Annotated in this window: 51 protein-coding genes and 1 pseudogene (1 of these 52 cut by a window edge); 20 read left to right on the forward strand and 32 right to left on the reverse strand. The window is 73.0% G+C overall.

Annotated features, from left to right (window positions below):
- The 6 genes from ACFYOV_RS01735 to asnB form a co-directional block, all read right to left on the reverse strand.
- On the reverse strand, positions 1 to 711 hold the 5' portion of the coding sequence (locus ACFYOV_RS01735) for a cytochrome d ubiquinol oxidase subunit II (protein ID WP_389081483.1). The gene continues 300 nt to the left of window position 1, outside the view; the window shows 711 of its 1,011 coding nt (coding positions 1-711); it begins with the start codon at positions 709 to 711; its stop codon lies beyond the left edge, outside the window.
- A gap of 38 nt (positions 712 to 749) precedes the next feature.
- Positions 750 to 2,063, reverse strand: a complete 1,314-nt coding sequence (locus ACFYOV_RS01740; RefSeq protein WP_389081485.1) for a cytochrome ubiquinol oxidase subunit I — start codon at positions 2,061 to 2,063, stop codon at positions 750 to 752.
- A 192-nt stretch (positions 2,064 to 2,255) separates the two neighbouring features.
- The gene (gene sbnA, locus ACFYOV_RS01745; RefSeq protein WP_389081487.1) at positions 2,256 to 3,224 is read right to left on the reverse strand and encodes a 2,3-diaminopropionate biosynthesis protein SbnA; all 969 of its coding nucleotides are present in this window, start codon (positions 3,222 to 3,224) and stop codon (positions 2,256 to 2,258) included.
- A complete protein-coding gene (locus ACFYOV_RS01750; protein WP_389081490.1) occupies positions 3,221 to 3,997 on the reverse strand; it encodes a GNAT family N-acetyltransferase in 777 nt (258 codons plus the stop codon). The genes sbnA and ACFYOV_RS01750 overlap by 4 nt, the downstream gene beginning before the upstream one ends.
- Before the next feature lie 23 nt (positions 3,998 to 4,020).
- A complete protein-coding gene (locus ACFYOV_RS01755) occupies positions 4,021 to 4,965 on the reverse strand; it encodes a DUF6410 domain-containing protein (protein WP_389081493.1) in 945 nt (314 codons plus the stop codon).
- Positions 4,962 to 6,815, reverse strand: a complete 1,854-nt coding sequence (gene asnB, locus ACFYOV_RS01760; protein WP_389081495.1) for an asparagine synthase (glutamine-hydrolyzing) — start codon at positions 6,813 to 6,815, stop codon at positions 4,962 to 4,964. The genes ACFYOV_RS01755 and asnB overlap by 4 nt, the downstream gene beginning before the upstream one ends.
- Positions 6,816 to 6,969: 154 nt before the next feature.
- Between asnB and ACFYOV_RS01765 the strand changes: the two genes are divergently transcribed.
- Positions 6,970 to 8,628, forward strand: coding sequence for an FAD-dependent oxidoreductase (locus ACFYOV_RS01765; RefSeq protein WP_389081497.1), 1,659 nt, complete (start codon positions 6,970 to 6,972; stop codon positions 8,626 to 8,628).
- An 82-nt stretch (positions 8,629 to 8,710) separates the two neighbouring features.
- Here the strand turns inward: ACFYOV_RS01765 and ACFYOV_RS01770 are convergent, their stop codons facing one another.
- Genes ACFYOV_RS01770 through ACFYOV_RS01780 form a run of 3 tightly spaced genes read right to left on the reverse strand, consistent with a single transcriptional unit; the run spans position 8,711 to position 13,322 of the window.
- Positions 8,711 to 10,276 carry a multicopper oxidase family protein gene (locus ACFYOV_RS01770; protein ID WP_389081500.1) on the reverse strand — a complete coding sequence of 522 codons (1,566 nt, stop codon included), beginning with the start codon at positions 10,274 to 10,276 and terminating at the stop codon, positions 8,711 to 8,713.
- An 8-nt stretch (positions 10,277 to 10,284) separates the two neighbouring features.
- A complete protein-coding gene (locus ACFYOV_RS01775) occupies positions 10,285 to 11,490 on the reverse strand; it encodes a M24 family metallopeptidase (RefSeq protein ID WP_389081502.1) in 1,206 nt (401 codons plus the stop codon).
- Entirely contained in the window at positions 11,487 to 13,322 is a 1,836-nt protein-coding gene (locus ACFYOV_RS01780; RefSeq protein ID WP_389081504.1) for an asparagine synthetase B family protein, read from the reverse strand. Before ACFYOV_RS01780 ends, ACFYOV_RS01775 begins: the two co-directional genes overlap by 4 nt.
- Positions 13,323 to 13,997: 675 nt before the next feature.
- Between ACFYOV_RS01780 and ACFYOV_RS01785 the strand changes: the two genes are divergently transcribed.
- On the forward strand, positions 13,998 to 15,461 hold the full coding sequence (locus ACFYOV_RS01785; protein WP_389081506.1) for an MFS transporter: 1,464 nt from the start codon (positions 13,998 to 14,000) through the stop codon (positions 15,459 to 15,461).
- A gap of 558 nt (positions 15,462 to 16,019) precedes the next feature.
- Here ACFYOV_RS01785 and ACFYOV_RS01790 read toward each other — a convergent pair.
- The 12 genes from ACFYOV_RS01790 to ACFYOV_RS01845 all read right to left on the reverse strand — a co-directional run bounded on the left by ACFYOV_RS01790 (position 16,020) and on the right by ACFYOV_RS01845 (position 24,744).
- The gene (locus ACFYOV_RS01790) at positions 16,020 to 16,334 is read right to left on the reverse strand and encodes an antibiotic biosynthesis monooxygenase family protein (RefSeq protein WP_389081509.1); all 315 of its coding nucleotides are present in this window, start codon (positions 16,332 to 16,334) and stop codon (positions 16,020 to 16,022) included.
- Positions 16,331 to 18,004 carry an FAD-dependent oxidoreductase gene (locus ACFYOV_RS01795; protein ID WP_389081511.1) on the reverse strand — a complete coding sequence of 558 codons (1,674 nt, stop codon included), beginning with the start codon at positions 18,002 to 18,004 and terminating at the stop codon, positions 16,331 to 16,333. The genes ACFYOV_RS01790 and ACFYOV_RS01795 overlap by 4 nt, the downstream gene beginning before the upstream one ends.
- 1 nt (position 18,005) lies before the next feature.
- Positions 18,006 to 18,881 carry an NAD(P)-dependent oxidoreductase gene (locus ACFYOV_RS01800; RefSeq protein WP_389081514.1) on the reverse strand — a complete coding sequence of 292 codons (876 nt, stop codon included), beginning with the start codon at positions 18,879 to 18,881 and terminating at the stop codon, positions 18,006 to 18,008.
- A gap of 162 nt (positions 18,882 to 19,043) precedes the next feature.
- Entirely contained in the window at positions 19,044 to 19,367 is a 324-nt protein-coding gene (locus ACFYOV_RS01805) for an antibiotic biosynthesis monooxygenase family protein (RefSeq protein ID WP_389081516.1), read from the reverse strand.
- Positions 19,357 to 19,677, reverse strand: a complete 321-nt coding sequence (locus ACFYOV_RS01810) for an antibiotic biosynthesis monooxygenase family protein (protein ID WP_389081518.1) — start codon at positions 19,675 to 19,677, stop codon at positions 19,357 to 19,359. Before ACFYOV_RS01810 ends, ACFYOV_RS01805 begins: the two co-directional genes overlap by 11 nt.
- Entirely contained in the window at positions 19,677 to 20,432 is a 756-nt protein-coding gene (locus tag ACFYOV_RS01815) for an SDR family NAD(P)-dependent oxidoreductase (RefSeq protein ID WP_389081520.1), read from the reverse strand. The genes ACFYOV_RS01810 and ACFYOV_RS01815 overlap by 1 nt, the downstream gene beginning before the upstream one ends.
- Before the next feature lie 71 nt (positions 20,433 to 20,503).
- The gene (locus tag ACFYOV_RS01820; protein WP_389081523.1) at positions 20,504 to 20,959 is read right to left on the reverse strand and encodes a DUF1772 domain-containing protein; all 456 of its coding nucleotides are present in this window, start codon (positions 20,957 to 20,959) and stop codon (positions 20,504 to 20,506) included.
- A 9-nt stretch (positions 20,960 to 20,968) separates the two neighbouring features.
- On the reverse strand, positions 20,969 to 21,433 hold the full coding sequence (locus ACFYOV_RS01825; RefSeq protein ID WP_389081525.1) for an SRPBCC family protein: 465 nt from the start codon (positions 21,431 to 21,433) through the stop codon (positions 20,969 to 20,971).
- A 35-nt stretch (positions 21,434 to 21,468) separates the two neighbouring features.
- Positions 21,469 to 22,689, reverse strand: a complete 1,221-nt coding sequence (locus ACFYOV_RS01830) for a ketosynthase chain-length factor (protein WP_389081528.1) — start codon at positions 22,687 to 22,689, stop codon at positions 21,469 to 21,471.
- A 2-nt stretch (positions 22,690 to 22,691) separates the two neighbouring features.
- Positions 22,692 to 23,978, reverse strand: a complete 1,287-nt coding sequence (locus ACFYOV_RS01835; RefSeq protein ID WP_389081530.1) for a beta-ketoacyl-[acyl-carrier-protein] synthase family protein — start codon at positions 23,976 to 23,978, stop codon at positions 22,692 to 22,694.
- A complete protein-coding gene (locus tag ACFYOV_RS01840) occupies positions 23,975 to 24,412 on the reverse strand; it encodes a cupin domain-containing protein (protein WP_389081533.1) in 438 nt (145 codons plus the stop codon). Before ACFYOV_RS01840 ends, ACFYOV_RS01835 begins: the two co-directional genes overlap by 4 nt.
- Positions 24,409 to 24,744 (reverse strand): TcmI family type II polyketide cyclase, encoded by a 336-nt coding sequence (locus tag ACFYOV_RS01845; protein ID WP_389081535.1) that lies wholly within the window; start codon positions 24,742 to 24,744, stop codon positions 24,409 to 24,411. The genes ACFYOV_RS01840 and ACFYOV_RS01845 overlap by 4 nt, the downstream gene beginning before the upstream one ends.
- Positions 24,745 to 24,917: 173 nt before the next feature.
- Between ACFYOV_RS01845 and ACFYOV_RS01850 the strand changes: the two genes are divergently transcribed.
- Entirely contained in the window at positions 24,918 to 25,298 is a 381-nt protein-coding gene (locus ACFYOV_RS01850; RefSeq protein ID WP_389081537.1) for a SchA/CurD-like domain-containing protein, read from the forward strand.
- Positions 25,299 to 25,764: 466 nt separating this feature from the next.
- On the opposite strand, the gene ACFYOV_RS01855 is transcribed toward ACFYOV_RS01850, so the two are convergent.
- Positions 25,765 to 26,388: an antibiotic biosynthesis monooxygenase gene (locus tag ACFYOV_RS01855; protein ID WP_389081539.1), complete on the reverse strand. Its 624-nt coding sequence runs from the start codon at positions 26,386 to 26,388 to the stop codon at positions 25,765 to 25,767.
- Positions 26,389 to 26,561: 173 nt separating this feature from the next.
- Between ACFYOV_RS01855 and ACFYOV_RS01860 the strand changes: the two genes are divergently transcribed.
- The 12 genes from ACFYOV_RS01860 (at position 26,562) to ACFYOV_RS01915 (ending at position 36,865) form a co-directional block, all read left to right on the forward strand.
- Entirely contained in the window at positions 26,562 to 26,801 is a 240-nt protein-coding gene (locus tag ACFYOV_RS01860; protein WP_389081541.1) for a hypothetical protein, read from the forward strand.
- 55 nt (positions 26,802 to 26,856) lie between these two features.
- Positions 26,857 to 28,587: an acyl-CoA dehydrogenase gene (locus ACFYOV_RS01865; RefSeq protein ID WP_389081544.1), complete on the forward strand. Its 1,731-nt coding sequence runs from the start codon at positions 26,857 to 26,859 to the stop codon at positions 28,585 to 28,587.
- A 280-nt stretch (positions 28,588 to 28,867) separates the two neighbouring features.
- On the forward strand, positions 28,868 to 29,707 hold the full coding sequence (locus tag ACFYOV_RS01870; RefSeq protein WP_389081546.1) for a 4'-phosphopantetheinyl transferase family protein: 840 nt from the start codon (positions 28,868 to 28,870) through the stop codon (positions 29,705 to 29,707).
- Between the two features lie 101 nt (positions 29,708 to 29,808).
- Complete coding sequence (locus ACFYOV_RS01875) at positions 29,809 to 30,573, forward strand: thioesterase II family protein (RefSeq protein WP_389081548.1); 765 nt, start codon at positions 29,809 to 29,811, stop codon at positions 30,571 to 30,573.
- A gap of 27 nt (positions 30,574 to 30,600) precedes the next feature.
- Positions 30,601 to 31,443, forward strand: coding sequence for a BTAD domain-containing putative transcriptional regulator (locus ACFYOV_RS01880; protein ID WP_389081550.1), 843 nt, complete (start codon positions 30,601 to 30,603; stop codon positions 31,441 to 31,443).
- A gap of 27 nt (positions 31,444 to 31,470) precedes the next feature.
- Positions 31,471 to 31,740, forward strand: coding sequence for an acyl carrier protein (locus ACFYOV_RS01885; protein ID WP_389081552.1), 270 nt, complete (start codon positions 31,471 to 31,473; stop codon positions 31,738 to 31,740).
- Positions 31,737 to 32,480 carry an SDR family NAD(P)-dependent oxidoreductase gene (locus tag ACFYOV_RS01890; protein WP_389081555.1) on the forward strand — a complete coding sequence of 248 codons (744 nt, stop codon included), beginning with the start codon at positions 31,737 to 31,739 and terminating at the stop codon, positions 32,478 to 32,480. The genes ACFYOV_RS01885 and ACFYOV_RS01890 overlap by 4 nt, the downstream gene beginning before the upstream one ends.
- Positions 32,480 to 32,869: a SchA/CurD-like domain-containing protein gene (locus ACFYOV_RS01895; RefSeq protein WP_389081559.1), complete on the forward strand. Its 390-nt coding sequence runs from the start codon at positions 32,480 to 32,482 to the stop codon at positions 32,867 to 32,869. The genes ACFYOV_RS01890 and ACFYOV_RS01895 overlap by 1 nt, the downstream gene beginning before the upstream one ends.
- On the forward strand, positions 32,866 to 33,318 hold the full coding sequence (locus ACFYOV_RS01900) for an anthrone oxygenase family protein (protein ID WP_389081561.1): 453 nt from the start codon (positions 32,866 to 32,868) through the stop codon (positions 33,316 to 33,318). The genes ACFYOV_RS01895 and ACFYOV_RS01900 overlap by 4 nt, the downstream gene beginning before the upstream one ends.
- A gap of 152 nt (positions 33,319 to 33,470) precedes the next feature.
- Positions 33,471 to 33,692, forward strand: a complete 222-nt coding sequence (locus ACFYOV_RS01905) for an acyl-CoA carboxylase subunit epsilon (protein WP_389081563.1) — start codon at positions 33,471 to 33,473, stop codon at positions 33,690 to 33,692.
- 132 nt (positions 33,693 to 33,824) lie between these two features.
- Positions 33,825 to 35,567 carry a fatty acyl-AMP ligase gene (locus ACFYOV_RS01910; protein ID WP_389081566.1) on the forward strand — a complete coding sequence of 581 codons (1,743 nt, stop codon included), beginning with the start codon at positions 33,825 to 33,827 and terminating at the stop codon, positions 35,565 to 35,567.
- Positions 35,568 to 35,629: 62 nt separating this feature from the next.
- Entirely contained in the window at positions 35,630 to 36,865 is a 1,236-nt protein-coding gene (locus ACFYOV_RS01915; RefSeq protein ID WP_389081569.1) for an acyltransferase domain-containing protein, read from the forward strand.
- A 28-nt stretch (positions 36,866 to 36,893) separates the two neighbouring features.
- Here ACFYOV_RS01915 and ACFYOV_RS01920 read toward each other — a convergent pair whose 3' ends face one another.
- From ACFYOV_RS01920 to ACFYOV_RS01935, 4 genes are all read right to left on the reverse strand, one after another.
- The gene (locus ACFYOV_RS01920; RefSeq protein ID WP_389081571.1) at positions 36,894 to 37,502 is read right to left on the reverse strand and encodes a DNA-binding response regulator; all 609 of its coding nucleotides are present in this window, start codon (positions 37,500 to 37,502) and stop codon (positions 36,894 to 36,896) included.
- A gap of 33 nt (positions 37,503 to 37,535) precedes the next feature.
- A complete protein-coding gene (locus ACFYOV_RS01925) occupies positions 37,536 to 38,870 on the reverse strand; it encodes a sensor histidine kinase (protein WP_389081573.1) in 1,335 nt (444 codons plus the stop codon).
- A 95-nt stretch (positions 38,871 to 38,965) separates the two neighbouring features.
- Positions 38,966 to 41,218: a TOMM precursor leader peptide-binding protein gene (locus ACFYOV_RS01930; RefSeq protein WP_389081575.1), complete on the reverse strand. Its 2,253-nt coding sequence runs from the start codon at positions 41,216 to 41,218 to the stop codon at positions 38,966 to 38,968.
- Positions 41,215 to 41,400: a hypothetical protein gene (locus tag ACFYOV_RS01935; RefSeq protein ID WP_389081578.1), complete on the reverse strand. Its 186-nt coding sequence runs from the start codon at positions 41,398 to 41,400 to the stop codon at positions 41,215 to 41,217. The genes ACFYOV_RS01930 and ACFYOV_RS01935 overlap by 4 nt, the downstream gene beginning before the upstream one ends.
- A 306-nt stretch (positions 41,401 to 41,706) precedes the next feature.
- Between ACFYOV_RS01935 and ACFYOV_RS01940 the strand changes: the two genes are divergently transcribed.
- Positions 41,707 to 42,501, forward strand: coding sequence for a BTAD domain-containing putative transcriptional regulator (locus ACFYOV_RS01940; RefSeq protein WP_389081580.1), 795 nt, complete (start codon positions 41,707 to 41,709; stop codon positions 42,499 to 42,501).
- Positions 42,502 to 42,622: 121 nt separating this feature from the next.
- A complete protein-coding gene (locus tag ACFYOV_RS01945; RefSeq protein WP_389081583.1) occupies positions 42,623 to 44,218 on the forward strand; it encodes an acyl-CoA carboxylase subunit beta in 1,596 nt (531 codons plus the stop codon).
- Positions 44,219 to 44,627: 409 nt separating this feature from the next.
- On the opposite strand, the gene ACFYOV_RS01950 is transcribed toward ACFYOV_RS01945, so the two are convergent.
- Positions 44,628 to 45,359, reverse strand: a complete 732-nt coding sequence (locus ACFYOV_RS01950; RefSeq protein ID WP_389081585.1) for a hypothetical protein — start codon at positions 45,357 to 45,359, stop codon at positions 44,628 to 44,630.
- Positions 45,360 to 45,464: 105 nt separating this feature from the next.
- Positions 45,465 to 48,137 carry a LuxR C-terminal-related transcriptional regulator gene (locus ACFYOV_RS01955; protein ID WP_389081587.1) on the reverse strand — a complete coding sequence of 891 codons (2,673 nt, stop codon included), beginning with the start codon at positions 48,135 to 48,137 and terminating at the stop codon, positions 45,465 to 45,467.
- A gap of 187 nt (positions 48,138 to 48,324) precedes the next feature.
- On the opposite strand from ACFYOV_RS01955, the gene ACFYOV_RS01960 reads away from it, so the two are divergent.
- Both ACFYOV_RS01960 and ACFYOV_RS01965 read left to right on the forward strand, forming a co-directional pair.
- On the forward strand, positions 48,325 to 48,804 hold the full coding sequence (locus tag ACFYOV_RS01960; RefSeq protein WP_389082421.1) for an ATP-binding protein: 480 nt from the start codon (positions 48,325 to 48,327) through the stop codon (positions 48,802 to 48,804).
- Between the two features lie 297 nt (positions 48,805 to 49,101).
- Positions 49,102 to 50,094 carry a DUF5134 domain-containing protein gene (locus ACFYOV_RS01965; protein WP_389081589.1) on the forward strand — a complete coding sequence of 331 codons (993 nt, stop codon included), beginning with the start codon at positions 49,102 to 49,104 and terminating at the stop codon, positions 50,092 to 50,094.
- 88 nt (positions 50,095 to 50,182) lie between these two features.
- Here the strand turns inward: ACFYOV_RS01965 and ACFYOV_RS01970 are convergent, their stop codons facing one another.
- The 3 genes from ACFYOV_RS01970 to ACFYOV_RS01980 form a co-directional block, all read right to left on the reverse strand.
- Positions 50,183 to 51,301 (reverse strand): sensor histidine kinase, encoded by a 1,119-nt coding sequence (locus ACFYOV_RS01970; protein ID WP_389081592.1) that lies wholly within the window; start codon positions 51,299 to 51,301, stop codon positions 50,183 to 50,185.
- A complete protein-coding gene (locus tag ACFYOV_RS01975) occupies positions 51,298 to 51,996 on the reverse strand; it encodes a response regulator (RefSeq protein WP_389081594.1) in 699 nt (232 codons plus the stop codon). The genes ACFYOV_RS01970 and ACFYOV_RS01975 overlap by 4 nt, the downstream gene beginning before the upstream one ends.
- A 147-nt stretch (positions 51,997 to 52,143) precedes the next feature.
- Positions 52,144 to 52,635: a hypothetical protein gene (locus ACFYOV_RS01980; RefSeq protein WP_389081597.1), complete on the reverse strand. Its 492-nt coding sequence runs from the start codon at positions 52,633 to 52,635 to the stop codon at positions 52,144 to 52,146.
- Positions 52,636 to 53,272: 637 nt separating this feature from the next.
- Here ACFYOV_RS01980 and ACFYOV_RS01985 point away from each other — a divergent pair.
- Positions 53,273 to 55,252: a hypothetical protein gene (locus ACFYOV_RS01985; protein WP_389081599.1), complete on the forward strand. Its 1,980-nt coding sequence runs from the start codon at positions 53,273 to 53,275 to the stop codon at positions 55,250 to 55,252.
- A gap of 218 nt (positions 55,253 to 55,470) precedes the next feature.
- Here the strand turns inward: ACFYOV_RS01985 and ACFYOV_RS01990 are convergent.
- Positions 55,471 to 55,983: pseudogene (locus ACFYOV_RS01990) on the reverse strand (SMI1/KNR4 family protein); the annotation flags it as partial.
- Between the last annotated feature and the right edge of the window lie 472 nt (positions 55,984 to 56,455).

Genomic DNA, 56,455 nt, shown 5'->3' on the forward strand with positions numbered 1-56,455 from the left:
GGCGACGGCGAGCAGGAACAGCAGGGCGGCGGGCAGCGGGTTGAGCAGTCCGTCGCGGACCGTGCCGTCGGCGACGGCCGTCAGTGCCGTGAGGACGGCGAGGCCGGCCGCCACCGGCGCCAGCCGACGGGCGAGTTCCGCGGCCCGCCCGGCGACGGGGCCGGCCGTGCGCACCGCGAGGAACACCGCCGCGTGCAGGGCGAAGACGGCGACGGCGGTGAGGGCGGACAGCAGCGCCACCGGGCGCAGCAGCACACCGGCGTCGACGGCGAGATGGCCGTCCTTCACCGGCACCGCCCCGACCAGGGCACCGCCGAGCAGACCCCACATCAGCGCGAGCACCAGACAGGCGAACCGGAACAGGGAGTCGGCACCGTGCCGCCACCGCTCGGTGGCCATCCGGCGGCGGAACTGCAGGGCGGCCTCGCGCACCAGCAGCGCGGCCACGGCGAACACGATCACCGGGTACATCCCGCTGATCACGCCGGACTCCAGGCCGGGGAAGCCGCCCAGGGTGATGCCGGCTGCCGCGACCAGCCAGACCTCGTTGCCGAGGAAGAAGGGCCCCGTGGCCGCGGCGACGGTGTGCCGCTCGACGTCGTCGCGGGCGAGCCGCCTGCCGATGATCCCGGTACCGAGGGTGATGCCGTCCAGGGCGAGGTAGCCCGCCAGGAAGAGACCCAGCAGCGCGTACCAGATGTTGTGCCACACGATGAACTCCCAGTGCGTTCGGCGCTGTCGGGGGCGGGTCAGAAGGTCGGGACCGACGGGGTGGAGGAGGACGCGGCGGTGGAGGCCGTGGCCTGCTGCGGGAGGCCGGGGGCGGCGCCGCCGGTCTCCTCACCGGGCGTGCGGCCGAGGTGGGAGCCGTCGGGGCCGCGCCGGGCGAACCGGAACAGCAGCACCCAGTCCACGACCAGCAGGACGGCGACGAGCGTGCCGAAGACCAGCAGCGAGGTCAGTACCGTGCCGTACCCGAGTCCGGGTGTGACGGCGTCCTCGGTCTTCAGCAGGCCGTAGACGGCCCAGGGCTGGCGGCCCACTTCGCGGAAGATCCAGCCGGAGACGTTGGAGAGGTACGGCAGGACGAGGGCGGCGGTGAGCAGCCACAGCAGGACCTTGCGGCGGATCAGGTTGCGCTTGATCATGAACAGCACGCCGATGACGGCGATCAGCATCATGAACAGCGCCGGGATGATCATCACGAACTCGGCGGTCTGGCTGAACCCGGGCGGGAAGTAGTTGCCGGGTCCGAACTTCTCGGTGAACGTGTCGGCCAGGGCCTGTGCCCGGTCGGAGCGCTGCCCGTACTTGGTGGGGGTCTGCTTCACGGAGTGGCCGATCTGCCAGCCGCCCAGTGAGGCCGTCAGCAGGACGAACACGGGGGTGAGCGGCAGGGCGAGCTTCATCGAGGACCAGAAGAACTCCTCGTGCCCGGTGCGCCGGCGCAGGTGCCAGGCGCTGACGGCGATGATGAAGAACGATCCGGTGACGACCGCGGCGGCGAGGATGTGGGCTGCCGCGGAAAGGGCGTTGGGGTTGGTGAGCAGGGCGCCGAAGTCGGTGAGGCGGGCCTCGCCGTCCTTCATCTCGTAGCCGACGGGGTGGTTGAGGAAGCCGTTCGCGGTCAGGACGAAGAACACCGAGGCGTACGCCGTGAGTGCCACCAGCCACAGCAGGGCGGTGTGCAGGGTGCGGCCCATCCGGTTCCAGCCGAAGATCCACAGACCGAGCAGGGTGGATTCGGCGAAGAAGGCGACGAGGGTCTCGATGGCCAGGGGTGCGCCGAAGACGTTGCCGACGAAGTGGGTCAGTCCGCTCCAGGTGAGGCCGAACTGGAACTCCATCACGATGCCGGTGCCGATGCCCAGGGCGTAGTTGATGACGTAGAGCTGGCCCCAGAAACGGGTCTGCCGGCGGTGGGTCTCCTTGCCGGTGACGGCCCAGCGGGTCTGCATCACCACCAGGTAGGTGACCAGCCCCAGCGTCAGGGCGACGAACAGGAAGTGCGCGATGGCGGTGATGGCGAACTGGAGCCGTGCGAGTACGAGCACGTCGTCCACGATGGTTCTCCTCGGTCGGCTGAGCAGCCGTCTGTCGTGTGGTGGCGGTGCGGTCTGCGGGTGGATGGACGGCCTTCCCACTCCAGCCGAGGACGGTCGCGTACCGCTCGTGCCGTGGTGGAGCCCCGCTCGAGCGCGGGCCGCGGCCGTCCTGCACTGCGGGTCGGCCGCGGCCCGTGCGGGGACGGCCGTTCAGGGGTGGCTGGAGTAGGCGAGTTCGTCGTGTTCGATGGCCATCTCGTCGGTGTAGACGAGGTCGAGGTAGCGCTCCCCCCGGTCGGCCAGCAGGGTCAGGACGCGGCTGGGGCGCGGGAGTTCGGGCAGCAGTTCCTCGACGGCGGCCACCACCGAGCCGGAGGAGCCCCCGGCGAAGATCGCCTCCTGGCGCAGCAGACGGTGGCAGCCGCGGACGGCGGCGGCGTCGTCGATGTGCACCACCCGGTCGATCTCGGCGGGGGTGAGCAGTTCCGGCACCCGGCTCGATCCGACGCCGGGCAGCATCCGCGGGCCCGGCGGGGTGCCGAAGATGACCGAGCCGACGGCGTCGACCGCCACCACCCGCAGCCCGGGCCACACCCGGCGCAGTCCGCGGGCGAGTCCGTGCAGGGTGCCGGTGGTGCTGACGGCGGCCACCAGGACGTCGACGGGTTCCGAGCAGTCCTCGATGACCTCGCGGGCGGTGGTGACCGCGTGGGTCTCCCAGTTGAGGTGGTTGGCGTACTGGTTGATCCATACGGCGTCCGGGTCCTCGGTCAGCAGGTCCTGCACCCGGGCCAGCCGGGTGTGCAGGTAGCCGCCGGCGGAGTCGAGTTCGCGGACCATCTCGATCTCCGCGCCGAACTGGCGCAGGATCCGCAGGTTGGTCCGGGAGGCGTTGGGGTCGACGACGGCGGTGAACCGCAGGCCGTGGCGGACGGCCACCATGGCCAGCGCGACCCCGAAGTTGCCGGAGGTGCTCTCCACGATGTGGGTGCCGGGGCGGATCATGCCGTCGGCGATGCCGCGCTCCACGATGTAGCGCGCGGAGCGGTCCTTGACGCTGCCGCCCGGGTTGAGCATCTCGAGCTTGGCGAGGACCTCGATGTCCCGCTGGGGGAAGAGCCGGCTCAGCCGGACGAGGGGGGTGTTGCCGACGCAGTCGGTGATGGAGTCGTGGATCACGCCGGCTCCCGTGTCGCGGTGGGGGTGTCGTGCGGCTGGGCGCCGAAGAGGGCGCGGCATCCGTCGAGTCCGTGGATGCCGGCCGTCACCTCGGCGGCGGGGCTCAGCTCCCACTGGTCGCGGGTCATGCGCCAGCGGGTGAGCACCACCGGCTCGCCACGCCGGGTCTGCACCTCGATGCCGTCCGGCTGGTAGCCGAGTTTCTTGTTGACGGCGAGGGCGGCGGCGCCGTCCTCGTACACGGCGGAGGTGGCGTACCGGGCGCCGAGCCCCTCGAAGGCGAGGCGCAGCGCGGCGGCGCGCATCTCGGTGCCGATGCCGCGGCCCTGGTGGCCGCGGGCCAGCCAGCTCTCGGTGGCGACCTCCCCCAGTGCGGGGAAGCCCCGGGCCTGCAGGCCCTGGACGCCGACGGGGCGGCCGTCCAGGAAGACGGCGAGGCCGAGGTTCCAGTAGTCGGGGCGGCTCAGGGCGAGCCCCTTCCACAGGTACTGCAGGACCCTGCCCGCCACGACCTGCGGCAGCGCGTTGCTCCAGCCGCCCTGGAAGGGGACGGCGTCGGGGGCGTGGATGCCCTGGTCGGCGACGAGTTCGGCGAGGGCGCGCAGGTCGCTCTCGTCGGGGACGCGCAGCTCCAGCCGGGGGGTGGTGAGCCGGAGCCGGAACTGGGGCGCCCAGACCGCGAGTGCGGACCGGTGGCCGCCGGGGGCGGCCGCCGGTCCGGTGTGCGGTGCGCCCGGTGTGGTCCGGGTGCTTTCAGCGATGTTCTCTGCCATGGGGGAATGCTCCGCAGGCGGTCTCAACGGGTGGTGGAAGACGTCTCGACGTGCGGACGGGCCCGGACCCCGGGGGCGGGGACGCGTGCCTCCCGCCGGCCGCCGGACGCGAGCCGGACGGCCGCGATCACCAGACCGGTCAGGATGATCGCCGGCCACAGCACGTCGGGCACGGCGCCGACCGCTCCGCCGAGGCCGAGCAGTGCGAACGCCCCGGCGCGCAGTCGCCGCAGTCGGGCCGGGCCGGGCGCCGGCAGGGCGAGCAGCACGCCCGCGATCAGCAGGGCCCCGCAGGCCGCCGGGTCGAGCACGGTCAGCGCGTCGAAGGCGTCACCGAAGCCACCGCGTACGGCGGCCAGCGGCGGCACGACCCAGAACCAGGCGAGGCCGGCCGTGGCGAGCGCGCCGGCCGTCCGCTCGGGGGTGCCGTGCCGACGGCCCCGCATGCCGCGTTCGGCGAGGTCGACGGCGTTGAACGGGCCGTACAGCACGGGCCGGCGGCCGAGCAGCAGCGCGGGCAGGGCGGCCAGTTCCAGGCCGCCGTATCCGGTGGCGCCGGCGAGGAGGACGGAGAACTCCACGTAGAGGGCGACGCCCAGGGCGGGTCCGTCGGGGAGCACGCCGATCGGGTAGAGCAGTATCGGCAGCAGGAGCAGCGCGCCCCCGGGCCAGCCGGAGAGCCCGTGCGGGGCACCCCGGGTGAGCAGGGGTCGCAGCAGCGCCAGCAGCCCGGTGTAGCCGACGGCCAGCACGAGGGCCGTACCGGTGGCGGCGAGGATCTCCCCGCCGCTGTGGTCGGGGGCCTTGGTGGTGAGAAGGTGCGTCAGTGCGGCGCCGCCCGCGGCGGCACGAACGGCCCGCCCCGCGGGCCCGGCGTCCCGCCCGAGCACGGGAGCCCGGCGGGGGTCGCCGGGTGCTCGGGTCCGTCCGGGGACGAACGCCCCGCCGGGCGTGCCCGCGGGGCTCACAGCTCGACCCTGACGCCGTAGCGGCGCAGCCAGTCGTTCAGGCCGAGCAGCATCTCGACGTTGGCGCGGGCGACCCAGGCGCGCATGCCGCTGTCCAGGACGGACGGGTCGTCGATGAGGGCCCGGACACCGGCGGTGTCGGCGAGCGGGGCGGCCGGGGCCGCGGGGTCGGCGAGCAGGGCCTCCAGGCCGGCGCACAGGGCGTGGCCGTAGGCCGGGTCCTGGGTGACGGGGTAGGGGCTCTTGGCGCGGTTGACGACGTCGTCGGGCAGCAGGTCGGCGACGGCGGCGCGCAGCAGGGACTTCTCCCGGCCGTCGAAGCTCTTCAGCGACCAGGGGACGTTGTAGGCGTAGCTGACGAGGCGCCAGTCGCAGAACGGCATCCGGGTGCCGAGGCCGGCCGCCGAGCCGAGGGACTCGTCGTGCGAGAGCAGGGTCTCCAGCCAGCGGGTGAGGTGGAAGTAGGTGATCTCCCGCATGCGCAGGGTCTGCCCGCTCTCCCCGTCCAGGCGCGGCACCTGGGCCATGCTGGTGGCGTAGGCGTCGGCGCAGTAACCGTTGAGGTCGAGCTTGCCGAGCAGGTCGGGGGCGAGCAGGTCGCCGCCCAGGCCGTGCCGGCCGCCGCCGAAGCGGGCCATGGCGACCCAGGGCAGCGTGGGGGCCTCGACGAGTTCCCTGTTGTGCACCCAGGCGAACCCGCCGAAGACGGCGTCGGCTATCTCGCCGAGCAGCACCGAGCCGACGTGCTCGCGCACCGCCCGGCACAGCAGGTACAGCGAGGTGTTCATGTTGCCGAGCGGGCTCGGCACGTCCTTGGCGCGCAGCACCGCTGTCCGCACCGCCGGGTCGATGATGTCGCCGGTGTCCAGCACCAGGTCGGTGTGCTCGGTGCCCAGGTGCCGGACGACGGACTGCACGAACGGGGCGTCGGGACTGCCCCAGATCTCGTCCTGCTTGAACTCCTCGGCGGCACCGAAGGAGACGGTGAAGGTCCGCACCGTGCCGCCGCCGCGTTCGGCGAGCGCATGGTGGGCCAGGGCGGTGACGGCGCTGGAGTCGATGCCGCCGGACAGCAGGATGCCGGGGACGGCTCCGGTGCCGAGGCTGCGGCGCACCGAGGCGCCGAGCAGCTCGCGGACCCGGGCGATGGTCTCGTCCTGGTCGTCGGTGTGCTCCTGGGCGGTCAGCTCCCAGTAGCGGTGGGTCCTGCGGCCGTCCCGGGTGAAGCGCAGCACGTGGCCGGGCGGTACCTGCGCGAAGCCCTTGAGGATGCCGTGTCCCGCGGTGCCGGCGTAGGAGAACAGCTCGCGCAGGCCGTCGGCGTCGATGACCGGCTCGACGGCGGGGTGGGCGAGGACGGCCTTGCGCTCGGAGCCGAACAGCACGCCCGAGGCGAGCGGGTAGTAGTGGAGCGGCTGGTTGCCGAGGCGGTCGCGGGCCAGGACGAGCTCCTGGTCCCGCTCGGACCAGATGGCGACGGCGAAGGCGCCGTCGAGGTGTTCGGCGAAGCGCTCGCCCCAGCGCAGATAGGCGCGGCCGACCAGCTCGGCCTGGGTGACGGGGCGGCCGGTGACACCGAGGTCGGCACGCAGGCCGTCGGTGTCGTAGAGCACGCCGGTGACGGCGGCGGCGAGCACGGTGCGCCCGCCCTCCTCGAGCACCCACGGCTGGCGCGGTGCCCCGGTGCCGTCCGCGTCGGACCAGCGGGTGCCGAGGGCGGCCGGCCCGCTGAGCCACAGCCGCTCCCCGTCGGGGCCGCGCTGGGCCAGGGCCGCGGTCATGGCGAGCAGCGTGGGCCGCTCGCGCCGCAGATCCCGTTCGTGATCGATCCATCCTGCGATTCCGGACACGGCGTAGGACTCCTCTCGACGTGGGAGCCACAGGCTGGACGGGTCACCTCAAGTTTCCCTGGACGGCCTCTCCAGCAGCCGTGCGGACGATGCCGCACGGACCGGATCCGCGAGCGGCGGGGCCCGGGCATCGGTACCCGAAGGGAGAGTGGCCGTGGGCAAGGAGCCCGAGGAACTTCAGGAGCCGTCCGAGGTGGCGGGTGGGCCGACGGACGTCCTGATCGTGGGCGGTGGGATCACCGGACTGAGCTGTGCGCTGTTCCTGCGGCACCACGGGGTGCGGTGCGTGCTGGTGGAGCGGCACGCGTCGACCTCCGTGCACCCGCGGGCGTGGGGGTGGTATCCGCGGACGCTGGAGCTGTTCCGGTCCGTCGGGGTGGAGCAGGAGGTGCTGGCGGCCGCCGCGGGCTACGCGGAGCACCGGCGGCAGGCGACCGTCGAGTCGCTGGCGGGCCGCGAGCTGAAGGCGGTCATGCTGCCCGAGCCGGGTGACCTGGGCGCGGTGACGCCGTCCCGGCAGATCTCGCTGGGCCAGGACCGCATGGAGCCGATCGTCCGCGAGGCCGCGTCCCGGGCGGGCGCGGTGCTGCGGTACGGCACCGAACTGACGTCCTTCGAGCGGCCCGAGGGCCCGGACGGACCGGTCGTCGCCACGGTGAAGGACCGGGACACGGGTGAGGAGCGGCGGGTGCGGGCCCGTTGGCTGGTGGCCGCGGACGGCGGGCGCAGCCCCGTGCGGGAGACGCTGGGGATCGGACGGGCCGGCCGCGGCACGCTCCAGCACCAGGTGAGCATCCTGTTCCGCGCGGACCTCGAGGGACCGCTGGACGGGCGCCGGTTCTCCATCTGCCAGATCGAGAACGACGAGCTGAGCGGGGCGGTGCTGGGCCACGACGACACCCTGCGGCGCGGCACCCTCATCCTCCAGTACCGCCCCGAACGGGGCGAGGCGACCGAGGACTTCACCACCGAGCGCTGTGTGCGGCTGGTGCGCTCGGCGATCGGCGACCGGGACGTCGACGTGGAGATCATCGGCGTGCTGCCGTGGGAGCTGGCCGCCCTGTCCGCCGAGCGGTTCCGGGACGGTTCGGTGTTCCTGGTCGGGGACTCGGCGCACGTCATCCCGCCGATCGGCGGCTACGGCGCCAACACCGGTGTGCACGACGCGCACAACCTGGCCTGGAAGCTCGCGGCGGTGCTGCGCGGCGAGGCGGGCGAGGGGCTGCTGGACACCTACGACGCCGAGCGCAGGCCGGTCGCGGAGGCGACGATCGAACAGGCGCAGCTGCGTCTGCTGGTGCGGTCCGGGCGGGCCGACGAGGAGCAGCGCCGGGCCACCGTGGATGTACTGGCCGTGATGCTGGGGCACGCCTATCCGACGGCGGCGGAGCCGGGCGCGCGGCTGCGGCGGTTCCGGGAGCCGGCCGAGCTGTGCGGCGAGCCGGGCACGCGTGCGCCGCACGTGCCGGTGCTGCTGCGCGACGGGGACCGGGAGGAGCCCGGTTCGCTGCTGGACGCCTACGGCTCGTCCCCGGTGCTGGTGTGGGGCGGTCCGGCGGGTGAGGTGTGGCGCGGGGCCGGCGAGGAGGCCGCGCGGCGCGCCGGGGTGCGGCTGGGTACGGCCGGGTTCGGCACGGAGGTGCGGGACCTGTCGGAGCGGGGCTGGCACGAGGCGTACGGGGTGCGGGCCGACGGAGCGGTGCTGGTGCGCCCGGACGGTTTCGTCGCGTGGCGCTCCGCCGGTGTCCCCGCGGACGCCGCCGGCGCCCTGGAGCGGGCCCTGCGCCGGACGCTGGTGAGGGAGAGCGCCTGACGGCACGCGGAAGGGGCCGCCGTCCACCGGGACGGCGGCCCCTTCGTTCGGCGGGGAGGCCGGTGCGGTTCTCCGCGACGGCTTACAGGACGCGGAAGTTGGCCATCATGGCCATGTCCTCGTGCTCGAGGTTGTGGCAGTGGAAGACGAACTTGCCGGTGTAGTCGTCGAAGCGGACCAGGACGCTGAGCCGCTCGTTGGGCATCAGGCGTGCGGTGTCCTTCCAGCCGACGTCCTCGGGCCTGATGGTGGTGGAGCCACCGCGCTTGTACACCTGGAACGGCGACAGGTGCAGGTGGATGGGGTGGTGGGTGGTGGAGGAGAACTCCCAGATCTCGATCTCGCCGCGCCGCACGTCGGCCCAGCTCCGGTCGCTGCTGAACGGATAGCCGTTGATCTTGTAGACGTAGTGGCCGTTCTCCTGGTTGCGGGCGAGGGTGAAGGAGCGGGTGCGCACGGCCCGGGCCGGGTCGAGCCGTTCGACGGTGGACAGGGTGGACGGCACCGAGGTGCTGTCGGTGATCTTCTCCCCCACCACGAACTGCATGATCTCGGCGGTCGATCCGTCACCGAGGCTGTTCTCCATGACGATCTTCGTGCCGGGTGCGTACTTGCCGAAGTCGACGATCACGTCGAAGCGTTCGCCGGGCACCATGTAGAGGGAGTCCATCTCCTGCGGCCTGGCGAGGAGTCCGCCGTCGCTGCCGATCAGGGTGAAGGGCTCGCCGGTGCTCGGCTCCGGGTTCAGCCGGACCCGGTAGCGGCGGGCGTTGGAGGCGTTGAGCAGCCGCAGCCGGTAGCGGGCACCCTTGACCTCCAGGCGCGGCCAGGGCACCCCGTTGACCAGGATGACGTCGCCCTCCATGCCGTTGTGGGCGGCACCGGTGACCCCGGGGGTGGTCTTGAGGGTGGGGTCGATCGACGGGTAGGCCAGGGAGCCGTCGGAGGCGAAGGCCCGGTCCATGATCATGACCGGTACGTCGCGGTCGGCCCTGGGCAGCGGCAGGGCGTCCTCCTCGTCGTCGTGCACGAGGTAGAAGCCGGCCAGTCCGCGCCAGACCTGCGGGCCGGTGAAGTCCATCCGGTGGTCGTGGTACCAGAGCGTGGCCGCCCGCTGGGCGTTCGGGTAGGTGTAGGACCGGCTGCCCTCGGCCGTCTCGCCCTCCATGGCCGTGCCGGAGTGGTGCTGGTGCGCCGGGGCGGTCCAGCCCGAGGTGGGCAGGATGAGGTCGGTGGGGTAACCGTCGCTGTCCGCGGGCGTCTTGCCGCCGTGCAGGTGGGTGACGATCGGCACGGGCAGGTCGTTGCGGGTCCGCACGACCGCGGTGCGGCCCTTGCGGACGCTGAACGTGGGGCCGGGGAAGGTCCCGTTGTAGCTGAAGATCTCCGTCTGCACGCCGGGCAGGATCTGCACCCGGGCGGTGTGTGCCCGCACGTCGAAGTAGTCGGTCGTGCCGTCCGAGGAGGTCGGCGCGATGACCGGCGGGCGTTTGAAGGCGAGGCTGAAGCGGGCGGGCAGCGGCACGTCCCCCGAGTGGACGACCCCGTCGCCGTTGCCGCCGCTGTCACAGCCGGTCGCGAGGGGCAGGAGCAGACCTGTCGAGGTGGCGCCGACGGCACCTATGAAACGGCGTCGGGAAAGAGTCATGTGCCTTCCTAGTCGATGACGATGAGCGAGCGGTCCAGCGTGGTCAGGAGCCGGTTGCCGCCCGGGGTGACGACGAACGGGTCCTCCACATGGACGCCGCCCAGGCCGAACTCGTAGTAGGGCGCTTCGGAATTGACGACTGTTCCGTCCTCGATGACATCCGGGTTGCCGGGTGTGATCAGTACGGGTTCGTAGATCTCCGCGCCGATGCCGTGACCGACGTGGTGCCTGCGGTACTGCGGCACCCCGGCGGCCCGGACCGCCTCCACGGTGCGGTCGAACAGCTCGCCGCCGGTCATGCCCGGCTTGGCGCCGTCCAGGGCGGCCTGCTCGCCGGCCAGCATCGCCGCGTACACCGCCGTCAGCCGGGGCGAGGGCGCGCCGAAGCTGGCGGTGCGCGCGATGTCGGACCAGTAGCCCCGGCTGGTGCAGCCGACGTCGAACCAGAGGGAGTCGCCGCGGCGCAGCGGCCGGTCGCCCGGCCGGGTCTGGCCCAGTACGCCGTCCCGACCGAACTTGATCAGGGTGAACCGGGGCCGGCCGCCCGCCCGCACGACCGCGGTCTCGAACTCCCGGACCATGTCGCGCTCGGTGACCCCCTCGGCGGCGATGCCGAGCGCGGCCCGGACCCCCGACTCGGCGATGGCGGCGGCCTCGGCGATCCGGCCCACCTCGGCCTCGGTCTTGACCTTGCGGACCTGCTGGAGCACGGCGGCGGCCGGGCGCACGGCTCCGCCCGGCAGGGCCTGGCCGAGCCGCTCCAGGAAGCCGAGCGGCGCGGCGTTCTCGTCCACGCCGATGCGGGCCTTCGCCAGTCCGGCGCCGGTGAGGATCCGCACCAGCGCGGCCAGGGCGTCCGCGGCGGGCGGGGCGTCCACCCCGACCTCCTTGAACCGCTCCTCGCGCGCGGTCAGTTCCAGCCCCTCGGGCAGCTCGCGGTGGAAGGTCCCGTAGGCGACGACGCCGCTGAGCGCGGTGGTGGCGTCCAGGAACTGGTCCACGTCGCCGCGCGAGCTGGCGAAGTACGGGGCGTCGGGGCGGTCCCGGGTCACCACGGCCAGCGCCCGGCTGCTGTAGGGGTGGTTCTGGCCGCCGACGCTCGAGATGCCGGTCAGGTACAGGACGTTCTCCGCCGAGGTGGCGACCAGGGCGTCGAGGCCCGCCTCGTCCATGTGCCTCGCCAGGCGCTGGGCCCGGGTCTCCGGGCCGGTCACAGGGCGAGCCGGACACGGTAGTGGTCCAGCCACAGGTTCAGCTGGAGCATCAGTTCCACGTCGGCGCGGGCCATGCGGTCCTTGGTGAGCCGTTCGAGGCTCGCCGCGACGGCACCGGCCGCGTCCAGGTCCATGATCTGCCGCACCGGCGCGTGCGGATCGGCGAGCACGGCCTTCATCGCCCGCTGCAGACCGGCCGGGTAGTCGGGGTGGTGCGACACCGGGGAGGCGCTGCGGTGCCGGTTGAGCACGGACTCGGGCAGCAGGTCGGCTACGGCCGCGCGCAGGACGCCCTTCTCGATGCCGCGGCGGTTGTGCATCTCGTTGGGGATGTTGTAGGCGTACTGCACCAGCTCCGGGTGGTTGATCGGGGTGCGCAGCTGGAGGCCGGCCGCGGAGTAGGAGCCGGCGTCGATGCCGAAGCGGGTGTTCATCAGGTAGGCCACGCGCCGCATGTGACGCTGCCACTCGTCCTCCTCCGGCAGGTACTCCACCTCGGCGACGGCGGTGTCGTACACGTCCCGGTAGTACGTGGGGAAGTCGAGCGCGGCGAGCGCGTCCGCGTTGAACAGGCCGGTGCCGAAGCCGTTGGCGGCCCCGTGCTTCTGGGCGAGCGCCACCCACGGGAACGTACCGGACAGGACCAGGTCCCGGTGGGTGAACCAAGTGGCGCCCTGGAAGTACTTGTCCCCGCCGTACCCGGCGAAGACCACCTTGCAGCCCTCCTGCGCGGCGCGCTGCACCGTCAGGTACTGGGCGGTGTCCATGTCGTACTGCCGGGTGGGGAAGTCCTTCGACTTCAGCATGCCGACCCGCACGATCGGGTCGAGGATGTCGCCGGTCTCCAGCTCCACCAGGGTGTGGTCGGCGCCGATGTGCGCGGCGACCTCGGTGGCGAAGGGGGTGTCGTGGGTGCTGCGCATGACGTCGGCGCGGAACTCGCTGCTGCGGAACTCGATGGTGAAGGCCCGCAGGCTGCCGCTCTGCGAGCGCGCCAGCGAGTCCGCGGCGAGGCCCGCCACGGCGGAGGAGTCGGCGCCACCGGAGAGCATCACCAGCAGCTGCGAGGGGTCCTCGGTCAGGTTGTCCTCGACGCTGCGCGCCAGGATCTCGCGGACCTTCGCGACGGTGGTGTCGTAGTCGTCGGTGTGCGGCTGGGTGTTGATCCCCCAGTACTTGGTGCGCCGGAGGCCGTCGCGGCCCCAGCGGGCGATCTCGGCGGCGCCGATCCGCTCGAAGCCGGAGAAGACACCGCCGTGCGGCAGTGCCTGGGACACCGCCTCGCGCAGTCCGGCCGCGTCGACGACCGGGTCCACCTCCGGGTGCGCGAGGAGCACCTTGCGTTCGGAGCCGAACACCATGCCGGTGGCCGTGCGGGTCCAGTACAGCGGCTGCCCGCCGAGGTGGTCGCGGGCGAGGACCATCTCCTCGGTGCGGCCGTCCCAGATCGCCACCGCCCAGGCGCCGTTGAGGCGGGGCAGGAAGTCCGCGCCCCACTCGCGGTAGGCGTGCGCCACGAGAGCGGTGGGACCGGCCGAGGCGGGCACCCGCACCCCCGCCGCGGCGAGGTCGGCGCGCACCTCGGCGGTGCCGGTCGGCCAGCCGGTGACGCAGGCCACGATGTCGTGCCCACCGGCCGGCAGCACGAACGGCTGCTCGTCCGTCACACCGTCCAGGTGCAGCAGCCGGGCCCCGAGCGCGGCGTGCTCGCCGGTCCACACCGCCTCCCCGTCCGGCCCCCTCTGCGCCAGGGTGGACGCCATCGCCGTGACGACCGGCCGATGCCTGCGCAGGTCCCTTTCGAAGTCGATCCAGCCAACGAGCCCGGACACGCCGTCACCTCTCGTCCTACGTCTGACTACGCCTGATGGGTCACCGGCAGCATCCGCGCGCACGGTCGCGCGCCGGACGCACCGGGCTAGAGGCGCGGTGGACGCGCAGGCCACGGCGGACGGCGCACCGCCGCGGAGGCAGGACGCCACGCAGGGTTCCGGGCCAACGGGGCCGCCCGTGGCGATGAAAGCGGCACCGCGCGCACCGCGGGCCGCAGGCCATGGCGGCACGCGCACGCACGCGGAGGCAAGACGCCACGCACCATAGGGGCCAACGAGGGCCGCCCGTGACGACGGGAGCGACACCCCGCGCACCGCGGGCCGCAGGCCACCACGGGACGGAGCACCCCCGGGGGGGGACGCCGCGAGAGACCGCAGACCACCGCGGACCGCGCACGCACACGGAGGCCGACGCCACGCAAGGTACGGGCCAACGGGGCCGCTCGTGACGACGGGAGCGACACCCCGCGCACCGCGGGCCGCAGGCCACCGCGGAAGCGGAGGGTGCGGTGTGGCCCGGTGCGGCACGTGGGGCGCGGTGCGGCGCGCCGGGGGCGTCGGGGCGATCGGGGCGCCGGCGTCGGGCGTCGGGCGCCGACTGATCCTTGAGTGGTTCTCCGCGGAGGGCTCGGACAGTGGTCCGCCGACGTCGTTCGTGGACTCGAGGAGGCGTACGTGACCACCCAACCGACCGTGCCGAGGAGCTCCTGGCTCGCGCTCGGCGCGGTCCTGCTCGCAGGATTCCTGCACACCTTCGACGTGACCGTGGTGAGCATCGCGGCACCGTCGATCCAGGACGGCCTCGGGGCGTCGGACGCGGCGGTGCAGTGGCTGCTGGCCGGGTACAGCCTGGCGTTCGCGCTGCTGCTGGTGACGGCCGGCCGGTTGGGCGACGCCTACGGGAGGCGGCCCCTGGTGCTGTGGGGCATCGTGGCGTTCACACTGGCCTCGGCCCTGTGCGCGGCCGCCCCGAGCGCCGGGGTCCTCGTCGCCGCGCGGGTCCTGCAGGGCCTGTCCGCCGCCCTGCTCGCCCCTCAGATCGCGCCGGTGATCATCCTGTTGTTCCCCAAGGAGCGGCGGGGCGCGGCGTTCGGGGTGCAGGCCGCGGTGATCGCCGCGGCGACGTGCAGCGGCCCGGTGCTCGGCGGACTGCTCGCGCACGCCGACGTGTTCGGGCTCGGCTGGCGGGCGGTCTTCCTGGTCAACCTGCCCGTCGGGGCGGTCGCCCTGATCCTCGCCGCGCGCTGGCTTCCGGCCGAGCGGTCCGCGCGGGCGCCGGGGCTCGACCTGGTCGGGGTGGCCGTGGCGACCGCCGGTCTGCTGCTGCTCCTGGTGCCGCTGGTGCAGGGCCGGGAGACGGGCCGCCCGCTGCTGCTGATGCCGCTGACGCTGGCCGGCGTCGGGGTCCTCGCCCTGCTCGCGCCCCTCCAGCGCCGGGCCGCGCGGGCCGGACGCACCCCGCTGCTCGCCCCCGGCCTGTTCCGGGGCCGGGCGTTCCCGGCGGGTGCCGCGGTGAACTTCCTGGTGCTGGGCGCGGTCGCGTCCTTCTTCCTGGTGTACGTCGTCCACCTGCAGGACGGGCTCGGGTTCACGGCGAAGGAGGCGGGCTTCACGCTGCTGCCGTTCGCCGTGTCGGCGGCGCTCGCCTCCGGGGCGTCGGTGCCGCTGACCGGGCGCCTGGGGCGTCCCATGCTGGAGTGCGGGGCGGTGCTGATGGCCCTGGGCACGGCCGTCCTGCTCTGGCTGACGGTCTCCCGGGGCGCGGACCTGCGGCCGCTGCACGTCCTGCCCGGCCTCATCCTGTGCGGGGCCGGCATGGGTCTGCTGAGCCCCCCGCTGTACAACCTCACCCTCTCCGCGATGCCCCAGGGCGGCATCGGCTCGGCCAGTGGTGTCTTCTCCACGTTCGGCCAGATCGGCAACGCGTTCGGCGTGGCCCTGGTGGGCTCCGTCTTCTACGGCGTCGCGGGCGACAGGATCGGCTCGACGAGCGCCATCGCCTGGGCCCTCGGCTGCCAACTCGCCATGTACGTCGCGGCCCTGGCCCTCCTGCGCACCGGCCTGCCCCGCCCGTCCCTTCCCGCGACCGCTCCCCGGCCCGCCCCGCGCCCTCCGGTACGGGAACACCTCCCCCGCTGACGCCCCTGCTCTGCTCCGGCCTCCGGTGCCCTCCGCCACCCGGTGGGCACCGGAGGCCGAGTGCTGGGTCGAAGGGCACGGCGGGCCCGGGGCCGGGACGGTAGCCGTGCACCGGTCCGCGCGCCGGGTGCGCGGCTGCCCGCCGGACGGTGACGGGGTCCGTACCGGGGCTCCCTGCCGGCCGTGGGCCCGGGGGCGGTGCGGCAGCCGGCGGCCGGCACCACGACGACGGTGCGGCAGCCGGCAGTCGACACCACGACGACGGTGCGGCAGCCGGCAGTCGACACCACGACGACGGTGCGGCAGTCGGCAGTCGGCACCACGACGACGGTGCGGCAGTCAGCAGTCGCGCCCCGGGCTCTTCCCGATCCCCGGTACCGCCCGATGTCCCGGCACCCGTGGCCGGACAGCTGTCGCCGGACTCCCGGCACCCGGCACCCGGCACCCGGCACCCGGTACCCGGCACCCGACGCCACGGCCCGGGTCCGGGCACGCGAAGAAGCGCCGCCCGCCGGGCACGATGCCTGCGGGCGGCGCTTCGCCGAGCGGTGCCGGGGGTCAGGGGACCGCGGGCACCGGGTCGACGTGGCGGACCAGTTCCGTGACGTTCATCGTGCCGCCCCTGCGGTACGGCTTCAGGCGTCGGCGGTGTTCCACGTGGGCCTCGCTCAGTTCGAAGGTCCGGAAACCGGCCTCGTCGGTCCAGTCGGTCAGGACCCAGTACACGCCCTCCTCCTCGGTGTCCCGCACCAGCGTCTGGCCCAGATTGGCCGGCTCCCGGGAGATCGCCTCCGCCACCTTCCCCCACGTCCGCTCGAAGTCCCCGGCCAGCTCCGGGAAGACCTCCATCCGAAGGATCACCCTGTGCGTCACCGTTTCCCGCTCCTTCCGTCTTCCCGTCCCAGCAGTCGTGCCACCACCGCGCCCAGCGTGTTGCGGGCGAAGACCGGCGCGTCCGCGCAGCGCCAGGCGACCACGCCGTCCGGCCGTACCAGCACCGCGCCCTGTGCCGTCACCCCGTACAGCTCCGGCCAGCGGTCGTCGACGTCGGTCAGTTCCGCCCCGATGCCGTACAGCTCGATCGGCACCCGGAGTTCGTGCGACACCGCCTGTGCCGCCTCGCGCCACGCGCGGTTGTCGGGGCCGGTGAGCAGCACCGGCCGGGAGCCGAACAGGTCCAGCACGGACAGCTCCGCGCCGCCCCGGCGCAGCCGCAGGTGCGGGGCCCTGCTGCCGGGCCGCCCGTCGTTCTCCGCGGACCAGACGCCGTACCCGGGCAGCACGCTCTCGTCCCACGCGGTCACCGCCGAGGAGCGGTACCGCCAGGACAGCCACACCAGCGCGTCCTCGACGATGCCCGGGTGCGCCCGCTGCCGCTCCCCGGACCCGTCGACCAGCCGCTGCCGGTCCCGGGAGCGCAGCACGGCCTGCTCGACGGTGGCCTCGCTGATCGGCCGGCGTTCCTCGTCGTAGCTGCCCAGCAGCGCCGGTCCCGCCCAGCCGTCCAGCACGGCGGCGAGTTTCCAGGCCAGGTTGTGCGCGTCCTGGATGCCGGTGCTGGAGCCGAAGCCGCCGCTGGGCGGCATGACGTGCGCGGCGTCCCCGACCAGGAACACCCGGCCGTCGCGGAACCGGTCCGCGGTGCGGGCGGCGCCCTCCCAGCGGGACACGGACACGATCCGCGGGTCGAGATCCGCCACCCCGGTGGCGGCCCGCACCAGCTCCGCGCACCGCTCGCCGGTGAAGGACTCCGCGTCCGTCGTCGCCGGGTCGTGGGCGACGTGCAGCAGCCAGTCGGTGGCGTTGTCCAGCGGCATCAGGGCGCCGCGCACCGACGCGTTGGACGTATAGCACATCAGGAAGCGGCGGCCGGCGAGCTGCTCGGTGAGGTCGGCGCGGAAGTGGATGTTGACGTAGTGGCCGAAGACCTCGCCGTCGAAGGGAATGCCGAGCGCGTCCCGCACGCCGCTGCGGGCGCCGTCGGCAGCCACCAGGTAGCGGGCCTTGAGGGCCCGCTCGGCTCCGGTGGCATGGTTCCTGACGCGCGCAGTGATCTCCTCCCCCGGAGGGCCGCCCTGCTCGAAGGAGAGCAGCTCGGTGTGGAAGCGCAGGGCGACGCCGAGGCGTTCGGCGCGGCCCCGCAGCACGTCCTCCAGCTCGCCCTGGTGGCACAGGCACCAGGGCGTCGGTGACAGGGAGGCCACGTCGGCCCCGATGTCCATGACGTACTTGTCGTCCAGCACCCCCAGTTCGGGGCCGGCCAGCGAATGGGCCGCGATCACACCGGAGTTGGCGGCGAGCAGCCGGGCCGAGGGCATGGCGCGGATCTCGTCCTCGACGCCGGCGGCGCGCATCAGCTCCATGGCCCGGGGATGGACGCCGCGGGCGCGCGGATGACCGGAGAGCTCGGGCTGCCGCTCGACCAGCAGGCAGTCCACGCCCTGCTGGGCGAGGAAGACGGCGGTCGACAGTCCCGCGATCCCCCCGCCGACCACGAGGACATCGGTGTTCCGCAGCGTGCTGCGGGTGGTGCTCAGCACCATGTCACCCTCCTTGCTTCGGTTGGTGTTCGACGAGGACGGACGCGTCCTTGTCCCCGTCGCCGGCGGCCATCACCTGGGCGAACCGCTCCCGCACCGCGCCCAGCACCGGCATGGCGGTGCCGAGCGCGGCGGCGGCCTCCATCGCGATCCGGATGTCCTTCTCCATCAGCTCGGAGCGGAAGAAGGCCGGCTCGTAGGTGCGCTTGAGCATCAGGTCGGCGCGGAACCGCATCACCATGGAGCTGAAGCCGCTGGCCGAGACGACACTGATCAGCTGGTCGCGGTCGATGCCGGCCGCGGTGCCGTAGTCGACGGCCTCGGCGAGAGCGGCGACCTGGGCGCCGAGCAGCAGGTTGAGGATGAGCTTCAGGGCCGCGGCGGTGCCGGGCGCGCCCACGTGGACGACCTCGCTGCCGATGGCCTCGAGGACCGGGCGCGTCTCGTACAGGTCCTCCGGCGCCCCGGAGACGAACACCCGCAGCTCCCCCTTGCGGGCCTGGAGCGGGTTGCCGACGACGCAGGCCTCCACCCGGCGCAGGCCCTTGTCCGCCAGGCGGGCGGCGGCCTCGCGGGCGTAGCCGGGGGACACGGTGGAGGTGTCCACGACCACGGTGCCGGGCGCGAGGACCGGGACCACCCTCTCGAAGAGGATCTCCTCGACGGCCTTCTCGTCGCTCAGGCTGAGCACGACGAGGTGGTGCCCGGCCGCCGCGCGCTCCGGGGCGTCGGCGAGCCGGGCGCCCGCCTCGACGAGGGGGGACGCCTTGCGCGCGGTCCGGTTGTAGACGGTCAGCGTGTGCCCGGTGTCCAGCAGCCGCCGGGCCATGCCGCCGCCCATGTTGCCGAGGCCGATGAACGCCAACTGGCGGTTTGCCATGGTGACTTCTCTCTCTGTGATCTCGTCGGTTCTCGGGGGTCCCGGAGATCTCTGGAGTCCCATGGATCTCGGGGATCTCTCGAATGCCATGAATCTCGGGGATCTCGGGGACCCGGGGGTCTCGGGGCGGGCCGGTCGGGGCGCGCACACGCACGACGGGGTTCAGTACGTGGCGTCGACCTGGTAGACGGCGAACGGGGCACCGGTGCGGGTGTCGCGGTAGGGCCGCAGCGGTGCCGTGTCCTCGCGGTGGTCCGCGCCGGCCTCCCAGACGCGGAAGGCCTCGAGCGACTCCCAGCGGCTCAGTACGGCGAGCGCGGTCGGGTCGTGGGGGCTGCGCAGCAGCTCGTTGCCGAGCATGCCGGGCACGCCCGCGAGGCGCTCGCTCACCCTGCGGTACGCGGTGCGGACCGCGGCGAGCTGCTCCTCGTCGTACGCGGCCTGGTAGACCACGACCCTGACCTCGCCGGTGCCCTCACCGGGCATCGACGGCCGCCCTGCCCTCAATGCGGTGCAGGACCTCCATGACGTGGAAGGTGCCGCCCTTGCGGAACGGGTGGAGGGTCGCCCGGTGCTCGAGGTGCGCCGGGCTCTCCTCGAACTCGCGGAACCGCGGCTCGTCCACCCAGTCGCTGACGATGACGTACGTGCTGCCGGGGCCGTCCTCCCGGGACAGGGTCTGGCCCAGGTTGGCCGGGTGGCCGGTGACCGCCCGGGTCCCCTCCAGCCAGGCCCGCTCGAAGTCGGCCTCCTTGCCCGGCTCGATCTCCATGCGCAGCATCACCCGGAAGGCCATCAGGAGATCCCCCCGTCGACGCCGATGGTGTTGCCGGTGACGTAGCGGGACAGGTCGCTGGCCAGCCAGAGGACGGCGCCGGCCACTTCGTCGGGGGTGCCGAGCCGGCCCAGGGCGGTCTTGGCGCCGTAGCGCTGCGCCATCAGCGTGCGCTGCTCCTCCGGCATGGCGTGGAAGTTCTCCGTCTCGATGACGCCGAGCGCGACGACGTTGAAGCGGATGCCCTGGGGGCCGAACTCCTTGGCCAGGGACCGGTTGAGGCCGACGAGGGCGGCCTTGGTGGTGGTGTAGTGGGCACGCAGCGGTATGCCGGCGTCGACGGCGCGGGAGCCGATGGACACGACCGAGGAGCCCTCGCCCAGCAGCGGCAGGGCGTGCTGGATGACGAGGTGGGCGCCGGTGACGTTGGTGGCGAGGATGCGCTGCCATTCCTCCAGCGGCAGCTCGGCGTAGGGGACGTGGCTGATGGCGCCGGCGTTGTTGACCAGCAGGTCGAGCCGGTCGCCGTGCAGCTCGCGCACCCGGGTCAGCAGCGCGGCGATCTCCTCGGGCTGCGACAGGTCGGCGCGCACCACGTGGTGGTCGCCGCCGGTCTCCTTCAGTTCCCGCTCCAGCGAGGCGACGTACTCGCTCTCGCGCTTGTAGCAGGTGACGACGTCGACGCCGGCGCGGGCGAGCGCCAGGACGACGCCCCGGCCGACACCTCGGGTGCCGCCGGTGACCAGGGCCTTCTTGCCCTTGAGGCCGAGATCCATGGTGTTCCTCCGTGGGTAGGTGCGGGGCGTACGGCCCGGACGGGCCGTACCGGCCGAGTGGTGGGACGGCCTCAGAGCAGGAAGCCGAGCGCGGCGCAGTTGGCGACGAGGGCCGTGATGGTGAGCAGGCTGCGGCGCCGGTTCCAGGTGCCCCATTCGCGGCGGGGGTCCCGGAAGTCCTCCGGGAGGTTGTGCGGGTCGATGGTCCGCATCCACCGGTTGACCGGGGCGTTCTTGGTGACGGAGATCAGTGCGGTGGCGGCGGCCAGTACTCCGGCGAAGGCGAACAGCGTGCGGGCCGTGGTGTTGGTGGCACCGGCCGCCAGCAGCGCGTCCAGCACGAGCGTGGCGACCAGGCAGATCGGCATCGCCGGGTCGTAGCGCTGCCCGAAGAACGCGTGGGCGTGGACGTAGCGGTCGGTGGGCAGTGAGGCGAGGTAGGGGAAGCCGCCGAGCTGGGTGCCGAACAGGACACCGGCGGCCAGGCCGTTGCACAGCAGGAGCAGCGGAGCGAGGACATTCAGCACGGGGACTCCTCAGCGGGTGAGCACGCGTGCCGCGGCCTCGACCCGCTGCTTGATGAGCGCCATCTGCACCTTGGTGTTGATGTTGAGGTACTCGGTCATGGCGTCATCGGTCGCGGGGGCCTCGGGCTTCATGTGGAAGTCCTGGATCCAGCGCATGCGGACCCCGCCGCCGGGCTCCTCGGTGTACTCCCACTGGATGTGCATGAACGCGAAGGGGCCGGTCTCCACGCGCTCGGCACGCACCGTACGGGTGACCGGGTCGCCGGTCCGCTTCGAGACCCAGCTCCAGACGTTGCCGTCCTCGTCGGGGTGCATGGTGAGCCGGAAGACGACCGTGTCCCCGTCGCGCTCCAGCACCTCGGCGGAGGCGTACTCGCTGAACAGGTTGGGCCAGTTGGGGACGTCGTTGGTCATCTCCCAGACCACGTCCATGGGGGCGTCGATGACGATGTGGTTGTCGGTGTGTCCAGCCATGGCAACTCCTCGGTGGGCAGGGGGATTCGGGCGGTTCAGCGGCCCAGGACCAGGGCGGAGGCGAAGCCTCCGTGACCGCGGGCCAGCACCAGGGCGTGGCGCAGCGGCAGTTCGCGCGGGGCGCCGGTGACCAGGTCCAGGTCGAGGCCGGGGGCCAGGTCGCGGATGTGCGCGGTGTGCGGGACCACGCCCTCGCGCAGCGCGAGCAGCGCGGTGGCCACGTCGAGCGGGGCACCGCCGCCGTACAGGCGTCCGGTGAGCGTCTTCGGCGCGGTGACCGGGACGCCCCGGGGGCCGAAGACGGCGGTGATGGCCTCCGCCTCGTCGCGGTCGTCGGCCGGCACGCCGGAGGCGTCGGCGAAGACGACGTCGATGTCGGAGGGGGCCAGCCCGGCGTCGGCGAGGGCCTGTTCGGCGGTGCGGCGCAGGGCGCGCGGCCGGTTCGATCCGGGTGCCGGGTCGAACCCGGCGGCGTAACCCAGCACCCGGCCGTAGCGGGTGTCCGCGCCGCGTCCGGCGGCGGCCTCGGCGCTCTCCAGGACGAGGATCGCGCCTCCTTCGCCGGGCAGATGGCCCGAGGCTGCGGCGTCGAAGGGCACGTAGGCCCGCTCCGGGTCCTGGACGGTGGACAGCCGCCCGGTGGTCAGCTGCGCGGTCAGGCCGTACGGGCACAGCGAGGCGTCGGTGCCGCCGGTGACCACGAGCCGGGAGCCGCGGCGCACCAGCCGGCGGGCCTGGCCGATGGCGTCGAGGCCGCCGGCCTGCTCGCAGGCGAGCACCCCGCAGGGGCCGCGCATCTTGTGCCGGATGGACAGCTGGCCGGTGGTCGCCGCGTAGAACCAGGCGATGGACTGGTAGGCGCCGACCCAGCTGGGATCGTGCTGGTAGAGCGCGGTCATCTCCTTCTGCCCGAACTCGGTGCCGCCGGATGACGAGGAAGTGACGACGGCCATCTCGTACTCGGGGACGGCGGTGAGGTCGGCGCCGGAGTCGGCCAGCGCGGCCTCGCCGGCGCCCAGCGCGAGGTGGGTCCAGTGGTCGGTCTGCGCGATCAGCCGACTCGGAACACTCCCGGTGGCGTCGAAGCCCGGCACCTGGCCCGCGTGGCGGACGGGGTACGGGGACGGGTCGAAGCGGCCGATGCGGCCGATGCCCGACTTGCCGGCCAGCACGGAGGACCAGTGGGCCTCGATGCCGATGCCGGTGGGCGCGCAGATCCCCAGTCCGGTGACGACGGGGGCGGTCGGCGCGGTCATGCTCACTCCCCTCTGCCCGCGGCGGCCGCGGGCGTGCCGGGCCGGGCGAGCACCATCGCGCTCTGGAAGCCGCCGAAGCCGCTGCCGACGGACAGGACCACGTCCATGGCGTGCTCCCGGGCCGTGACGGGCACGTAGTCCAGGTCGCAGAGCGGATCCTTGGTCCTGAGGTTGGCGGTGGGCGGCACCACCTGGCGGTCCAGCGCCAGGGCGCAGGCGGCCACCTCGATGGACCCGATGGCGCCCAGCGAGTGCCCGACCATCGACTTGATGGAGCTGACCGGGATGTCGTAGGCGTGCTGCCCGAGGCTGCGTTTGAACGCGGCGGTCTCGTGCCGGTCGTTCTGCTTGGTGCCGGAGCCGTGCGCGTTGATGTAGTCGACGGCGGTCGGGTCCAGCCTGGCCTGGTCCAGCGCGACGGTGATGGCCTCCGCCATCTCCCGCCCGTCCGGCTTCAGACCGGTCATGTGGTACGCGTTGCTGCGGCCGGCGAACCCGGCGATCTCGGCGTAGATCCGCGCTCCGCGGGCGAGGGCCGCCTCGCGTTCCTCGACGACCATCACGGCGGCGCCCTCGCCGAGCACGAAGCCGTCGCGCTGCCCGTCGAAGGGGCGGGAGGCGTGCTCCGGGTCCGCGTTGTTGGGGGTGGTCGCCTTGATGGCGTCGAAGCAGGCGGAGGTGATGGGCGAGATGGGCGCGTCGGTGGCACCGGCGATCACGACGTCCGCGGTGCCCTCCTCGATGAGCTGCACCGCGTGCCCGACGGCGTCGAGGCCCGAGGTGCAGCCGGTGGAGACCAGGGCGACCGGTCCCTCGGCACCGGTCTCCCAGGCGACCTCGACCGCGAGGGTGGAGGGGACCATGTAGCCGTACAGGTGCGGTACGCCGTACTCGTGGTCGACGAGCCACTTCCTGCCGCTGTCGGAGAGGGTGACGTACTCCTCCTCCAGGCCCATGGTGCAGCCGACGGCGCTGCCGAGGCTGACCGCCATGCGCTCCGGGTCGACGGCGGCCGGCTCGAGGCCGCTGTCGGAGACCGCCTCACGGGCGGAGACCACGGCGAACTGCGCGGCGCGGTCCATGCGGCGCACCTGGCGGGGTGTCAGCCCCGCGGTGGCCGGATCGAAGTCGACCTCGGCGGCGACCTGCGAGCGGAACGCCGACGGGTCGAACAGGGAGATCCGACGGGTCGCCGTGCGGCCCTCGGACAGCGTCCGCCAGAAGGCCTCGCGGCCCACCCCGCCCGGCACGACCGCGCCGATGCCGGTGATGACGGCGCGTCGGCTCACCGGGCACCGCCCACGTCCGGGTTGGCCTGCTCGGGGCGCTGTGCCTGTTCGGTGTCCACGTGGCCGAACTCGGGGCGCGGCGCGAGCGGGGAGAGGTGGAAGGCGCAGCGGGCCGTGGCGTCGCCGGTGTTGACGAGGCGGTGCCGGACGCCGATCGGCACGAGCAGGGAGTCGCCGGCACCGAGGGTCACGACGTCGCGCCCGTCCAGGGTCATCTCCAGGGTGCCGTCCACGACGTGGATGAACTCCTCGGAGTACGGGTGGTAGTGCTCGGTCACCCAGTCGCCGGGCTCCAGGGTCATGACGCCACCGAAGCCGGAGGCGCAGCCGACGGTCTTGGGGCTGAGGGTGACGCGGATGTCGCCGCCGCGCTTGGTGTTGGCCTCGACCTCGTCGGCGGCCACCTTCACGGTGCGGGTGATGGCGGTGGTCACTGGATCCGCCCTCCGTCCTTGGTCCAGATGTAGAAGGGGTCGGCCATCGCGTCCTTGGGCTCTTTCCAGTCCGGGTCGTAGGGCTCCACGCATTGGGCCAGCCGGGTGTTGATGTCGTCGTAGAGCGGGTGGCTGCGGGCCCGGTAGAGGTTGGCGTTGATGTCCTCGTCTGCCTCCACGAGGTGGAAGTACAGGCCGTGGAACCTGAACAGCGTGCGGCGGCTGACACCGATCATGTGCGGCAGGTCGGTGGAGTCGGAGTCCTCGAAGATCTTTGCGATGTCGTCCGTCTTGTCCGGCCGCAGCTTGGCGACGATCAGGGTGCGGTGCACGTGGTCCCTCCCAACGGGTCGGTGGTCGGCAGTGAACGTCGCACCGCGGTCTGGAGGGATGCTCGAAATCCCCTCCAGCGAGGGGACTTCGAGCGCGGCTGGAGGGGGTGCGGCTGTGCTGGGCGGGGACACCGTCCGCGACGACACGGGCAAGGGAAGAGAGGGCGACAGGCATGCCGTTCGCAGCCATCACCTACGACATCAAGCCGGGTTACGAGAAGGAACTCACCGAGATCTTCGGCAGCTTCAGGCGGGTGCGCAGCAGCCGGGTCGAGGACGCCTCGGGTGAGCAGGCCGGCACGATCCTGGCCACCGCGGTGTTCCTGCGCGACGACACGCTGGTCCGGGTCATCGAGTACACCGGCGACCTGGAGGCCGTCGCCCGGCACATGGCCTCGCAGCCGGGAGTGCAGGAGGTGGAACGGAAGCTGAAGCCGTACCTGACCCGGCCCCGGGACACGGACACGGTGGAGGGCTTCGTCGACACGTTCCGGCGCAGCCTGCTGACCACGATCGCCCAGATCTCCTCCCGCGACGTCCCGTCCCCGGCCTGACCGCCCCACCGCCGACGCCCGCTTCCACCTGCCCGGTCCGGGCCCGGTGGGGCGGGCGTCACCCGTACCCGAGGCGCACGCCGAAGCGGACGGCGGCGGACGCGGGGAGGTGGGGGAGGCCGGAAGGCCGGAAGGCGGGGAGGCGGGGAGGCGGCTGAAGGCTTCCCAAGCACCCCACGCCTCGGCAAGCGCGGCTGGTCCCGGACCCGGGTGGCCCAACGACTCGAGTGGTTCAGGGGCCGCGTGCGCAGGGGCGGCACCGGCCGGTTCAGGGGACCGCGAGGCTCAGGTGACCGTGGGCACGGGGAGCCCGCGGCACGGGAAGCCCGCGGCCCAGAAAGCGCCGCGAGCACACAAAGCGCCGCGAGCCCGGAAGACACCGACCACAGATGCACCGCACGCACAGGAACCGCGGCGGCACCGGAACCCCACCGGCGCAGCAGTCGTCGGCGGGAAGCGCGAGGGCTCAGGGATGCTCCGGGTCGGGTAACGGGCGGGCCGGTTCGTCGGTGACGTGGGCCGTCGCGGCCAGCTCGGTGCGGCGGCCCCGGTAGCCCTCGCTCGCCCGGGCCCGGTCGCAGGCCGCCGCGTCCCGCCACCACAACAGCCCCGTGTAGACGCACGGATCGGCCACCGAGCGCAGCAGATCACTGCCCCCGAAGCCGTCGTCCGCGACGCACTGGCCGACCAGGGAACCGAAGTCCAGCTCGAACCGGTCCGGCTCGCCCGTCACCACCGCCCGCACCAGTACCAGCCGGGCGGCCTCGGCCGGAGTCCCGTTCAGGACCATCCGCCCGACGCTGACCAGCAGCTCGGCCTCCGTACGGATCGTCGCCGCCAGCCCGCGCGGCCCCGCCGGTGCCGCCGGATCCTGGTGCACCACCCGCAGCAGGCGGTCCAGCCCCGTCCACCGTTCCAGGTGCACGTACGCCCCCGGCCGCTCGGTCAGCGCGGCGGTCACCCGGAGGACGCATCCCTTGCGGGACTCCCGGTAGTCGGCGTAGCCGAGGAGTTCACGCTCGAAGACGGGGGAAGCCGATGCGGTCGTGAACCGCTCGACGACGGTCAGCTCTCGGTCGCGCTGGGACACCGGCCCCACCCCCTCCTCGTCCCGGCCATGCGTGCCTCGGGGCATCCGAGCACACCCCGCTCGAATCCCGCTCGAGGCCCGGCACAGCGCCGTAGGCCCGAGAGTTCCTCGAGGGTCCACCGAGCCGCCGCGGCGATCGTGGCCTTCACCCATTCGGAGAAGGGAAGGCACACATGCCCGCAAGCGGACACCACGGCGGCACCGTCGCACGAGTCGCACTCGAGCGGCTGCTGCGGCCCATCTGGAACTCATTGGTGGCCTACGGCTCGATATGGCTGCCGGCCGACCAGACCCCGTTCTGGCAGCAGTACCGGTACGACGTCGCGCCGGACCCGCGGCCGGTGGTCCCGGCGCCCGTCCCCGGCAGGAGCGATGTGACGGAGTCTGGCCGGACGACCTTGAGCGCGTCTTGAACCGTGCCGGTCGCGCAGGGGCTCGTGAGGGCCGCAACGAGGACGGAGGAACGCCATGACCACGGCGATGAACACGGTGGACTCCACGGAGGCCGCCGTCCAGGAACGCATCGCCCGGCTCGAGCACGACTTCTCCGATCTCGACGACCCGGGCAATCCGCTGGGCGCACAGCAGTTCCTCGCCGCCGACGAACGCCGGCAGCTGCTGCCCGCCGCCGAGCGGCTGCTCGACTCCTTCGGGCTGAACGCGGAGTTCGTGCCGAGGGACCTGGGCGGCCGGCTCGATCGTCTGGACACCCTGGCCCGGGTGCTGCGCGCGGTGTTCCGGCGTGACGCGGCACTCGGCCTCGGCTACGGGCTGACCTCGTACCTGGCCGCGGTCGTCGTCTGGGCCGGCGGCTCGGCGCGCCAGCGCCGGGACACGGCCGACCTGCTGCTGTCCGGCGGCCGGATGGCGTGCGCCTACCCCGAGCCGCCCCAGGGCAACGACTTCCTGCGCAACCGGCTCGTCGCGGCGCCGGACGGGGACGGCTACCGCCTCAGCGGCCGCAAGGAGGCCGTCAACAACGCGGCCCGCGCCGAGGCCCTGGTGATGTTCGCCCACACACCGGACGGTCTCAGCGCCTTCCTCGCACCCGGCCCGGCACGGGCCGACGGCCCGGGGATGACGCTGCTCCCCCGCCGGGACACGGTGGGCGTGCGCGGCTGTGCCATCCAGGGGCTCGCCTTCGACGGCCATCGGCTGGCCGCGGGAGGGCTGGTCTCGTCGGCGGGCTGCGGCGTCCGCCTGGCCGAGCAGGTCTTCCCGCTCACCCGCGGCGCGGGGCTGTCCATGGCCCTGGGCTGCGCCGACACGGCCCTGCGCACCACGACCGCGTTCGCCCGCTCGCGCCGCTCCCGCAGCCGGGCCTCGCTGCACTCCGCCCGCACCCGCAGGGCGCTGGTGGACGCCTTCGCCGATCTGCTGGTCTGCGACTGCCTCTCGCTCGTCGCCACCCGGGCGGCGCATCTGCTGCCCCGGGAGAGCCGGACGCTGGGAGCGGTCGCCAAGTACCTGCTGCCGACGATCCTCAACGAGACGATGGACGACCTGTCGATCGTGCTGGGCGCCGAGGCGTATGCGAGCGGCGGCAGTTACGGGATCTTCCACAAGACCGCCCGCGACCTGCCGATGATCGGTCTGGGCAGCGCGGGCACCTCGGCCAGCAGGACGGTGATCATCGCCCAGTTGCTGCGGCTGCCCACGCTCGCCGGGCCGGGCGGCGCCGGAGCGGTCGGCGGGCTGTTCCGGCCCTTCGACGCCGGGCTGCCCCCGTTGCGGCCGGAGGAGCACCACCTCGCCCCCGACCGGGACTCGCTGCTCGGCTCCCTGGAGGAGGCGGCTCGTCCCGCGGCCGGGGAGGCGGCCGGCGAACTCGGCGACGCGCTGGCGGAGGCGGCCGCGGTCCTCGTGACGCATCTGCGGATGCTGCGCGAGGAGTGCGCCCGGCTCGCCGACCGGCCGCGGGGCCGCCCCGTGAGCCCCCGCGCCTACGCCCTGGCCGACCGCTACGCCCTGCTGGTCGCCGGCGCGGCCTGCCTCGGCGTCTGGCGCAACCGCCCGGCCGCCGGCTTCCTGGCCGACCCGGCCTGGGCGGCCACGGCCCTCGCCCGGATCGCCTGCCGCCTCGACAAGCCGGCACCGCGCGTCCCCACGTCCGGCGCGGACCGGATGCTCACCGAACTCCTGCACCGGTTCGACGACGCCCGCAGCTACGACCTGTACGCCACGGCCCTCGGCCGCTAGGGGCTGTCGCCCGGACCAGGACGCGGGGAGGCGACGGCGCCTCGTCGAGGGCGTCGACGCGGAGCGTCGGCAACCGACGACAGCGCCGCAGTTGCGGGTGCCGGACCCCGCGGCGCGATCCGGACGACAGGCCCCTGACCGCACGGTCAGCGCCGCGCCCCGGCACGGGCACCGGCACCGCCACCACCCCGCCCCACCCCGCAAGCGCTCGCTCCCCCCACCCCAGCGCCGCCCCGGCGCACAGCCGCAGGGCGTCGTCCGTTCGAGGAGGTCCACCGGCATGTGTCCCCCAACCCGCCCGTCCGGCCCGCCGGGTGACGTCATGCGGCCGTTGCGGCACCGTGGGCCCGGGGAGCCCTGGGAGCCGGTACGGCGGGCGGTGGCGAAGCACGGCACCTGTGTCGTCTACGCCCTGGTCGACGAGTGGCTGCCGCGCGTGCCGGACCCGCTCGCGCTCGCCGCCGACCTCGGCCCCGACCACGCCCGGTTCGTACGGATGCCCGCCTCCCGCAACCGGGACCGCTTCCTCGCCTCCCGGCTCCTGCTGAAGTCCGCGGCCGGCGCCGTCCTCGGCACCCGGCCCCGCGAGCTGGAACTGGCGTACAAACCCGGCGGTCGCCCCTTCCTGCGCGGCATCGACCTGCTGGACGTCGGGCTCAGCCACACCGATGGACTGCTCGTGGTCGGGCTGACCCGGCTCGGCAGGATCGGCGTCGACACCGAGCCGGCCGACCGCCGGATGCTGGAACTCGGCACCGAGCTCAAGGCCTGCACACCGTATGAGCTCGAGGCGCTGGAACAGGTGCCCGAGGAGCGGCGCAACCGGGAACTGGTGCGGCTGTGGACGCTGAAGGAGGCGTACAGCAAGGCCATCGGCCAGGGACTGCGCTTCCGGTTCACCGAGTTCGGTTTCGGACCGCGCGACCGGCGGGTGCGCATGCTGCGCCCCGACGGCACCCCCGGCACGGGGCAGGAGTGGGCCTTCCACAGTTGGCTGGTGGAGGACGCCTACACCGTCAGTGCCGCCGTCTACGACCCCGGCTTCGGCGACCGGCAGGACCCCCGGCCCGGGCTGCCTCTGCTGCCGGTTCTCTCCGACCCCCGCTCCAGCGCGAGTTGAGCCGGTACCGAGGCCCTGCGGTGACGCTCGGACCGCGCATCTGACCGAAAAGGTGCGGACGAAGGGGGATCCGGGTGCAGCGCTGTCTTGCGGTCCGGCCGATGCCCGGCAGGGACGGGATCCGGCTGTTCTGCTTCCACCACGCGGGGGCCGGAGCCCTGGCCTTCGCCGGATGGCAGCGGCGGGTCGGCGCGGACGTGTCCGTCCTGCCGGTGCGGCTGCCCGGCCGGGAGACCAGGCGCCGCGAGGACCGGGTCACCGACGGCGCGCGGCTGGTCGACGAGCTCCAGAGCGACCTGGGGGAGTTCCTGGACGAGCCGCACGCCTTCTACGGGCACAGCCTGGGCGCCCTGGTCGCCTACCGGTTCGCCCAGTACCGGGTGGCCGCCGGACTGCGTCCGCCGGCCCTGCTGGCCGTCGGTGCGTGTTCCGCGCCGCAGCTGCCCGCCCCGCTGATCCAGACCCTGCTCCGTCCCGAGCTTCCCGACGAGGAGCTGATCCGGTCCCTGGGTGGTCAGGACAGCATCCCCGCGCCGCTGCGCTCCCGGATCGGCTGGCTCAGCGGCACCCTGGCCACCCTGCGGGCCGACCTGCTGCTGGCGCAGAGCCTGCGGCAGCCGCCCGTGACCGCGCTGCCGTGCCCCCTCGACGCCTTCGCGGGCGAGGTCGACCCGCTGGTGAACGCCACGGAGGTGCACGCCTGGAAGCACTGCACCACGAACCGTTTCCGGTTCACGGCCGTCCGCGGCACGCACTTCTTCGTACGGGGCCGGGACGTGCCCCGCGCGGTGGGTGAGGCGCTGCGGTCCGAGGCGTCGGCGCCCGGGGCGGCGCGGCCGGAAGCGGCGCCGCCCCGGGTCGGCTGACCCCACGTATCCGAAGGAGATCCGCGCATGGAAATCAGCGTGCTCGGCCCGTTCCGGGCCACCCTGTCCGGGGTGCCCGTGCACCTCACCGCCGTGAAACCGCGCAAGGTCTTCGCGCTGCTCGCCCTCCAGGCGGGCCAGGTCGTCTCGGTGGCCTCACTGGTGGAGGAGGTATGGGGCGAGAGCCCCCCGCGCAGTGTGCAGACCACCCTCCAGACGTACATCCTGCAGATACGCAACGCCATCGCCGCCGCCCTCGGCGACGACGGCAGCGGCGAGGGCGCCGGCCTGCCGAACGGGGCCAAGAGCGTCCTCGTCACCGAGCCGGGCGGCTATCGGCTCGACATCCACGGCGGGCTGCTGGACGCCCATGAGTTCGACGCCCTGGCGTCGGCCGGGCACCGGGCCCTGGACCGGGGCGACTGGAGCGACGCCTCCTCCTTCTTCGGCCGGGCATTGTCGCTGTGGCACGGCCGGGCGCTGGCCGACGTCCAGTGCGGGCCGCTGCTGGAGGTGGAGGCCACCCGACTGGACGAGTCGCGGATGAGCGTCCTTCAGCGGCGGATCGAGGCAGACCTGAGGCTGGGTCGCCACCATGAGCTCATCGGCGAGCTCTCCGGACTCGCCGCCCGGCACCCGCTGCACGAGGCGATGCACGAGCAGCTGATGCTCGCGCTGTACCGGGTGGGGCGCCGCAGCGACGCCCTGGCCGTCTACCGGCAGCTGCGCCGCTGCCTGAACCAGAGCCTCGGGCTCGACCCCTCCCCCAGCGTCGAGCACCTGCACCGTGCGGTGCTCGACTCCTCGCCGCGGCTCGAGCTGGACGCCGCGGCGCACTCCACGGGCCCGCAACTGGCGAGGGCCAACTGACCCGTCAAGGAAGCGAGAGGAAGCATCGTGAGCGAAATGACCCTGTCCGAACTCGGCGAACTGCTGCTCGAATGCGTCGGCGCCCCGGAGGAGGGCATGGCGCTCGAGGGTGAGCAGGCCCTCGACACCCCGTTCCTGGAGTTCGGTTACGACTCCCTCGCCCTGCTCCAGGTCACCAGCGTGATCAACCGCAAGTACGGCATCGTGCTGGACGACGACGCCGTGGCGGAGGCCGAGACGCCGCGGATGCTGCTGCGGATGATCGGCGTCGCGCCGCGTGCCGGGGCGGTCCGGTGACCGCTGCGACCGGGGCGCGCCGGGTGGTCGTCACCGGCGGGACCAAGGGCATCGGGCGGGCGACGGCACTGGCCTTCGCCCGCTCGGGTGCCCGGCTCGTGGTGTCCTACGGCCACGACGGCGAGGCGGCGAAGACGCTGGCCGCCGAGCTGGACGGGCTGGGCTGCGAGGCCGAGCTGGTGCAGGCCGACCTGACCACCCGGGAGGGCGCCGAGGCGCTCGCCCGGGCGGTCGCCGGCCGGTTCGGCGAGGGCGGTCTGGACGTGCTGGTCAACAATCTGGGCGTGGACGGGCACCGGCCCTTCGCCGAGCTCGACGACACCGAGTGGCGGCGGGTCCTCGACCACAACACCACCTCCGCCTACCTGGTGACCCAGGCGCTGCTGGGGGCGCTGGGCGACGGGGCGTCGGTGGTCAACGTCGGCGCTTCCGTGGCGTTGCGCGGACGGCCGTTCGGGGTGCACTACAGCGCCTCCAAGGCCGCCCTCGTCGGGTTCACCCGGGCCCTGGCCAAGGAGCTCGGGCCGCGCGGCGTCCGGGTCAACCTGGTCGCGCCCGGCGTGACCCTCACCGAACCCGTTGGCGGGCCGCCGCATCCGGTGGCCGAGAAGCTCGCCGCACTCACCGCGCTGGGCCGACTGGGCCACCCCGAGGACGTGACGGGGCCGGTGCTGTTCCTCGCCGGGGAGTCGGCCGCGTACGTCACCGGCACAACCATCGAAGTCGACGGAGGAATCTGATGCCCTACGCAGCCATCCAGTACCGGGTCAAGCCGGGTCACGAGGACGAGATCGCCAAGATCTTCCAGGAGTTCCAGCGGGTCGACACCCCCGACTTCCGCGGGCAGGACGGCTCCGCGGCCGGCCGGCTGCTGGGCACCGCGGTGTTCGTCAAGGACGACGTGGTGGTCCGGGTCATCCACTACGAGGGCGACTTCGCGGCGATCGGCCGGCACATGGCCGCGCAGCAGGGCGTCCACACGGCGGAGGCCAGACTGGCTCCGTTCCTCGCCGAGCCGCGCGACACCAGCTCCCCGGCCGCGTTCGCCGAGTACTTCCGCAACGCCACCATGCGCACGGTCGCGCAGCTCACCGTGGACACCCACCCCGCGGGGGCCGCGGCATCATGACCGAGGTGCTGGGCGTCGCGGCCCTGATCGGCAGCGGCCTCACCGCCGGAGTGCTGTTCGCCGTCGCGCTGAGCGTGCTGCCCGCGCTCTTCGCGATGGAGACCGGTACGTACGTGTACGCGCACCGGCTGCTCGGCCGGAACTGGGACCCCACGATGCCGGTCATCGTGCTGAGCAGCACGCTCGCCGACACCGTGCTGGCGGTGGTGGCCGACGGTGCCGCGCGGACGCTGTTCGCGGCCGCCGCGGTGCTGCTGCTGGGCGTGTCCGGGGTGTCCCACCTGTGCAACGTGCCGATCAACCGTCGCGTCAAGTCGATCACCGACCCGGCGGCCATCCCGGCGGACTGGGAGGATCCGCGCCCCTTGTGGCGCCGCTACCACTATCTGCGCACGACCCTGGCCGTCCTGGCCCTGGCCCTCAACGCGGCGGCTCTGACGGCGATGTGACCCTCGCGCCGAGGCCGCACTCCCCGGATCGTCCCCGGGAGTGCGGCCTCGACGCGCGTCCGCACCGCCGGCACTCCCGTCCACCCGGTCCACCGCGTCCGCCCCCTCCGGCCCCCGAGTGCTTCTCGAGCCGGTGGCGGCAGCATCGGGGCATGGACGATCCCACCGACACGCAGCCCGCCCTCGTCGTCGTCCGCGGGCACCCGGACGCCGTCGAACTCGCCGCCCTGACCGCCGTGCTCCTGGTCCGGCTGCGGGCCCGCACCGAGGCGGAGGAGGCGTACGAGAGCGACGGCGCGCTGGGCACGGCGCCCCGGGCGCCCTGGGGCGCGCCGCGCCGCGTCCGCCCGCGTGTCGGCTGGACGGCGCCCTGATCCGTGCGGCGCTCCCGCGGCCCAGTCGCGGTCGAGTGCCCTTCGAGACGGCACGCCTACGGTCGCGCAGCGGGTGAGCGGGCGCCGAAGACGGGGGCCGTCCGCACCCGTACGACACGCAGGGGGTCACCAATGACCGGCTACCGCACCTTCACCGAACTGATCACCGACAGGGCCGAGCGGACGCCCGAGCGCGTCGCCCTGCTCCTGCTGCCGGACAGCGACGAGCACGGCCGCCCCGCGTCGGTCACGTACCGCACGCTCGACGCCTCCGCCCGCCGCCTGGCAGGCCGGCTGGTGGCCGACGGCGCGGCCGGTGAGCCGGTGCTGCTGCTGCACGCCTCGCCGCGCCAGTTCGCCGTGTCCTTCCTCGCCTGTCTGCACGCGGGTGCGGTCGCCGTGCCCGTCCCGCCGTCCGGCGGTCACCGTCATCACGAGGAGCGGGTGGCCGGCATCGTCCGGCAGGCCGCTCCGCGGGTCGCGCTGACCGACGCCGCGCTGGCTCCCGACGTCTCCCGGCTGCTGGCCCGGCACGGCCACGGCTCGGTGCCGTGCCTGGCCGCCGACGCGGCCTCCGGCCCGGCCGGCACACCGCTGCCCGCGTCCGGCCCGGACACGGTGGCGTACCTCCAGTTCACCTCTGGCTCCACCGGCAGTCCGCACGGAGTGGTGGTCTCCCACGGCAATCTGCTCGCCAACCAGGAGGCGCTGGCCGGTCTGCTGGGCGCCGGCCCCGAGGCCCGGATCGGCGGCTGGCTGCCGCTGCACCACGACATGGGCCTGGTCGGGCAGTTGCTGCATCCCCTGTGGCTCGGGGCGACCTCGGTACTGCTGTCGCCGGAGGCGTTCGTCAGACGCCCGGTGCGGTGGCTGGAGGCGATCGGGCGGTACGGCATCGAGGTGAGCGGCGCCCCGGACTTCGCGTACGACCTGTGCGCGCGGCGGGTCACCGACGAGCAGCTCGAGGGGCTGGACCTGTCCGGCTGGCGGGTCGCGGTCTCCGGTGGGGAGCCGGTGCGCGCCGAGACCCGACGGGCCTTCGTCGAGCGGTTCGCGGGCGTGGGTCTGCGCCCCCGGGCGATGCACACGGCGTACGGTCTGGCCGAGGCGACGCTGCTGGTCTCGGGCGGCCCGGCGGCGGACGGCGAGCGGACGGTCGACGCCGGGGCCCTGGAGCACGGCCGGCTGGGGGAGCCGCGCCCCGGGCGCCCCGCGCACACCCTGGTGTCCTGCGGCACCGAGGCCGGCGCGGGCGGCCGGGTGCTGATCGTGGACCCGGAGACGCACGAGGTGCTGCCGCAGGGCCGGATCGGCGAGATATGGGTGGACGGTCCGGGCGTCGCCCGCGGTTACTGGCGCGACCCCGCGGCGACCGCGGAGCGCTTCGGCGCGGTGACGGCGGACGGCCACGGCGGACTGCTGCGCACCGGTGACCTCGGCGTGCTGGACGGTGGCCGGCTGCACGTCACGGGCCGGCTGAAGGACGTGATCGTGGTCGCGGGGCGCAATCTGTACCCGCAGGACCTGGAGCGGACCGTGCAGCGCGTGAGCACCCTGTTCGGCGCGGGCAGCGCCTTCTCCGTGCCCGGCGAGCGCGAACGCGTCGTGCTGGTACAGGAGTTGCGCACGCACCAGCGGTACGCGCTGGATCTGGAGGAGATCGCGAAGGACGTACGGCGGTGCCTCACCGAGGAGTTCGAGGTGGCCGTGGCGGGTGTGCTGCTGGTGCGGCCCGGCACGGTCCGGCGCACCACCAGCGGGAAGGTGGAGCGGTCGGCGATGCGCCGGCTGTTCCTCAACGGCGGGTTGCGGCCGCTGTACGAGTACCTCGACGAGGACCTCGTGACGTCGGCGGGCCCGCGCCGGCGCGCATAGGCGGGCGGGACCGACAGCCGACGACCGACGACCGACGACGGCATGGAAGGGGGCAGGACGACGTGTGTGCAGCGGCACCGGGCGATCCCGACGAGGGGGTTTTCGCCGCCTGGCTCGCCGAGCGGATCGGCGGGTACGCACGGCGCGAGATCCGCGAGGACGAGGAACTGCCCGACTGGGGGCTCGACTCGGTCGCCCTTCTCGGCCTGTTCGGGGACATCGAGGCGGAGTACGGTCCGCTGCTGGACCCGGCGGACATCTGGGCCCATCCGACCGTCCGCGACCTCGCCCGCTATCTGGCGATGCGGCAGGGCATGGGGCGCCACTCCGATCGGGTGCGGGCGGTGTTCGTCTTCACCGGCCAGGGCAGCCAGCATCCCCGGATGACCGCGGGGCTGCACGACGCCCTGTCCGCGTATCGGCGTCATCTTGCCGACGCCGACGAGGCGATCGGCCCTTACCTCGGCAGGTCGGTCCGCGAGCTCGTGCTCGGCGGTGACCCCCGGGTGCACCAGACGGCGCTGACCCAGCCGGCGCTGTTCGCCGTCGGGTACGCGCTGGCGATGACCCTCCTGGAGGAGGAGGGGGTGCGGCCTGTGGCGGTGCTGGGGCACGGCACCGGCGAGGTCGCGGCGGCCGTGGTCGCCGGGGCGCTGTCCCTGGCGGACGCCGCCCGGCTGGTGTGCTTCCGCGGTTCCTCCATGCAGTACCTGCCGTCGGGCGGCGGGATGATGGCCACCTGCGCGAGTCCCTTCGAGGCCGCCGACGCGGCGGCGGCGGAGCCGGAGGTGTCGATCGGCGCGTTCAACGCGGCGCGGGCGACCGTGCTGTCCGGTGCGGTCGACGGGCTGGAGCGGGTGCGGGAACGGCTGGCGGCGGTCGGTATCGCCAGCACGTTCCTCCAGGTGACGCACGCCTTCCACTCACCGCTGATGGAACCGGTGGCGCCGCGCTTCGAGGAGGCGGCCCGGCACCTGACGGGCGGGGCGCCCGAGGTGCCGTACTACTCCACGGTGTACGGGCGGCGGTACGAGGAACCGCTGACCACCGGCTACTGGACCGGCCAGATCACCGCGCCGGTCCGGTTCGCCGACGCCGCGCGCCAGATGCTCGCCCAGCAGGCTCCCACCCACGTCGTGGAGATCGGCCCCAAGGCGGTGCTGACCCCCTTCCTGCGCCGGATGGCGGGCGCCCGCGGCCCGGTGTGCCTGGCGGTGTGCCGCGACCCGGAGACCAACGCGGTGGATCTGGCGGGCGTCCTGTCCAGCCTCGACGCGGGTCCCCTGGCGCAGATCTGAGCCCTACTCCCGTACCGGCCGCCCGCGTTCAGGGGATCCAGCCCGCCTCTTCCGCGATGCGGATGGCGTCGATGCGGTTGCGGGCGTTGAGCTTGTCGACGATGGCCGTGAGGTAGTTCCGGACCGTCCCGGGGGTCAGGTAGAGGTGGTCCGCGATCTCCCCGGCGTCGGCGCCGCGGGCCGCGAGCCGGAGCACCTGGGTCTCCCGGGGCGAGAGCGGGTTGTCCGGCGCCTCCCAGGCGCTGAGCGCGAGTTCGGGGTCGATGACCCGCTGCCCGGCGGCGACCGAGCGCACCGCCTGCGCCAGCCGGGACGGCGGGGAGTCCTTGAGCAGGAAGCCGGAGACGCGCGCGGCCATCGCCCGGCGCAGCGTTCCCGGCCTGCCGAGGCTGGTGAGCATGAGGGTGCGGCAGTCGGGCACCCGTTCGTGCAACTCCGTCGCGGCGGTGAGTCCGTCCGTGCCGGGCAGGTCGATGTCGATCACGGCGACATCGGGACGGGCCTCGAGCGCCGACGCCACGATGAGGTCGCCCCGGTCCACCGAGGCGACGACCTGGAGGTCCGGTTCCAGTTCCAGCAGGGCGACGAGCGCGCCGCGGACCATGTGCACGTCCTCGGCGAGAAGGATCTTCACCAACCCCATGTTCTCCCCCGATCGATCCATGGCCGCTCAGACAGCGGGTCTGTCCACTTGCCCGGTCCAGTCGGCCGCACTGCCGGCGCCCCCGTGCCGCCGCGGGCGGGATGCCGTCTCCTCGCCCTTCGCCGGTCTGACCGGCGCCACCGCCGTCAGCCGGAAGCGGCCGCCCGGGACGACGCCCGCGGTCAGCTCGCCGCCGATCGCTCTGAGCCGGGTGCACAGGTTCCCCAGCCCGCTGCCGCGGTCCGGTGAGTCGGGGCGGTCCGGTGCGGCGACGCCGTCGTTGACGAGGTCGAGGCGCACCGCCTCTCCCACGATCTCGGCCCTGACGGTGCACTTCTCCACCTTGCTGTGCCGGAGGATGTTCGTGACGCCCTCGCGCAGTGCGGTCGCCAGCACGGTGTCCACCAGCGGGTGCAGCCTGCCGCAGCGGATGTCCACCTCGATGTCCACGTCGGCCGCCGCCATCACCTCGGCCACCGACTCGGCCTCCGCCTCCAGCGACATGTCCCGGTAGCCGCTGGCCACCAGGCGCACGTCGGCGAGCGCCTGCCGGGCGACGCCGAGCACCGAGGCGACCTCGTCCCGGGCCCGCTCGGGGTTGACCGGGACCAGGCGGTGGATCAGCTCGCTCTTCAGCGTGATCGCGGAGAGGCTGTAGCCGAGCAGGTCGTGCAGGTCGCGGGCGAAGCGCAGCCGTTCCTGGGTGACGGCCATCCGGGCCATCTCCGCGCGGGTCTCGTGGACCTCGCGGACCAGTTCGGTGAGCCGGGTCAGGCCGTAGATGACCAGTCCGGCCAGGGCGGTGGAGACGGCGTAGTAGCCCGTTTCCAGGGCGGGTACGCCCTCCCCGGCCGACCAGAGGAGCATCGTCAGCGGAATCAGCCCGTAGCAGGGCCAGGCGAACCGGCCGGGGAGCAGAAGCAGAATCGATCCACCGAGGGGTCCCGCCATGCTTCCCCAGGCGACGCCCAGCCACACCATGGGGCCGAAGGTGAGGACCACCTGGCCGCCGAGGATGAGCGCCTTGCGACGCGTGGTCCACCTGCGGGCGCCGGGCGAGGTGAGGAGGATCTGCACCACGTAGAGCACGACCACCGCTGCCGTGCAGACGGCCAGGGCGGCGGTCCCCGACACCACGTTCTGCACGTTGAGCAGGGTGATGATGCCGTGTCCCGAGAAGACCACCGCGCTGATGCCCTGCGCGAGGCGCGGTGCCAGCAGCTCCTCCCGTGCCCCGCCCCGGATCCCCGCCTCCGCCGCCGCGGAGGCCGGCAACCCCCGCCGCACGTCCGGACGCATCCCCTCCGCTAAGTCGTTGTCGTGATTGAGGTCGTTGTCCGAAGTCCGGAAACGGCCCGCCATGTGTCGACTCCTCGCATGCAGTTGGGGAGTATGCGTGACCGAACTATAAGCCGACACATGGCGGGCCGGGGACCTGTACAACACCTCCACGCGGCCTACAACAGCAGGGGTACCGGGTTCAGTTCCTCGTAGCGGGTCGGCCGGTCGAGATGGCCGAGACGCACCGGTACGTCGTACAGCCGTCCCGGGGCGAACCGGGCGTAGAACGGGCGCAGCCCGGGCACCAGCACCTTCACGGCCGGAACCCCGACGTCCGGCCGGGTCTGGTCCAGCACCAGGAGCTCCATGCCGTGCGCCGCCACGAGGGTCCGGATGTCCTCGACGTCGGCGAGCAGGTCGTCGTTGCGGGCGGCGCGGGGCCACGAACCGGGGGCCCGCTGCGACTGCCCGGGATCGGGAAGCAGATGGGGCTGGTCGGGAGTGCCCCCGGCGCCCCCGGAGGCCAGGGCCGGCAGCGTCTGGACCATCTCGGTCAGCGCGCGGCGCAGCGCCAGCCGGGGATCGAAGTGCGCCCCGAAGCCGTACACGGTGTGCGCGGCGGTGCCGTCCGCGGGCCGGGAGACCGCCGCCACGACGGGTATGCCGAGGTCGGAGGTGAGGTCCAGGGCCCAGATCCGGTGGCCCGCCCGGCCCACGGCGTCCCGCAGCCCGGCCAGCCACGGCGCGTCGAAGGTGTCGAGGTCGATGCCCGGCCGCCGGAGCCGGTTGTACCACCACAGGGCCACCGCGTCCCGCTCGACGAGTTCGAGGAAACCCTGCACCACGGTGTCCTCGAGGCTGGCGCCCGCCGCGTTGCCGTTGGAGTCGGCCCACAGCCCGTCCGGGGATCCACCGGGCGCGCAGTCGAAGTACAGCGTGGAGGTGGGCAGCAGCCGCTGGGTGCCGCCGGTGAGGGACCACACCGGCGTCCACTCGGTGGGCGTGTGCGGGTCGAGCGGCCGGCTCACGTGGTGGAACGGCGTGTGAGAGGTGTTCCAGCGGTCCCGGTCGGCGTACTGCCGCTCGTGGAACAGCTGGTAGGCGTTGGGGTGGACGGCCGCCGCGCCGAGCCCGGCGAACGAGTCGGTGACGGTCGGCTCATCGCCCTGACGCGCGGCGCAGTAGCGTTCCACCGCTTCGCCCAGGGCGCTGGCCCGCGCCTCGACGGCGCTTGCCCCCTTGCCCGAGCTGCGCGACCGCAGCACCCGGCTCACCATGGCCGGCGAGTGCCCGCTCAGCGCGAGGTTGTGCCCGGAGTCGTAGGCGTGCAGCCCCTCGGGCAGCCCCGCCATGGGGCGCACCTGGGTCACGATGCCGGTGAGCGGCCCGATCAGATGGCCGTGGCGGGCGAGCATCTGCTCGGCGGACAGGGCCCGGTCGTTGCTGCCGGAGCCCGGGGCCTTGGGCCGGGAGACCAGGACCACCGGCCGCCGCGTCCGCTCGGCCACGAGCGAGGGGTCGCCGCAGGCCGGGCACTGCGGGCGTCTTCGCACCGGGTGGTGGGTGGTGCGCAGGGTGAGGCCGTCCAGCACGCAGACCGCGCGCTGCTGCGGACACCGCAGGCCCGCCAGCCACTTGGCCGTCTCCAGCACCGCGCCGTGCAGCCCCATGGCCCGTACGGCGGCCAGTGAGGACGCCGGGTGGACCGCGAGGCCGTCGATGCCGAGGGCCTCGCGCACCGACATCTCGCCACGGCGGTGCTCGCGCAGCCGGTGCGCCAGGCACGACCAGCACGCGGCGTCCGTGCCCGGCTCGAAGACCGGCCCGGTCCAGGGCTCGGCCGCGAAGGGCCGGGCCAGCAGCCACGGCCGCCCCTCGGCCCGGAACCGGGCGTCCACGGCCCGCAGTCCGGGCGCCAGGTAGTCCTCGCACAGGACGAGCGCGAAGGGCGCGTCGGCGTCCCCCGCGACCGCGGTGATCCCGGTGGCGCGGCACGCGGCCCGAGCGGCCTCGCCGTCCACGTCCCCGACGCACACCAACGCCACCGGCGTGCCGCGCACGGTGTCCTGCGCGATGGCCCCGTCCAGCCCGGCACGGTCCCAGTACGCCTCGGCCGGAGCGCAGTCCGCACCGGAGGGCGCGGCGGGCCGGGCGCCCCGGCGGTACCCCACCAGGTTGGCCTCGGCCAGGCGTCGTACCACCCGGCCCGCCTCGTCGGCCGGCATGGCCGCCGCGGCCTCGCGGAGCAGTTCGGGGAGGGTGCGGCTGCCGTCGAGCAGCGACACGAGGGTCCGCACGCCCGTACCCCGCACCGCTGTCACGTCCGTGTCGGACCACATGAACACGGCCTCTCCCGGGGCCGACACGGCCCGTACATGACGCTTGAGCGCCACGTACGGGCCGTGTGCCGGGGCCCACCCCTCGCTCACGCACCCACCCGGGTGTCCAGGAGGACGGAGTAGCAGAAGCACCATTCCGCGACCGCCGTGTCCGCGGTGCTCAGGCTCTCGACGGACACCGTCGTCCCGGCCGCGCGCTGCTCGAACCCGGGCTCCAGCCCGGTACGGGCCGCCAGTTCCGCGAAGTGGAGAAGCTCTTCGGTGACGTTCACGACTACCCCCTGTAGATGAACAAACCGGTGCCGGACGGGATGCCGGGCAAGACGCGGCGACGTCCGTGAGGAAAGGGAACCTGCGAGCCGAACCGATGTGCGTCGGCGTCGTGTTCGAGAGTCTGCGGCCGGAATTCGCCCGTCCGGCAGTGCGCCACTCACCGGACACCCATGACATTTTCATGTGCGCGGTCGTGCGCCGCTCACTGGGCCGTGGCCGGTACCCGATGGCAGTCTCGGAGCCGGATTACCAGATGGCCGCCCCGCATCTGCCGGCGGTCTTGGCCCAAGGGGGAGAGGACGCACATGGAGATCCAGGTCCTGGGGTCGCTCGCCGCGCAGGAGCGCGGCGTCTCAGTGGTGCCGAGCGCCGCCAAGCCCCGCCAGCTGCTCGCCCTGCTCGCCCTGCACGCCGACCGTGTGGTGTCGGTACCCACGCTGATGGAGGAGATCTGGGGTGAGCACATCCCCCGCAGCGCCTCCACCACCCTGCAGACCTACGTCCTGCAACTGCGCCGCCGGATCACCGCCGCGCTGGACGGCGACCCGCGCCGCGACGCCAAGGACGTCCTGGTCACCCGGTTCGGCGGCTATCTGCTCCAGGTGCAGCCGGGCCGGGTCGACGCGCACGAGTTCGAACGGCTGGCCGCGAACGGCGGCACCGCCTTCGAGATCGGCGACTACCGCACCGCCTCCGACCTGCTGCGCCGCGCGCTCGCCCTGTGGCAGGGGCCGGCGCTGGTCGACGTACCGGCCGGCTCGGTGCTGGAGCTGGAGGTGCTGCGACTGAACGAGGAGCGCACGACCGCGCTGGAGCGGCGCATCGAGGCGGACCTGCGTCTCGGCCGCTACGGCGAGGTGGTTCCCGAACTCCGGGTCCTGGCCGCCCGCCACCCCCTCCACGAGGGCTTCTGCGCCCAGCTGATGCGCGCCCTGCACCGCACCGGCGGGAGCTGGCGGGCCCTGGAGGCGTACCAGCGCCTGCGCGGCAGCCTGGTCCGCGAACTGGGCCTGGAACCCTCCGCCGCCCTCCAGGAACTCCACCGGGCGGTCCTCTCGGGCGACGCCGACCTCGCACTGCACCCGGCCGCGGCGGACTGAGCCGGGCGGGAGCATCGTCCGCGAGGCCGGGGCCCGTCCCGGCCGGCCGGCGCGCCCCCGGTCGAGCCGTTCTCCAGGAACCGTGTCGAGGACTTCGAGGGTGCGTACCTACGGTGCCGCAATGACGACCTTCGACGAGCTCCTGGCCCTCGCCCCCGCTCCCCCGCCCGATCTGCGGCGCTCCACCGACGAGTTGACACGGCTGAAGGAGGAGCTGAGCCGCGGCCCCGACCCCGAGGCCACCCGGCGCCAGCACGCCAAGGGCAAGCTCACCGCCCCCGAGCGCCTGGAACTCCTCTTCGACGAGGGCACGTTCACCGAGATCGAACCCCTGCGCCGGCACCGTGCCACCGGCTTCGGCCTGGAGGACCGCAAGCCGCACGGGGACGGCGTGGTCATCGGCTGGGGCCTGGTGCACGGCCGTACCGTCTTCGCCTACGCCCACGACTTCCGCGTCTTCGGCGGCGCCCTGGGCGAGGCACACGCCGAGAAGATCCACAAGGTGATGGACCTGGCCGAGGCGGCCGGCGCCCCCGTCGTCGGCCTGAGCGACGGCGCCGGCGCCCGCATCCAGGAGGGCGTCACGGCGCTCGCCGGCTACGGCGGCATCTTCCGCCGCAACACCCGGGCCTCCGGTGTCATCCCGCAGATCAGCGTCATCCTGGGCCCGTGCGCGGGCGGCGCCGCCTACTCCCCCGCCCTCACCGACTTCGTGTTCATGGTGCGCGGCACGTCCCAGATGTTCATCACCGGCCCCGACGTGGTCCACGCCGTGACCGGCGAGAAGATCACCCACGACGGCCTCGGCGGCGCCGACGTGCACGCCACGCTCTCGGGCGTCTCGGGCTTCGCGTACGACAACGAGGCCGACTGCCTGGCGGACGTACGCCACCTGTTGTCGCTGCTCCCCCGGAACAACCGCGAACTCCCGCCGGCCGTCCGCGGCGACGACCCGGCGGACCGGCGCACCGACGCGCTCACCTCACTGGTCCCGGCGGACCCGCAGCAGGCGTACGACATGCGCTCGGTGATCGAGGAGATCGTCGACGACGGCGACTACTTCGAGGTCCACGAGTCCTGGGCCCGCAACGTCGTGTGCGCGCTGGCCCGTCTGGACGGTCAGGTGGTGGGCCTCGTCGCCAACCAGCCCGCCGCACTGGCCGGCGTCCTGGACATCCACGGCTCGGAGAAGGCGGCCCGCTTCGTCCAGACCTGTGACGCCTTCAACATCCCCCTGGTGACGCTCGTCGACGTGCCCGGTTTCCTGCCCGGCGTCGACCAGGAGCACGGCGGCATCATCCGTCACGGCGCCAAGCTCCTCTACGCGTACTGCAACGCGACGGTCCCCCGCATCTCGCTGGTCGTCCGCAAGGCGTACGGCGGCGCGTACATCGTGATGGACTCCCGCTCGATCGGCGCGGACCTCTCCTTCGCGTGGCCCACCAACGAGATCGCGGTGATGGGCGCGGAGGGTGCGGCGAACGTGGTCTTCCGCCGTGAGATCGCCACGTCGGACGACCCGGACGCCACTCGGGCACGGCTGATCAAGGAGTACAGGTCCGAGCTGATGCACCCCTACTACGCCGCCGAACGCGGCCTGGTCGACGACGTCATCGACCCGGGCGAGACCCGTGCCGTCCTGATCCGCTCGCTGGCGATGCTCCGCGCGAAGCACTCGCCGCTGCCGGAACGCAAGCACGGCAATCCGCCGGTGTAGCACGCGAAGGGTGCCCCGGACGTGGCGGAGCCCGGGAGTCGTATCCAGCTCCCGGGCCCCTGGGGATGCCACCCAATTGCGCACGCCGGCGGCGTTTAAGAGGACGGATCAGTCGTCAGGCCGTCGTGTTCTTCCTTTGAACTACCGCACCGGGCAAGAGGTGCAGGCGAGAGTCGAACTCGCATCCGACGGCGCTCGTCCGTCCCCGGTCGATCCGGCGATCGGCGGCGATGCTGAGACTGGAGCGAGAGTCTGAGATTGACACGGCCCGTTCAGCGGGCCGTCTTCAGGCTGGACTTCAGTGTCAGCTTGCGCTCCTCACGCGAACCGGTCCTCAATCCGGCCCGCGCCTGTCGCGCACCCCCGCGCTCGCACGCGGGGGCGATCGTGGAGGCCACCGTGACCGGCGTCAGCCGAACAGGTAGCCGAACACCGCGTCACCGACCCGCTGATCGGTGACCTCGGCAGCGTTGGCCTCCTCACGGGCGAACTTGACCGCCTGCTGGAGCTTCTCGACCCGCTCGACGAGCTCGTTGACCCGCCGCGCGGGGAGCGCCCCGGAGAACTTCACGGTCGTCCAGTACCCGATCGGCACGTCCTCGTAGTACACCTCGACCTGTGCCGGGTGCTTTTCGGTCGCCTCGGCCTTGACGTGGTTGCGCGGCACCTTCTTGGTACGGATGGTGCGCACGGGCTCGGTCTTCCACCAGTCCGTGGACGGGTCGAGCGCCCACGCCTCGGCGGCGTCGAGCACGGGGAGCTTCTTGACGAAGGCGTGCAGGTCGGCGAGCTGCTTCTCCAGGAACAGCAGGTGACTCACCGGCACGTCGGCGAGTACCGTCCGCCCGTCCACGGTGACGTCCGCCCGCGCGGTGCAGTTCGCCCAGTCCTTGGTGGCGGTGACGTCGAACAGCCGCGTCAGCGAGCCGGCCATCTCCCGCAGCACGTCCTCGGCCTGCACCTGCACCCGCGTCGACTCGGGCGGCAGCTGCTCGCCCTCCTCGTCCTTGGGCTGGTAGGTGCGCGAGATCCCGGACAGCAGCGCGGGCTTCTGCACCTTGTGGTGAGCGGCGGTGATGTCCTGGAGCGACCTGCCCTTGACACCCTTCTCGACGGCAATGATCTGATTCAGCTTCGCCACGTTGTCCCCCTCTTCGAACAGCAGGAAGACTGTCACGGGGCGGGGGACGACCGCACACGGTTTTCCGCGCGGGCCAGGACGGCAGGGGGCCCGTGTCACCCCCGATCAGGTCGCGGCCGCCGTGAGGACGCGGGCGAGTTGCTGGCGGGAGTGGACGCCCGCCTTCTGCATGGCGCGGGCGACGTGCTGCTCGACGGTGCGCGGTGACAGGTGCAGGGTGGTGGCGATCTCCCGGTTCGACATGCCGGCGGCCGCGAGTTCCGCCACCTCCGTCTCCCGGGGGGAGAGCACCGCACCGTAGCTCGGGCGTCCGCGCGGCCTGCGTTCCCCGGCCGGCTGGTGACCACGCAGGTCGGCGCGGGTCCGGGCGGCGTCCCAGGTCGCTCCGAGCGCGTCGAAGGTCTCGGTGCAGGACCGGAGTGCGTCCACGGCGGGGCCGCTGTCCCCCTCGAGACGAAGGCGGCAGCGCGCGGCGGCCTCGGTCGTGAGGGCCGCGTGGTAGAGCCGGGGCAGCGTGGCGTGGGCGGCGGTGCTCTGTTCGAAGAGGTCGATGGCCTCCGCCGTGCTGCCCGTGTGTTCGGCGAGGAGTCCCCGGGTCCAGGGCAACGCGGCGTTGGCGGACGGCGCGTCGGTGCCGCGCAGTCCGGCCGCGTACTCGTCGACCATGGCGTGAGCCGTGGACACGTCCCCCGCCCGCAGCATCGCCTCCACCGCCCACGGTGCCAGTTCCGCCCCCCAGGCCCAATTGCCCTTGGCACGCAGCCGCTTCCACGCCGCTGCGGCCTCGGCGGCAGCGGCGGCGACGTCGTCGTGGGCGAGGGCGAGCCGTATCAGGGCGCCGGAGACCGTCGCGGAGATCGGCACGGGACCGGTGTCGAGGTCGGCCGCGTCGGGGCCGCTCAGCCAGTCGACGGCGCCGGCCCACTCACCACGCGACAGGGCCAGCAGGCCGAGGACCATCCGCGCGTCGGAGACGAGATAGGGCATCGTGCCCGCCTCGTCCACGAAGGCCTGCGCCCGCTCGGTGAGACCGGTCCAGTCGCCGGTGGCCCAGTCCAGGACGAGTTCGCAGCCCCGGCCGGTCCACTCGGCGTAGGCCGCGCCGCTGCGCACGGCCAGGTCGACTCCCTCGGCGAGCAGCACACGCGTCTTCTCGTAGTGGCCGAGCCACACCGCGCCGTCCGCCGCGTTGCACAGCCCCCGGGCGGCCTGCTGCCGGCAGCCGACGAGCTCGCTGTCCCGGGGAAGGCGGTCGACGAGGTCCCAGGCGGCGGGGTCACCGGTGTTGAGCAGGACGCTCACCTGGTTGGCGGCGACCGCGGCCTGGACGACGGCGTCACCGGACTCCTCGGCGACCCGCACGGCGCGCTCGATCCAGATGATGTTGTCGGACAGCGACGCATCCGGCCCGTACGGCATGGCGAGCGCCGACATCGCACGGGCCAGGGGCACCGGCCGCTCGGTGAGCTCGTCCACGGCACGCCTGAGCTCGTCCCGCCCCTCGATCACCAGTCCCATCTGGTTGCACAGCAAGAGGCCGAGGTCGAGTCGGATCTCGCCGCGCACGGCATCCGGGAGGCTGGGGTCGGCCACGATGGTGCGCAGCACTCTCACGGTCTCGTCCGAGCGCAGGCCCACCACGGCGCAGCGGGCGAGCAGCGAGGCGAGCCGGGGGCGGGCCTGTCCCGGTACCCGGCCGGTCGCCAGCGCCGACTCCAGTGGAGCCACGGCGCGCTGCTGTTCTCCGGCGGCCTCGTACTGCAGCGCGGCCCGTTCGACGGCGTGCAGCCACCCGCGGTCGTCGCCGCAGGCACGACGGTGGTCGGCGACGCGCTCCCAGGGGACGGGCTGGCGTCGGGCGAGCAGGTGGGCGGCACGTCGGTGCAGTTCCTCGCGGACCGGGCCGGGTGCCGACCGGCGGACAGAGGCGGCGGCAAGCGGTGAGGCGAAGCCGTAGCGGCCGTCGCCCCGCTCCTCGACGGCGCTGACGCCCAGCGCCGCGACGAGGGCCTCCCGAGCGGCTCGCCCGTCGAGTCCCGCCACGGCGGCCAGGTCCCGTGAGGTGGCCGGCTCGTCCAGAACGGCGGCGGCGAACACGATCGGGCGCTGCTGTTCGGGAACGGCAGCGGTGCGCCGCAGGGTCAGGGACTCGAGCCGGGGCGGGACGCCGAGTCGACCCGGGTCGGGCACGGAGGTCAGCCCGCCGGGGTCCTGGCCGGCGACGAGGAGGTCGAGCAGGTCGACCACGGTCTGGGCGATGCCTCCGGAGGCGTGGTGCAGGGCCTCGGCCAGACCTGGCGGGCAGCAGCCTTCGCCCAGCGCGTCGGCGGCCATCCTCCCGACGGCGGCGACGTCCAGTGGGCCGAGCGTGTGCCGCACCACGGTGAGGCCGGCCGGGAAATCGGTTCCGGGACCGAGGACCAGCCCCGGTGTCGGCAGTTCCTCCGGGCGGTAGCTGAGGACACAGGCGAAGAAGCGGGGTGGCCCGGCCAGCAGTTCCAGCAGGGCGTCGATGTCCGCCGCCTTCGAGCGGTGCACGTCCTCACAGACCAGCAGGACCGGCCCGGTGTCCGGCAGCGGTCCGTCGGCGGGGGTTCGACGGGGCGTGCCGGGGAAGGCGGCGGTGAGCCGGTCGACCAGACGGCTCTTGCCCACGCCGGCCACGCCCTCGACCAGCAGCAGCACGGGCCCGCCCGGCTCGTCCCGGGACAGCGCGGACGCGAGCCGCTGCCGCAGCACGTCCTCGTGTTCTTCCGCCGTTCGAGCTGTGCCTGACATGGTCGCCATCCGTTTTCAGGAGCGTCACCCGATTGTTTGCGTATCCGTACTCAGTCTGCCCTGATTGCCGCGCGTCGCGGCGGCCGTGCACCGTGGATCGGGGCAAGGCTACGGGACCCGTGCTCAGGACAGGGAGGCCCGCCGCCGATCGGGACGGCCGCGCAGGCAGGAGTCTGGTGTGAAGAACGTGATCTGTCCGAATGTCGCAGAGGCATCTCTCGCCTCGGCGGAGCCGCTGACGGGCGGGGGACGCGGTGACGCAAGAGGCGTCCGCACGAGGCGGACCCTGGCCGCGGCCGTCCTGCCGGCATCGCCCCGGGAGCTCTGCTGCCTGCGCCGGCTGACCCGGGCAGTGGTGAGGAGCAACGGTCTGTCCGCAGCGGTGGAGGAGGCGCTCACCGTGGTCGTCAGCGAACTGGCGGCCAATGTCGTCCTGCACAGTGGCAGCCCCGACCTCGCGGTGACGCTCCACGCCGACGACAGCGCGCTGACCGTCGAGGTGAGCGACCACGGGCGCTGGCGTCACCGCCCGACGCCGCGCTGTGAGGCGACCGACCTGAACGCCGCCTTCGGCCGCGGGCTCACGCTGGTCGACGCGTACTGCGTCGACAGGTCCGTGCGGTGCTCCGCCCGGGGCACGGTCGTCCAGGCCGTGATCGCCCTGTGAGAGAGCCCGGTGCGGTCGGCCGCCCCGCGACGGGACGCGCCACCGGCCGTTGAACGACGGCCGCGACACCGCTCGCGGCGGTCGGCTGCCGGTCGGGCCCGGATCGGCTGCGCACGATCGGCTGCGCGCGGGGCCCTGCTCCCGTTCCGCGTGTCCCGCAAGGTCCCACGTGTCCCGGGTGTCCCACATGTCCCGCGGGTCCCGGTGTCCCGCGGTCCCCCGCGTGCCGGTGAACACCGTCCCCCCCAGCCCCGTACTCATCAGGTCGGTGGTGAACGGCCCGATGCGGAGGCAGCGGTGGGCAGTCCGGTCCTGAGCTGGTCGATGGTGGCGGTGTCCGTACTCGTGGCCATGGTGAGTGCGGCCCGGACGGCGGCGGCCGTCGGGAGAGAGGCCCGGTTCGCCGCGGGAGGCGACCTGGTGATGGCCGGAGGCATGGCCGCGATGTTCCTGCCCGCGACGTCCGCGAGCTTCGGGGACCACGTCGTCTGGTGGGTGACGCTGTTCGCCGCCGTCGGTGTCGGCGGCGTCGCGCTGTCGGTGCGCTCCGCGCGACGGGACGGCTGGCGTCGGGGCCGCCACTGGGCGCACCACGTCCTCGGCAGCGCGGCCATGGTGATCATGACACTCGCGATGCCCGGCACCACCTCGGGTCCGGTACTCGCGCTGGGCTCCGGACACGGTCACGCTCATGGAGCGGCGAGCGCGGAGGACACGTCGGGCGCGACAGGCGCGGGAGGCGGGACGGCGGGGACGGACCACTCCACGGCCGGGACGGACCACTCCACGGCCGGCATGGACCACTCCGCCGGAGGGACGGGTCACTCCATGGCCGGCAAGGACCACTCCGCCGGAGGGGCGGGTCACGCGGGGACGAGCGGGCACGACATGGCCTCCGTCGGCGCCCAGGCGGCGGTGTCCTCCGGCGCGGCGTCCGTCTGGCGTCTGGTGCTCGCCGGTCTGGCGGTGTACTTCGCGCTCTCCATGGTCGCCGCCCTGCGGACGCGGTTCCGCACCGCCGACCGCACCCCCGCGGCAGCGGGCCGGCGCAGCGGCCGGACCCGCTGGGTCCACCACCTCCTGGCCCTGCCCGACGCGGTGGTCGTGTTCCTGGCGTCACTGGCCGTCTCCGCGTGGGACAGGACCCGGCCGGGCGGCGAACGGCGCCGGGCCCACGCCGCAGCGGGCAGCCGGCGTCGTCCGCCGGGCACGTCACCGGGTGCGGCACTGCTGGCACACGTCGGCATGGGCAGCACCATGTCCGTGATGCTGGTGATGATGGCCGCCTGACCCACGGCATGACGTCCCTGGGTCGAGCAGCGGGCCGCGGTCCGAGTCCGCGGTCCGAGGCCGCAGTCCGAGTCCGCGTTCGAGGACGTCAGAGGTGCGAACCCGGTGGAGCCGGTGGACCCGTTGGCAGTACGAGGGTGAAGGTCGCGCCCCGTCCTCGTCCCGGCGACGACGCGGTGACGTCTCCACCGTGCCCCCGCGCGATTCCCCGGGCGATCGTGAGGCCCACCCCCGAGCCGGAGGAGCGGCGGAGCTGGTCGGGCGCACGGTAGAAGCGTTCGAAGACGCGCTCGATGTCCTCCTGCGCGAGACCCACACCGGTGTCGGTCACGGCGACCTCGGCGTGGCCGCCGGAGCGGCGGGCGGTGATCGTGACGGTGCCCCCGGCGGGGGTGGCCAGCAGGGCGTTTCCCAGCAGGTTGGTCAGGACCTGGGTGATCCGGTCCGGATCGGCGTGCACCGTGACGGCCGTATCGGCGTCGACGGCCAGCGTGACGTGCGCGTCGTCGAACTGGGGTGCAAGTCGTACGGCGGCCTGCCGCGCCAGGTCCGCCAGGTCGGCGGCGACCGGATGCAGGTCGAGACGCTGCTCCTCGGCGCGGGAGAGGCCGGACAGGTCGTCGGCGAGCCGGTGCAGCCGGCGCAGTTCCTCACTGAGCGATGCCAGTGTGCCGGGACTCGCGGTGAACACACCGTCGATGAGTCCCTCGACGTAGCCGTCCAGGGCGGTCAGCGGGGTGCGCATCTCGTGGGCGACGTCGCCGAGCAGCTGGGTGCGCCGCGCCTCGGTGTCGGCGAGGGCGTGCCCGAGGGTGTTGACGTCGCTCGCCAGCGCGGCCAGTTCCGGTTCGGAGGGAAGCGGGACGTCGACCCCGTAGCGTCCGGTGGCGATCCGCCGGGTCGCGGTGCGCACGGCGTCGAGCGGGCGCAGCAGGCGGCGGGTGACGAACGCCGCGAGGATCCCGGCGGCAGCCGCACCGGCCAGGCCGCCCACGAGAAGGGCCGTGTTGACCGCGGTCCGGAAGGCGTCGTGCACCTGTGCGCCGGTCCTCGGGCCACTGCCGGGCATGTCGCCGTGCATCATCCCCATGCGCTGGTCGAACAGGTGCGGGGCGAGCAGCCGGACCGTCACGTAGGCGACGACGGCGCCGACCACGGCGACGGCGGTGTGCGAGGCGAACAACCGCAGGGACAGGCGCGCCTTCATCGGGGCCGGCCCACGAACTTGTAGCCGACGCCGCGCACCGTGGCGATCAGGTGCGGATCGCCGGCGTCGTCACCCAGCCGTGCGCGCAGGCTGCGGATGTGGACGTCCACGACGCGCTCGTCGCCGTAGAAGTCGTATCCCCATACCCGCTGCAGCAGCTGGGCCCGGGAGAACACCCGGCCTGGCGCGTCGGCCAGCGCGGCGAGCAGGTCGAACTCCAGGCTCGACAGCGGCACCGGGTTCCCTGCCACCGTCACCTCGCGTCCGGCCGGGTCGATGGTCAGGCCGTCGAAGCGCAGCGGGACGTCCCGGTCGGCCCGCGCTCCCCGCCCGCGGCGCAGCACCGCCTTCACCCGGGCCGTGACCTCACGGGGGCTGAACGGCTTGGTCACGTAGTCGTCCGCGCCCACGCCGAGCCCGACGAGCTTGTCGACCTCCTCCGTCCTGGCCGTGACGAGGATGACGTACGTGTCGCTGAAGCCGCGCAGCCGCCGGAGCACCTCCAGTCCGTCGATCCCCGGCAGCATCACGTCCAGCAACACCAGGTCGGGGGACTCGCCGCGGACCGCGGCGAGCGCGGCCTCTCCGTCGGCGGCCTCCGTCACCCCGAAGCCGTCGGCCTCCAGATAGCCGCGCAGGACCTTCCGGATATGGGGCTCGTCGTCGACCACCAGCACCCGCTGCACAGGCTCCACCCCTTCAGACGACACCTCGGCCAGTCAGCACCGTACGTGCGGGCCACCGGCCCGTGTCCCACGCCCCGCCCGAGTCGGCGGGCACTCGGCCCTGTCGCCTCCCTGCCGGGCGCCCGCCGCGGGGTCACTTACCGTCCGTCCGCGGGGTCACATACCGTCCGTCCGCATGCTCATCGGGCCGTGGCCTCCACCGTGCCCGTGGGTGGTGTTCACCATCACGTCGATGTGGCGCTCCGCCTGCGCGAGCATCTTCCTCTTCTCGTCGGCGGTCAGCGAGGCATTGTCGTCGAGACGGGCCTCCAGCGCCGCGATCATCGCGTCCTTGAGCCCGGACACCGACTTGCCGCGCTCCTCGGCGATGTCCGCGAGGGACGTGCCGGCATGCAGCCGCGTCTGCAGCTCGGTCCGGCTCAGGCCCAGGTACTTCGCCGCGGCGTCGATGGGCATGTCGTCATGGACCCCCATGCCGCCGTGCCCGCCCCCGTGCATACCACTGTGCATGCCCCCGTGCATGCCACCGCACGCCGGGCCCGGCGAGGCGGACGCCGCGGTCGGCACGGGTGGCGGGCCCGCCGTACCGGCGGACGCCTGCGCGAGGCCGACACCGCCGGCGAGCGCTCCGGCCACTCCGAGCGCCACGAGCCCCCGCGTTGCTCCCTTTCGGCTCACCTTCATCGTTCTCGACCCCCTGAGTCGTGTAACGGCACGTCCTGAGCGGGTACACCGATCGGCTCGGCCTCGCCATCCGAAGCCGGTACCGCCCCGATGTCCCTTGCTGTCCTTGGTCACCAGCATCGGCGCGGGGTGTGAAGCAACGACCGGCTCCTGTATGAAGCGTCCGTGAAGCCCCTGCCCGAACGGGGGGATCGACGTCCCGCCACGCCTGCCGTGGTCAAGGGGGTGGTGAGAGGCCTTCGACGCATGCGATGTTCGATGATCGCCACGGTCCTCACGGAAGAGAAAGGCTGCTCTGCCGCAGACTCGGGCGCAGGCCGAGCCGCCGTTGCCGCCGCGAGACGCCCCTGCACACTCGACCGTTTATGCCATGCAATGATCCCGAACGACATGTTGAGCATGGACCGCCCAGGCAGGTAGCCGTCCCCGGGTCGGGATCTTGTTGAGCAACCCGTACCGCACCCCGCCGCTGACCGACACAGCCGGGTTCCCCGTGTTGGCTCATCTCTTCCCCTGACCGCTCAAACCGTGATTCCGACCATGGTTGTCGCTGCGAGGACGTGCTGGCATTCGAACTGATGTCTCACAGGGAGGACACAGGTTGATACCCCCCACCAGAAAAAGGCGGCGCATAGCCCTCGGCGCGATCCTCGCGATCGTGCTCGGAAGCGGAACCACCGCCACCAGCCACGCGGCCGGCTCCGACAGCCCGCCGCCGGTCCACGGTTCAGGCGCCCGCACAGCAGTTGCAGCCGCCGCGCCGAACACACCCAACGCACCGGAGGCAGGCCCGCCGTTCACGAAGACGGACGGCGTGTGGCAGGTCAACACCACCACGCCGACGTTACGCAACACGGTCACTGCCACCAGCGGCCACAAGACCACCTCGACCTTCGAGGTACACACCACCGATGCCAACGGCAAGCCCACCGCCACGGTCGTCAAGCTGACCGACGACAACGAATGGGGCGTTCTCGTCTCCGGTGAGGTGGACGCGGGCAAACCGGCCTCGGTGAAGGTTCCCGCGGGCAAGCTCAAGAACGGTGTCACATACGCCGTCCGCTCCTCGGGATACGACGCCACCAGCAAGGTGTACGAGGACGACTGGTCCCCATACTCCACGTTCAAGATCAACGTTCCACCGGCCGACAAGCCGTACGTCACCTTCCCTGCAGCGCAGGCCACGTCCAGCATCGACTCAATCGCGCAGACTCCGATCGAGTTCGGGCGCACCGATCCCGGCCCGATCACGGGAGCGCGAAGCAAGGACGACGGCCAGCAATGCTCCGAGCCGGACTCCGAGGGCCGCAAGGTCTGCATAGAGATCAGCCGTGATGCGCCGACCCGTGAAGACGCAGCGGTTGCCAAGCGGGAGGCGGGGGAGGCTCTCCGCGCCGCCGATCTTGTCGCGTGGTGCGCCTCGAAGCCGGACGGCAAGGACTTCATGAACCGGACCGAGGCGTGCCTGAAGAACGTCGGCTACGCCACTCTGATCTTCGTCGATGCCGACGATCTGCCGAGGTTCGGCACCGCCACCTTTGCGCTGTACCAGCAGATCAAGCTGTACAACAAGCAGTCGGACACCGGCACGAACCGGGCGGAGTTCGACCAGCAGCTCACCGTGGTCCCGACACAGATTGACGCCGCAACCGAGGGTGTTCACCTCACCTGGGTGCCGTCCGACAACTGCGACGACTGCACCCGCTCGCAGGTTCAGTGGTCGAGCAACGACGGCCTCAACCACACGCCCCACTGGGCAGTCGGCGAAGTCGGCTCCCAGTACGCCATGACGGCCAAGGTGCAGACGATCTGGAACGGCACCGGCAAGGAGCAGTTCGACCTCGGCTGGCTCCTGCGCGGTTCCGTCGACGCCGGAAACGCGCACGCCGAGACGAGCCTCGGCAGCAGCGGTGACGTCCGCGTCAGGGAACTCGCTCCGCGCTGTGACGACATCGCCGGGGGCACCATCAAGACCGGCTGTGTCTTCCCGTTCTTCAAGCCCACCTGGACGGTCGACACCAACCTGTACCCGGCAGCCGGCGCCTACTACTGGCTGATACAGGAGAAACTTCCCTCCCACCCGGGCAGCCGGAAGTGGGACTCTCTCGTCACCTACCTCGGCCCCGGCAACAACGCCGACCCGAACGGCGGCGACTGGACCGGCGCCAAGAGCCGCGGAAAGATCTGCCCGAGTAGCTGGACTCCGAACAGCGCCACCCCCGGCGGATCGTGCGACGAGTACGCGCCCGCGAGTACGTACGAGAGCGGCGGCATGCCGGGCGGCCTGAACCAGGTCAACTCCGGCAACGAGTGCGCACAGCTCTACACCAAGCCGATGACCGGCGGAACATGGGGCCTGCTCGCTGAGAATCGCAATGGCTACACCGGCCCTAAGTGGAACGAGAAGTGCGGTCGCGCCTCGGTGCCTCAGGACCAGAACGAGGGCGCGTTCCGCGACCTCGGCATCAAGTTCGTCCCGCAGATGCGGCTGCTCGACAAGGACGGGTTCTTCATCAGCAATCCCGGCTTCGAGCACTGCAAGAACGCCGACACGGTCTGTGCGTGGAAGAAGGTCGGCTGACCGACCGTTGACTGACCGATCCGGTGGCCGGAGCACCCCGCGGTGTTCCGGCCACCGCGCTAAGCGAAGCGTTCCCAGTCCGCATCCGACGGATACACAGGCCCGTCCCACACCAAGGCCTGTTCGACGAGTCCGGGCACAGACGTGTCCTGGCGTCCGTCCGCGTACTCCACACCACGGTTCTCGTGCAGGGCATCGGCGACTTCGATGAGGTAGTCGGCGAACGACGGCCACACCCCTAGCTCAGGGACACCGGCCTCTTCGAACGTGCCGATCCGTCCGTAGCCGGGCCCCGGGGTGCAGTCGGTGAACAGCCCGTAGAGCCCGCTGCGGTCGGTCGCGGCGAAGGCGAGGTAGCGCAGCGCGGGGTCGGTCGGCCTGCCGATGGTGTGAGGGCCTTCGTCCCAGCTCGGCAGATGCTGCACCGGGGGGATCGCGTGCTTCATCGGCAGCAGCCACGCTGTCCCCTGGCCCTGAGGCGCGAGCCCGGTCTCGGGTTCGGGCGTCCAACCGAAGTCAGCGGGATGACCGGTGCCGTTGCGGAGGCGGTAGAAGGCCTTGAGGTCTGGTGGGATCGTGAGGTCGAGTTCCTGCTCAACCGCACGGATGTCGGCCTCTGGGGCAGGTGGAGGGAGCATCCGGTGGGAGCGTGGAGCGTTCTTCCTCAGCCACTCCTCGATCCTCGCCCAGGCGCCCGCCACGGCCTGCTCCTGCTGTTGGTCGTCGGTCATGGCCGCGACCCTACGGGTCTCCAGCGCGCACAACTGTGGCCGGCGCCACGCAGTGCGTCGGACGTCGCGAGGGCACCCCGATCAGCGCCTGCATCCGGACAACGCCGGCTCCAGAAACCTCGCAGAACCCTCCCCGGGGTCCGGACACCCCTCCTGAGCCGCCGGAAAAAATGGGCCCCTGGTCCACGTTCTTGTGTTGGTCGACAAGCCGGAAGTACTCCAGCGTGATTTCGGTAAGCACGAAGACACTGATCCTGCGGGACGCGCCGCCGGAGTAGCGTTCCATGGCCCAGCCCAGCATGTCCCGCGTCGCGGCACGGCCGCCGTGACTGCTCCGTCGGACTCAATCCACAACCCGCGCCGTGGAGGCTGAGTGAGGAAGAGTCCGCCGTCGTGGGCCTCGGGCTGGCGGTAAACGACGCGAAGTTGAAGCCTTGGGTGCCGCGCAGCGTGTCCTGGTTGCGCAAATGCG

Origin of the sequence: Streptomyces sp. NPDC005931 (assembly GCF_042871235.1) — a bacterium.
In the GTDB taxonomy this organism is placed as follows: domain Bacteria; phylum Actinomycetota; class Actinomycetes; order Streptomycetales; family Streptomycetaceae; genus Streptomyces.

Bases quoted from the DNA above. Each gene is read 5' to 3' on its own strand.
- ACFYOV_RS01750 (WP_389081490.1), bottom strand. From the start codon at position 3,997: ATGGCAGAGAACATCGCTGAAAGCACCCGGACCACACCGGGCGCACCG.
- ACFYOV_RS01770 (WP_389081500.1), bottom strand. From the start codon at position 10,276: ATGACTCTTTCCCGACGCCGTTTCATAGGTGCCGTCGGCGCCACCTCG.
- ACFYOV_RS01795 (WP_389081511.1), bottom strand. From the start codon at position 18,004: ATGGTGCTGAGCACCACCCGCAGCACGCTGCGGAACACCGATGTCCTC.
- ACFYOV_RS01800 (WP_389081514.1), bottom strand. From the start codon at position 18,881: ATGGCAAACCGCCAGTTGGCGTTCATCGGCCTCGGCAACATGGGCGGC.
- ACFYOV_RS01805 (WP_389081516.1), bottom strand. From the start codon at position 19,367: ATGCCCGGTGAGGGCACCGGCGAGGTCAGGGTCGTGGTCTACCAGGCC.
- ACFYOV_RS01810 (WP_389081518.1), bottom strand. From the start codon at position 19,677: ATGGCCTTCCGGGTGATGCTGCGCATGGAGATCGAGCCGGGCAAGGAG.
- ACFYOV_RS01815 (WP_389081520.1), bottom strand. From the start codon at position 20,432: ATGGATCTCGGCCTCAAGGGCAAGAAGGCCCTGGTCACCGGCGGCACC.
- ACFYOV_RS01825 (WP_389081525.1), bottom strand. From the start codon at position 21,433: ATGGCTGGACACACCGACAACCACATCGTCATCGACGCCCCCATGGAC.
- ACFYOV_RS01830 (WP_389081528.1), bottom strand. From the start codon at position 22,689: ATGACCGCGCCGACCGCCCCCGTCGTCACCGGACTGGGGATCTGCGCG.
- ACFYOV_RS01850 (WP_389081537.1), top strand. From the start codon at position 24,918: ATGCCGTTCGCAGCCATCACCTACGACATCAAGCCGGGTTACGAGAAG.
- ACFYOV_RS01860 (WP_389081541.1), top strand. From the start codon at position 26,562: ATGCCCGCAAGCGGACACCACGGCGGCACCGTCGCACGAGTCGCACTC.
- ACFYOV_RS01865 (WP_389081544.1), top strand. From the start codon at position 26,857: ATGACCACGGCGATGAACACGGTGGACTCCACGGAGGCCGCCGTCCAG.
- ACFYOV_RS01870 (WP_389081546.1), top strand. From the start codon at position 28,868: ATGTGTCCCCCAACCCGCCCGTCCGGCCCGCCGGGTGACGTCATGCGG.
- ACFYOV_RS01875 (WP_389081548.1), top strand. From the start codon at position 29,809: ATGCCCGGCAGGGACGGGATCCGGCTGTTCTGCTTCCACCACGCGGGG.
- ACFYOV_RS01880 (WP_389081550.1), top strand. From the start codon at position 30,601: ATGGAAATCAGCGTGCTCGGCCCGTTCCGGGCCACCCTGTCCGGGGTG.
- ACFYOV_RS01895 (WP_389081559.1), top strand. From the start codon at position 32,480: ATGCCCTACGCAGCCATCCAGTACCGGGTCAAGCCGGGTCACGAGGAC.
- ACFYOV_RS01900 (WP_389081561.1), top strand. From the start codon at position 32,866: ATGACCGAGGTGCTGGGCGTCGCGGCCCTGATCGGCAGCGGCCTCACC.
- ACFYOV_RS01905 (WP_389081563.1), top strand. From the start codon at position 33,471: ATGGACGATCCCACCGACACGCAGCCCGCCCTCGTCGTCGTCCGCGGG.
- ACFYOV_RS01910 (WP_389081566.1), top strand. From the start codon at position 33,825: ATGACCGGCTACCGCACCTTCACCGAACTGATCACCGACAGGGCCGAG.
- ACFYOV_RS01925 (WP_389081573.1), bottom strand. From the start codon at position 38,870: ATGGCGGGCCGTTTCCGGACTTCGGACAACGACCTCAATCACGACAAC.
- ACFYOV_RS01940 (WP_389081580.1), top strand. From the start codon at position 41,707: ATGGAGATCCAGGTCCTGGGGTCGCTCGCCGCGCAGGAGCGCGGCGTC.
- ACFYOV_RS01945 (WP_389081583.1), top strand. From the start codon at position 42,623: ATGACGACCTTCGACGAGCTCCTGGCCCTCGCCCCCGCTCCCCCGCCC.
- ACFYOV_RS01955 (WP_389081587.1), bottom strand. From the start codon at position 48,137: ATGTCAGGCACAGCTCGAACGGCGGAAGAACACGAGGACGTGCTGCGG.
- ACFYOV_RS01970 (WP_389081592.1), bottom strand. From the start codon at position 51,301: ATGAAGGCGCGCCTGTCCCTGCGGTTGTTCGCCTCGCACACCGCCGTC.